Consider the following 56,368-nt stretch of genomic DNA (forward strand, 5'->3'; position numbering starts at 1 on the left):
GCTGCCGTCGGGCATCGGCAGGATATTGTCCTGGTCTTCGTCGAGGTCGAACTCGTCCTCGATATCGCCCACGATCTGTTCGAGCACGTCCTCAATCGTCACCAGCCCGGCCACGCCGCCGTATTCGTCGACGACCATGGCGATATGGTTGCGGTTGATGCGGAAATCGCGCAGCAGGATGTTCAGGCGCTTGGATTCCGGGATGAACACCGCCGGGCGCAGCGTTTCGCGCAGGTCGAAGGCGGGATCGGTGTAGTAGCGCAGCAGGTCCTTGGCCAGCAGGATGCCGATGATGTTGTCGCGGCTGCCTTCATAGACCGGGAAGCGCGAGTGCGCGGTCTGCTGCATGAACGGGATGAAGGTCTCCGGCGCGTCGGCGATATTGACCATATCCATCTGCGCGCGCGGCACCATGATGTCGGCGGCGGTCAGTTCGGAAACCTGGAACACGCCCTCGATCATCGACAGGGAATCGGCATCGATCAGGTTGCGCTCGTGCGCTTCCTGGAGCACTTCAAGCAATTCCGCGCGGGTGTCCGGCTCGGGGGAGATCAGGTCTGACAGGCGTTCGAGCAGCGATCTGGGCCGATCGGCCTGCTTCAGGTAAGCGGGCTTCGAACTGGGATAGGGGTCGTTCATTTCGCGGCGAGCGCGTGGTGGAGATCGTCTGAAGGATACACTAAAAGCCTGGCTGTCCCGTGACGGCGGGCCGCGGCACGGCTTCGTATGTGCCGCAGGAGACGCCTGCCGGCGCCCGCTGCGGCAGCCGCATCACGCGGCCCGGTCTGCCTTTTCGGCCCGGTATGGGTCGGCATAGCCGAGCGCCTGCAGCGTCTCGGTCTCGATCGCTTCCATTTCCTCGGCCTCGGCGTCGTCCTCGTGCTCGTAGCCTTGCGCATGCAGCACGCCATGCACGACCAGGTGCGCATAGTGCGCCTCGAGCGGCTTGCGCTGCGCGCGCGCCTCGGCTTCGACCACCGGGCAGCACAGCACGATGTCGCCGGTGACCGGGTCGTCCTCATGCTCGGCGTAGGCGAAGGTCAGCACATTGGTGGCGTAGTCCTTGCCGCGATAGGTGCGGTTGAGCGCGCGGCCTTCTTCCTCGCCGACGAAGCGGATGGTCAGCGCGGCATCGGCATACAGCGCCGACTTGACCCAGGTCTCCAGCTTGCGCCGCGCCGGCAGGCCGTTGCCCTTGCCGATGCCGTCGCCGTGCTGGACTTCCAGCTCCAGCCCGGGCGGCGTTGCCGGGGTGCCGGTGGTGGTGGTCAGCGGCGCGGCGGTGACCGCGACCGACAGCGCGTCATGGTTGTCCGGGCGCACCAGCAGGCCGGCCTGCTGGTTGGTATCGGTGTGTTCGGCCAGCAGCGCGACCACGCCGTCGGCGGCCTGCGACAGGTCCAGCGTCAGGCTGCGGCCGTCGGGCAGCTGCACGCGCAGCGCGTGCGCGGCGCTCTTGCGCGCGCGGCCTTCGTTATCGAACAGGGTCAGGCTGACGCCGGAAGACTTGGATTTCGGGGATTTCAATTACGCGTCCTTGTGCTGGGCGTGGTATTCGTCATAGGCATCGACGATGCGCGCCACCAGCGGATGGCGCACCACGTCGATGCTGGTAAAGCGGGTGCAGGCGATGCCGCGCACGTCGCGCAGCACATGCTGCGCTTCCACCAGGCCGCTCTTCTGGCCGCGCGGCAGGTCGATCTGCGTGGTGTCGCCGGTGATCACCGCCTTCGAGCCGAAGCCGATCCGCGTCAGGAACATCTTCATCTGCTCGGGCGTGGTGTTCTGCGCCTCGTCGAGGATGATGAAGGCATGGTTCAGCGTGCGCCCGCGCATGTACGCCAGCGGCGCGATCTCGATCATCTGCCGCTCGAACATCTTCTGCGTGCGGTCGAAGCCGAGCAGGTCGTACAGTGCGTCGTACAGCGGGCGCAGGTAGGGGTCCACCTTCTGCGCCAGGTCGCCGGGCAGGAAGCCGAGCCGTTCGCCGGCTTCCACCGCGGGGCGGGTCAGCACGATGCGCTTGACCGCGTCGCGCTCCAGCGAGTCGACCGCGCACGCCACCGCCAGGTAGGTCTTGCCGGTGCCGGCCGGGCCGATGCCCATGGTCAGGTCGTGCGACAGGATATTGCGCAGGTAGTCGCGCTGCGCCACGGTGCGGCCCTGCAGGCCGGTGCGGCGCGTCTGCAGCACCGGCGATTCGTCGCCTTCCTCGCGCTCGGCCTCGTCGTCAGTGCCGTTGCCGGGCAGGTAGCCGCCGTGCGCGCTGAGCTGGCGCGTCTCGACCAGGCCCAGCTGCACGTCGTCGATCGACAGCGGCGTGCGCGCCTGGTTGTAGAAGCGCTCCAGCGCCAGCGCGGCATCCTGCGCGTAGGTGCCGCGGATGGTCATGCGGTGGCCGCGGCGCTGGATGGTCACGTCCAGCGCCTGCTCGATCTGGCGCAGGTTTTCGTCGAGCGGGCCGCACAGGTTCTGCAGCCGGGCGTTGTCGTCCCGCGGGGCGACAAATTCTGCGGAAGGGATTTTCATCGGTGGGCGATGGCCTCGCTGAAAGCTGCTGGGTGGATGGGCTTTGCTGGTGCGATAGCGGTGCGTTGCCGTGCGTTACTGCCGCACCACGATCTCGCCGCGCAGCGAGTGCGGGAACGCCTGCGTGATGCTGACGTCGACCAGCTGGCCGACCAGCCGGTCGCGGCCCGCCTGCGGCACACCCGGCAGCGCAAAGTTGACCACGCGGTTGTTCTCGGTGCGCCCGTGCAGCTCGGTCGGGTCCTTGCGCGCCGGGCCTTCGACCAGGATGCGCTGGACCGTGCCGACCATGTTCCGGCTGATGCGCTGCACGTTTTCCTCGATGGTCGCCTGCAGCCGCTGCAGGCGCTGCAGCTTGACCTCGCGCGGGGTGTCGTCGTGCAGGTTGGCCGCGGGCGTGCCGGGACGCGGGCTGAAGATGAACGAGAACGAGGTGTCGTAGCCGATTTCCTCGATCATCGCCATCAGCTTGTCGAAGTCGGCATCGGTCTCGCCGGGGAAGCCGACGATAAAGTCCGACGACATCGACATGTCCGGGCGCAGCGCGCGCAGCCTGCGGATGATGCTCTTGTACTCCAGCACGCTGTAGCCGCGCTTCATCGCCATCAGGATGCGGTCCGATGCATGCTGCACCGGCAGGTGCAGGTGGTTGACCAGCTTGTCGCAGCGGCCGTACAGCTCGACCAGGCGCGAGGTGAATTCCTTCGGGTGGCTGGTGGTGTAGCGGATGCGCTCGATGCCCGGGATCTCGGCGACGTATTCGATCAGCAGCGCGAAGTCGGCGATCTCGCTGGTGTCGCCCATCTTGCCGCGGTAGGCGTTGACGTTCTGGCCCAGCAGCGTGACCTCGCGCACGCCCTGGTCGGCCAGTCCGGCCACTTCGGCCAGCACGTCCTCGAACGGGCGCGACACTTCCTCGCCGCGCGTGTACGGCACCACGCAGTAGCTGCAGTACTTGGAGCAGCCTTCCATGATCGACACGAACGCGCTCGGGCCCTCGACGCGCGCGGGCGGCAGGTGGTCGAACTTCTCGATCTCGGGGAAGGAGATGTCCACCTGCGACTGGCCGGTGCGCTGGCGGCGCGCGATCAGGTCAGGCAGCCGGTGCAGCGTCTGCGGGCCGAACACCACGTCGACATAGGGCGCGCGCGAGACGATGCTGGCGCCTTCCTGGCTGGCCACGCAGCCGCCCACGCCGATCACCAGGTCGGGCTTGGCGGCCTTGAGCGCCTTCATCCGGCCCAGTTCCGAGAACACCTTCTCCTGCGCCTTCTCGCGCACCGAGCAGGTGTTGAACAGGATCACGTCGGCGTCCTCGACGTTGTCGGTGGCTTCCAGCCCCTGGCTGGCGTTGAGGACGTCGACCATCTTGTCCGAGTCGTACTCGTTCATCTGGCAGCCGTACGTCTTGACGAAAACTTTCTTCATATGCCGATCTCAGTGGTTGACCTGGGGGCATCAGGGTGTTGCAACAACACGGCCGGCGCGTGGGGCACGCCGGTCGCACTTCGGGGACAGGTTTATTTCTTCAGCGCCTGCTGTTCGGCCTCGCTCAGCACCCACGCGGTCAGCAGCTGGCCGTACAGGTCCAGCCGGTACCGCACCGGCAGCTTCTGGCCCGCCACCGCGGTGGTGGCCAGCAACTGGTTGTCGGTGCCGAACAGGCGCAGGCCCGGCGCCACGCCCACGCGCTTGCCGTCGAGCGTGGCAGTCTGCGGCGCGCCGGCCGACGGCGCGGCGATCACCAGCCTGGCCGCCACGGCATCGTCCGGAATCGCGCGCACCGGCTGCGCCGCGGCGACCGCCGCGCCCAGCAGCAGCGCCGCGCCGCACGCCAGTCCGGCCCAGCGCTTGCGCCAGGGGCGGGATGTCACGGACTCCGGCGCCTCAAGGCGCGTAGCACGACCTGCTGGCATGGGGAACTCCGACAAATAGGGCGATGCGGTGGAAAAATGGCCCGAAGGCTCCTGGCCGGCAGGGCAACCGCGCATTTTACCTCGCTGGCGCGGGCTTGGTGTGGCCGGCAGGCGCGCTCAGAACAGGCAGGATGCCTCTTGCAGCACGCGCTGCTTGGAGACCGTGCCCATCAGTTCCCGGCTGTCAGTGTCGCGCACCAGCGGTATCCGGTTGATGCCGTGCGCGGCGAACACCGCCAGCGCGTCGCGCAGCCGCGAGTCCGGCGTCAGTGCCGGGAAGTCGCGCTCGGCCAGCGCCAGCACATCGTCCGCTGTGCCTTCGCGCTGGGCGCGCTGCAAGGCATGGATCGACAGCGCGCCCAGCAGGCGGCCGTCGGCCTGTACCAGGTAGAGGTAGCGCGTGCCGGTCTCGGCGAACTTGTCGGCGGCGGCGGCCAGCGTGGCATTGGGGTCTAGCACCGTATCGGTCGGGTCGCACAGGCCGGCCAGCGTCAGCGCGCGGGCATGCTCTGCGGCGGCCGACGCCTGCGCGCGCTCGGCGATCACGCTGTACAGCGACAGCGTCTGGCAGCGCGACGCGGTGTAGTACGCCGCCACCGCGCCGATCATCGACGGCAGCAGCAGCGCCGGCGCCAGCGTCATCTCGAACACCATCAGCACCGACATCAGCGGCGCCTGGCTGGTGGCCGCCAGGAAGGCGCTCATGCCCACCAGCGGCAGCAGCGGCGCCGCGCCCGCCGCCGTGCCCTGCAGGCCGATTGCCAGCAACTGGCCCAGCGCCGCGCCGACGAACAGCGACGGCGTGAACACGCCGCCGACCGCGCCCGAGCCCATGCTGATCACGGTGGCCGCCAGCTTGGCCAGCAGCACGGCCGCCACCGGCACGCTCAGTGGCTGCTCCTGCAGGATGGTCTGGATGGTCGAATAGCCGTTGCCGACCACCTCCGGCACCGCCATCGCCAGCGCGCCCACCAGCGCGCCGCCAAGCGCCAGCCGCGCCACCGGGCCGCCCGGCAGCGCCGCGAAGCGGCTGCGCGCAAAGCCGGCCGCGCGCAGGAACAGCGCGCCGGCGATGCCGGCGGCCACGCCCAGCGCCGCCGCGGCCAGCAGCATCTGCGGGCGCAGGTCCGGGGCGATATCGAGGCCGGGGTAGAGCGGCTGCAGCCCGCCATGCCACTGGCTGACCATGGCGCCGGCGACCGACGCCAGGAACAGCGGCATCAGGCGCTGCACCGCGAGCGCGCCGAACACCACTTCGGCGACAAAGACCGCGGCGGAAAACGGGGTGTGGTAGACGGTGGCCAGGCCCGCCGCGGCGCCGCAGGCGGTCAGCATGCGGCGCATGTTGGAGCCGCCGCCGCGCTCGATCCGGGCCGAGGGGAACAGCGACCCGCACAGCGCCGCCAGCTGGATCATCGCGCCCTCCTTGCCGACCGAGCTGCCGGTGACGATCGAGCAGAACGACGACAGCGCGCGCAGCAGGGTGATCCGCACCGGCAGCCGGCCGCTGCCGTTGGCAACCGCCTCCATATAGTCGGTGGCGCCCGGGTGGGTGCTGGCCAGGCGGTTGGACAGCACCAGCAGGCCGCCCGCCAGCGCGCCGCCCGCTGCCGGCACCACCACGCGCCACGCCAGCGCCAGCGTGGCAAACACGGTGACCACGTCGGCATGGCTGGAAAACAGCACGACGCCCGCGCCGTCCAGCGCCTCCTTGAACAGCGTGGTGGCAATGGCGGCAAGGATCCCGACCGGGATGGCCGCAAGCAGGATGACTTCCTGGTCTTCGAGGAAACGCAAGCGCATGGCGGCTTTCCGGGCGGGCGGGGCGACGTGCCGGCCAGTGGCGGCGGCGCGGACCGAGGCCGTCATGATAGCGCAGCGCCACCTGCTCGAACCCCATGTGCGCCGCCGCGCATCCGGCGCCGGATCTGGTACATAACCCGCTTGCGCCGGACTGGTACACTACCGCTCTTTCCTTCGCGGGCGGGCCGGTGCCCTGCCAGGCCGGCTTCCCGGCGTTCGCGTTCCGATTCCGATCGATTACAAGGAGCCATCCGGCGTTGGCGCACCGCGTGCGCAGCGATGGCCCAAGCAGCAATTCATGTCTTTTTCTGAACTCGGCTTGTCCGAAAAGATTGTGCGTGCCGTAGCCGAACAGGGCTACACCACCCCGACCCCCATCCAGGCCCAGGCCATTCCCGCCATCCTCAAGGGTGGCGACCTGCTCGCCGGCGCCCAGACCGGCACCGGCAAGACTGCCGGCTTTACGCTGCCGATGCTGCAGCTGCTGTCCGAAACCGCGGCACGCCAGTCCGGCGGCGCCCAGCGCAGCGGCCGCGTGGCCGTGCGCGCGCTGGTGCTGACCCCCACGCGCGAGCTGGCGGCGCAGGTCGAAGAGAGCGTGCGCAACTACGGCAAGTACCTGCGCCTGCGCTCGATGGTGATGTTCGGCGGCGTCGGCATCAACCCGCAGATCGAGCAGCTCAAGCGCGGCGTCGAGATCGTCGTGGCCACCCCTGGCCGCCTGCTGGACCACGTGTCACAGCGCACCATCGACCTGTCGCAGGTGGAACTGCTGGTGCTCGATGAAGCCGACCGCATGCTCGACATGGGCTTCATCCACGATATCCGCAAGATCCTCAACGTGCTGCCGGCCAAGCGCCAGAACCTGCTGTTCTCGGCGACGTTCTCGGACGATATCCGCGCGCTGGCCGACCGCCTGCTGAACAATCCCGCGTCGATCGAGGTCGCGCGGCGCAATACCACCGCCGAGACCGTCGACCAGCGCGTCTACCCGGTCGACCGCGAACGCAAGCGCGAACTGCTGGCCCACCTGGTGCGCCAGCACGACTGGCACCAGGTGCTGGTGTTCACGCGCACCAAGCATGGTGCCAACCGCCTGGCCGAGCAGCTGACCAAGGAAGGCCTGTCGGCGCTGGCGATCCACGGCAACAAGAGCCAGTCGGCACGGACGCGGGCGCTGTCCGAGTTCAAGGCCGGCACGCTGCGGCTGCTGGTGGCGACCGATATCGCCGCGCGCGGCATCGACATCGACCAGCTGCCGCACGTGGTCAACTTCGACCTGCCCAACGTGCCCGAGGACTATGTCCACCGCATCGGCCGCACCGGCCGCGCCGGCGCCGAGGGCGAGGCGATCTCGCTGGTGTGCGTGGACGAGCTGGCGCTGCTGCGCGATATCGAACGCCTGATCAAGCGCAAGCTGGAGCAGACCGTGCTGCCGGGCTTCGAGGTCGACCCGAGCATCGCGCCCGAGCCGATCCAGAAGGGCCGCCAGCAGCGCGGCGGCGGCGGCCAGGCCCAGGGCCGCCCCCGGGCCGAGGCTCGCCCGGCCGGCGCCGGCGACGGCGCCCAGCGCCAGCGCCCCGCCCGCCAGGGGCAGGGCGGGCAAGCTGGCCAGGGTGCGCCGCGCCAGGCCCAGGGCGGCCAGCGCGGCAACGGCGCCGCCAACGGCAACCGTGCCGCCCAGCCCGCCGGCGCGCGCAACCCCGCGCCGCGCCGCGACGGCCAAGAGCCGGCACGCCCGCAACGCGCCGCGGCCCAGCCCGCGCGCCAGCCGCACGACGCCGCGCCGGCTCCGGCGCGCAACCGCCGTCCGGCGCCGCAGGCGGCGCTGCTGGGCGGCAACCGCAAGCCGGCGCGCTAAAGCGGAGCCGGCCGGCACCATGCACCCGTCCGACGCCCCCGCCGACTCTGGTGTCCCCTACGCGGGCCTGACGCCGGAGCTGATGCTGGACGCGCTCGAGGGCGCCGGCCTGCGCCCCGACGGGCGCCTGCTGGCGCTCAACAGCTACGAGAACCGGGTCTGGCAGGTCGGCATCGAGGACGCCGCGCCGGTCATCGCCAAGTTCTATCGCCCGGGCCGCTGGACCGATGCGGCCATCCTGGAAGAACACGCGTTCGTGCAGCAACTGGCCGACGCCGAAATCCCCGCCGTGCCGGCCATGGCGCTGGCGCCGGGCGAGGCCGGCACGCTGCGGCACCATGCCGGCTTTCGCTTTGCGGTATTCCCCCGCTGCGGCGGCCGCGAGCCGGCGCTGGACCGCGCCGAGACGCTGACCTGGCTTGGCCGTTTCATCGGCCGCATCCACGCGCTGGGCGCGACCCAGCCTTACCAGGCGCGCCCGGCGCTGGATCTGGACACCTTCGGCATTGCCCCGCGCGACTGGCTGCTCGCCAGCGGCTGCATTCCGGCGGATCTGCTGCCGGCCTGGCAGTCGGTGGCGCAACTGGCGCTGGATGGGGTGCGGCGCTGCTATGAGCGCGCCGGCGACGTGCAGCTGCTGCGCGTCCATGGCGACTGCCATCGCGGCAATGTGCTGTGGATCGACGAGGACGACGCGCGCGGCGGCGCCCATGGCGAGCCCGGCCCGCATTTTGTCGACTTCGACGACAGCCGCATGGCCCCGGCGGTGCAGGATATCTGGATGCTGCTCGAGGGCGACCGCGCCGCCATGCAAGGCCAGCTTGCCGACATCGTCGCCGGCTACGAGGACTTCGCGGAATTCCAGACCCGCGAACTGTGGCTGGTGGAAGCGCTGCGCACGCTGCGGCTGCTGCACTACAGCGCCTGGCTGGCCAGCCGCTGGGCCGACCCGGCCTTTCCGGCCGCGTTCCCGTGGTTCGGTACGGCGCGCTACTGGCAGGACCGCATCCTGGAACTGCGCGAACAGGTGGCGCTGATGGACGAAGCGCCCCTGTGGGGCGCCTGAAGCCTGCCGGACGGCGGCGCCGTTGCGGCGCCGGCCGCCTGCTGCCGGCTTAACCCTTCTTCTTTTCCGGGGTCTTGACCAGCACCACCGGGCAGTCCGCCTGGGCCAGCACCCGGCCCGCCACCGAACCGATCACGGCATCGAAGAACGAGCCGCGCCCGTGCGTGCCCATCACGATGGCGCCGGCGTTCACGGAGTTCGCATAGGCGACGATGCGCTCGGGCGCGAAGCCGTGCAGCGGGTGCCGCTCGAACGGCACATTGGCCGCGGCAAGGATGTCGCAGACCCCGACCATCGCCTTGTCGCTGGCTTCCTTGTGCCAGTCGTCGATGGTTTCCTTGCTGACAAAGGCGCGCACCTGGCCGCTCACTTCGGGCGCCACGTGCACGACATGCACGGTGAAGCCGCTCTGCAGCAGCTTGCCTTCGGCGATAAAGCGCGCCGCGGCGTCGCTGAAGGCCGAGCCGTCGGTGGCGAGGACGATATTGGTCATGGCGGAATCTCCTGGATGGGGGCTGTCGGCAAGCGCCGCGGCCATGTGGCCGCAACGCCATCTGGAACCATCTTGCCCCCTAGTGTCGTGCCAGGATGCGATTCAGATCAAGTCGGATCGGAATTGTCCGATTTCCCGGTGCGGTAATCGGCTGGCCGGTCCGCTGACGAATTCTGTCAATCCGGCTGAAGCATTTGGCCATTGCCCCGTCAACACGGTGGCGCGTAGCATGCTCCCGAGCCCCGCGGCAGGCATGGCCCGCCGGTGCGCCGCAAGCGGCGACGGGCACACCGATCCCAAACCACCAATGCAAGCCGCCTCGCGCCACAGCGCGCGCAGGCGGCGATCCGGAGACAACCATCATGAGTGAGCGCAACCTGCAGCCCCTGCGCGGTATCAAGGTAGTGGAATTCGAAGGCATCGGCCCCGGTCCCTTGTGCGGCGCCATGCTGGCCGGCCTCGGCGCCGAGGTCACGCTGGTCACCCGCCCGGTGGCCCCCGATGCGCGGCGCATCCTGCGCGGGCAGGCGGTGCCGGCCGAGATGGAGCTGGAGCACGGCAAGCGCGTGGTGCAGCTGAACCTGAAGACGCCCGCGGACGTTGCGGCCGCGCTCGACCTGGTGGCCGGCGCCGACGCGCTGATCGAGGGCCTGCGCCCCGGCGCGATGGAGCGCCTGGGCCTGGGTCCCAAGGCCTGCCATGCCCGTAATCCGCGCCTGGTCTATGGCCGCATGACCGGCTGGGGCCAGACCGGCCCGCTGTCGCAAAGCGCGGGCCATGACCTCAACTACATCGCGCTGACCGGCCTGCTGTCGATGGCCGCGCGCGAAGGCAGCCTGCCGATGGTGCCGCCCACCGTGATGGGCGATGCCACCGGCGCGCTCGGGCTGGCCTTCGGCATCACCAGCGCCATCCTCAGCGCGCGCGCCAGCGGCGAGGGTTGCGTGGTCGATGCCGCCATCACCGATATCGTCGCCATGCTCGGCTCGCTGGTGCAGGTGTCGCGCGCGGCCGGCACGCTGGGCGGCCCGCAGCCGAGCCCGTTCCACGATTCGCCGTTCTATGATGTGTTCCCGTGCGCGGACGGGCGCGCCATCACCCTCGGCGCGCTGGAGCCGCAGTTCTACCGCGAACTGCTCGAGCGCCTCGAACTGACCGACATCGACCCGGCCGCGCAATACGACCGCGCCCAGTGGCCCACGGTGAAGGCGCGCATCGCCGCGACCATTGCCGCCAGGCCCAGCACGCACTGGGAGTCCGTGCTGGGCGGCACCGACGTGTGCTTTGCGCGCGTGCTGACGCTGGACGAGGCCGCGCGCCATCCGCACAACCAGGCGCGCGGCACGTACCGTCTGTACCAGCACGGCGAGCGCGAGGTGCCGCGCTCCGCACCGGCGCCGCGCTTCCTGCCTGCCGGGACGGAATGACCGGCGCCGCAGGCACTTGACGCTCACAGCGTCATCGAAGGAAAAGCCTGACTCTCGTGCAGAACCTGCTGCGTCCGTGCAGTGAGAATTCGGCGTATCAAGGCAACTCAGGGCCCTTAACCTTTGGCATAGCCAGCCGCCTGGCCAATCCCTCGCCAGTTGTTAAGGAGCCTTGAATTGCCACCCGCGCTGATCGTCGACGAACCCTCGAAGTTCCGCTCCTTGCTGTGCGCCGAACTCGCCGCTGAATTCGACGCGGACGAGGTCCTGGAAACGGATGGTGTGCGGGAGGGGTTTCGACTCGCCCGCGAGCACCGGCCCGGCCTGGTGCTGGTCGATGTCGAACGCTTCGGCAATCCCGGCATCGACTTTGTCCGGCGGGTCACGGCCACGCTGCCCAGCGTGCCGCTGCTGGTCATGTCCGGCAACGACACCGCCCAGGCTCCTGTGCGGGCCCTGCGCGCGGGCGCGCACGGCTTCGTGGTCAAGCAGCGCGGGGTTGAAGAAGTGATGCAGGCCGTGCGCGGCGTGCTGAGCGGCTACCTGGTATTTCCGCTGCAGACGCTGGAGACCGTGCGCCAGCTAGGCGAGCAGCAGCAGGCCGGCCTGCCGCGGCTGAGCAACCGCGAGATCACCATCCTCCAGTACCTGGCACGCGGCCATTCCAACAAGTCGATTGCCGCGCAGCTGCTGATCAGCAGCAAGACCGTCAGCACCCACAAGGCCAATATCATGGCCAAGCTGCACGTGGGCTCGCTGGTCGAGATGGTCGACTACGCGCGACGTCATCAACTGGTGTGGTGACGGGCGCCTGGCGGGTCTGGCGAGCCGGTCCGCGCCGGCCGCCCATCGCGGGTAGACTGTTGGCATCTGTGACGAATCCGAGCTATCCGCCCGATGCCCCAGACCCTGAATGCTGCCGTGCGCTGCCTCGGCGCCGTCGCCATTGCCTGTGCCACGTGGCTTGCCATGCCCGCCTTTGCCAACGAACCCATGTGGTTCGTGCAGGGCCGGCCGGTGCCGGAAGCCCGCCAGGCGGTGGATGCGCTGGCCGCAGTGGCCGCCGATGGCCTCGACCCGCGCGACTACGATGCCGAAGCCCTGCGCCAGGCCGTGACCCAGGCTACCCACGGCCCGGCCTTGCCACCCGATGCCGCGGCCCGGCTGGATGCGGCGCTGAGCGCCGCCATGGAGCGGATGCTGTCCGACCTGCACGGCGGCCGCATCAACCCGCGCGCGGTCCATGCCAATTTCGCGCCGCCGGCGGAGCGGCCTTTCGATGCCGCCACCTGGCTGCGCGATGCCGTGGCGCAGCACCGCCTGCCCGATGCCATCCGCCAGGCGGCGCCGACGTTCCCGCTGTACGGCACGCTGCGCCAGGCGCTGGCCCGCTATCGCGACATCGCCAGGCAGCCGGTGTGGCAACAGCCGCTGCCGCCGCTGCCGGCCAGCAAGCTGACGCCGGGGCAGCCCTGGGCCGGCGCCGCCGCGCTGACCGCGCGCCTGGTGGTGCTGGGCGACCTGCCCGCCGGCACGCTGCCGCCGGCGCGCTACGAGGGCGTGCTGGTCGACGGCGTCAAGGCCTTCCAGTCGCGCCATGGGCTGGAGGCCGACGGCGTGATCGGCGCGGCCACGCTGGCGCAGCTGAACCTGCCCATCGCCGAGCGCGTGCGGCAGATCGAACTGACCATGGAGCGCCTGCGCTGGACCCCGCTGGACGGCCCTCGCATGATCGTGGTCAACGTGCCCGAGTTCATGCTGCGCGCCTATGAATGGCGCGACGGCAAGCTCGACATCAAGCTGGAGATGAAGGTCATCGTCGGCAAGGCGCTCGACACGCGCACGCCGCTGTTCGAGGAGGACATGCGCTATATCGAATTCAGCCCGTACTGGAACATCCCGCCGTCGATCGCGCGCCGCGAGACCGTGCCGCGGCTGCGCCGCGATCCGGGCTATTTCAACCGGCAGGGGCTGGAATTCGTCGGCAGCGATGGCAGGGCGGTGACCACGCTGTCCGAGGAAAACCTGAACGCGGTGCTCAACGGCAGCCTGCGCATCCGCCAGCGGCCCGGGCCGCTCAATGCGCTGGGCGACATCAAGTTCGTGTTTCCCAACAACGAGAACATCTACCTGCACCACACGCCGTCGCCGCAGCTGTTCAAACGCGACCGGCGCGACTTCAGCCACGGCTGCATCCGCGTGGAAGCCCCAGTAGCGCTGGCGCAGTTCGTGTTGCACGATATGCCGGACTGGAACGAGACCCGGATCCGCGAGGCAATGACACGTGGCAAGTCGAACACGGTGCGCCTGCAGCAGCCGTTGCCGGTGGTGCTGGCTTACGGCACGGTCATCGCGCGCGCCGATGGTCGTGTATCCTTCCTGCCTGACATCTACGGTCACGACAAACTGCTGGACAAGGCGCTGCGGCAACGCACGGGGCGCCCCCAGCCACGCGCTGTTGCAAGCGCCTCCGGCGTCATACGCTAAGGTCACCAAGACCATTAGGGCCCCATTAGGGCCCCATTAGGGCACTTAGGGCGCCGCACCACGCACATTCAGAGGAAGTACTATGACTGACGCGACGCGCAAGGCACGCCGCCGCTTTCTTCATACCACCGGAACCCTGGCGCTCGCCGCCGGCCTGATGCCGCTGGCGCCGCGCCGCGCGCTGGCAAGCCTGCACGCCAACCAGGCGCTGGCGGGCCTGCCCGATGCCCGCACGCTGGCGTTCGACCACACCCACACGGGCGAGCGCGTGTCGCTGGTCTACGCCGTCGGCGACCGTTTCGTGCCCGAGGCGCTGACCACGCTCAACGGCTTCCTGCGCGACCATTACTCCGGCAAGGTCGGCACCATCGACCCGCAGTTGTTCGACCTGCTGTTCCAGGTCCGCCGCGAGCTGGGCACCGACCAGCCGTTCCAGGTCATTTCCGGCTACCGCAGCCCGGCCACCAATTCACGCCTGCGCAACTCGCGCGGCGGCGGGGTGGCGAAGCACAGCCTGCATATGGACGGCAAGGCCATCGACATCCGGCTGGCCGGCGTTTCGCTGGCCGACCTGCGCGATGCCGCCAAGTCATTGCAGGGCGGCGGCGTCGGCTACTACGAGACCGACCAGTTCGTGCATATCGACACCGGGCGCGTGCGCTACTGGTAAGCATTGCCCGCGGGCCGTCCGGGATGGGTGGCCCGCGTTCATCGATGTGAATCGAGGTGAACGCCGCTGGCGCGCGCCAAAGCAAAAAGCCGCGATCTCTTGCGAGATCGCGGCTTTTCAAATAGATGGTGGCGAATCAGGGACTCGAACCCCGGACCTGCGGATTATGATTCCGTCGCTCTAACCGACTGAGCTAATTCGCCAACGAAGACTGCGATTATACCTGGGCTTTCGAAGCTGTCAACACCTTCCGGCGAAGATTTTGCACGGCGCTTCCCGGTACAAAAAAACGGCAGGCCGGTGGGCCTGCCGTTTCGTTCAGTGCCGCACGACCGCTCAGTCGTTGGCGTAGATGTTCACGTCCTTGGTCTCGCGGATGAACAGCGCGCCGATCACGAAGGTGATGGCAGCGATGATGATCGGGTACCAGAGGCCGTAGTAGATGTTGCCGTTCTGGGCCACCAGCGCGAACGAGATGGTGGGCAGCAGGCCGCCGAACCAGCCGTTGCCGATATGGTAGGGCAGCGACATCGAGGTGTAGCGGATGCGGGTCGGGAACAGTTCCACCAGCATGGCGGCAATCGGGCCGTACACCATGGTGACGTAGATCACCAGGATGACCAGGATCACCAGCACCATGATCGTGTTCATCTGCGCCGGATCGGCCTTGGTGGGGTAGCCCGCCGCGGCCATCGAACCGCTCACCTCCTTCTTGAACGCCGCGATCTGCTGCTTGCTGGCGTCGTCGAAGCTGTGGCCGTTCACCACCTTGGCATCGAAGGCCTTGATCTCCTTGTCGCCGATCTTGACGCTGGCCACGGTGCCGGCCGGCGCCTCGACCACTTCATAGCTTGCCGAGGCCTGCGCCAGGGTACGCTTGGCGATATCGCACGAACTGCGGAAGTCGATCTCGCGGGCGATCGGGCTGCCCTGGAACGAGCACTGCTTCGGATCCGCGGTCACCACGATCTGGGCGCTTTGCTGCGCGCGCTCCAGCGCCGGGTTGGCGTAGTGGGTCAGCGCCTTGAACAGCGGGAAGTAGGTCAGCACGGCCAGCGCGCAGCCCGCCATGATGATCCACTTGCGGCCGATCTTGTCCGACAGCGCGCCGAAGAAGATGAAGAACGGCGTGCCGATCACCAGTGCGCCGGCGATCAGCAGGTTGGCCGTCTTGGCATCGACCTTGAGCACCTGCGTCAGGAAGAACAGCGCGTAGAACTGGCCGGTGTACCAGACCACGGCCTGGCCGGCGGTCAGGCCCAGCAGCGCCAGGATCACGATCTTCAGGTTGCGCCATTGGCCGAACGATTCGGTCAGCGGTGCCTTGGAGGTCTTGCCCTCGGCCTTCATGCGCTGGAACGCCGGCGATTCGTTCATCGACAGCCGGATATACACCGACACGCCCAGCAGCAGGATCGACAGCAGGAACGGGATGCGCCAGCCCCAGGTCTCGAAGTTGGGACCGGTCAGCTCGCGGCACAGCAGGATCACGATCAGCGACAGGAACAGGCCCAGCGTGGCGGTGGTCTGGATCCACGAGGTGTAGGCGCCGCGCTTGCCGTGCGGGGCGTGTTCGGCCACGTAGGTGGCGGCACCGCCGTACTCGCCGCCGAGCGCCAGGCCCTGCAGCATGCGCAGCGCGATCAGGATGATCGGCGCGGCCCAGCCGATGGTGGCGTAGCCGGGCAGCAGGCCGACGATGAAGGTCGACACGCCCATGATCAGGATCGTCACCAGGAAGGTGTACTTGCGCCCGATCATGTCGCCCAGGCGGCCGAACACCAGCGCGCCGAACGGCCGCACGATAAAGCCGGCGGCAAACGCGAGCAGCGCGAAGATGAAGGCCGAGGTCGGGTCCAGCCCGGCAAAGAACTGCTTGGCGATGATCGCCGCCAGCGAGCCATACAGATAAAAGTCGTACCACTCGAACACCGTGCCCAGCGACGAGGCAAAGATCACCTTGCGCTCTTCGGCAGTCATCGGTGCGTTCTGCGCGCCCCCTCCGGGCACCGCAACGTTTTGCACGTTTGCCATGTTGTCTCCTCCGTCTGGAATGGATCTCGGGCGGACGTGGCGCGCGGGAAGCACCGCGCGGCTGGCCCATGCCCAGAGTTGCAGAGGATTGTGGTTGGCGAAACTTACTGCGGTCTGACAGATTCCGGCGCACCAGCGGCAAAAGGCGTCGGGGTATACGCTAGCCGCGGGCGCGGCTCCCGATGTTGCGCTGCAGAGAGTTGGCGCATCCGTTGCGCGCCGCGATGCGTGTTGCCGGCGTGCGGCTATGCAGCATCCGCGCCCGGCCCGCGCGACGCGCCTTGCGACGGCGTTGCCGCCGGCGGTGCCGCGGCGCTGTCGGCTTCGGCCTCGGCGTCGCCGTGGTTCATGCGCCAGGCATAGAGCGCGGCCATCAGTACATAGACCACCAGCGCGCCCTGCGCACCGACCCAGAACGAGAACGGCCAGCCAAAGAAATCGAAGCGCAGGTCGCGTGCAAACCACGCCACCACGAAGGTGACCGTGAACCAGACCGCGAGCAGGCCGCCGATCCAGCGCAGGTTGCGGCGCCAGGCGAGGCGATGGCGCGCTTCGGCGCTGCCGGGGGCAGGGGTGTCGTTCATGCGGGCGGAAAGCTCTCAGGGCGGCGCAGCGTCACGCGGAAATGCGCGCCGGCCAGCCGTGGCGATTGCTGATAGACGTGGTCCGAGATCTGGACGTCGCCGCCGTGCTGCTGCACGATTTCGCGCACAATCGCCAGGCCCAGGCCGCTGCCTTCGGTGTTGGTGCCGAGCACCCGGTAGAAACGCTCCATCACGCGGTCGCGCTCGGACGGCGCAATGCCCGGGCCGGTGTCTTCCACGTCCAGGTAGGCGAACGGTTCGAAGGCATCGGCGCTGACCCGCACCGTGGCACGGCCGCCGCGCGGGGTGTAGCGGATGGCATTGTCGAGCAGGTTGTTCAGCATCTCGGTCAGCATCAGGCGGTTGCCCTGGACCATCACCGGATGGTCGTCTGCGTCCAGGCCCAGGTCGATGTCGCGCGCCCAGGCCTGCGGCAGCCAGTCCTTGACCACCTCGCGCGCCAGCGCCGACAGGTCCAGCGCGGCCATGCCGCCGGTGCCGGCCAGGTTTTCCATGCGCGCCAGCGACAGCAGCTGCGTGACCAGGTGCGCGGTGCGTTCCGAGCTGCCCGCGATCTGCGCCAGCGAGCGCCGCAGTTCCTCGGGCGACTGCTCGCGCTGCGCCAGTTCGGCCTGCATGCGCAGGCCCGCCAGCGGGGTCTTCATCTGGTGCGCGGCATCGGCGATAAAGCGCTTCTGGGTCTGCACCGACTGGTCCAGCCGCGCCAGCAGGTCGTTGAACGAGCCCACCAGCGGCGTGATCTCCTGCGGCGCGGCGCGCTCGTCGATGGGGCTGGTATCGCCGGGGTTGCGCGCGCGGATGCGCTGCTGGATCGCGGTCAGCGGCGCCAGCCCGCGCGACAGCCCGAACCACACCAGCACCACCGCCAGCGGCAGGATCACGAACTGCGGCAGGATCACGCCCTTGATGATCTCGTTGGCCAGCCGCGCGCGCTTGTCCAGGGTTTCGGCCACCTGCACCAGCACCGGCTGGGTGCCGCTGACCTGCTTCAGCTCGATATACGTATAGGCCACGCGCACGTCGTTGCCGGCGACGCGGTCATCGCGCAGCGACACCAGCCCGGCGTGGCCCTGGTTGTCCTCGGACGGCAGCGGCAGGTCCTGGTCGCCGGCGATGTACTCGCCGCGCTTGCCGACCACCTGGTAGTAGATGTTGTCGGTCTCGTCGGCGCGCAGGATCTCGCGCGCCGACAGCGGCAGCTGCAGCGTGACGCGGCCGTTGACCTCGCGCACCTGCTGCGACAGCACGATGGCGCTGGCTTCCAGCGCGCGGTCGAAGGGGCCGTTGGCGATCGACTTGGCCACCAGGTAGGTCACGGCGATGCTCATCGGCCAGAGCAGCAGCAACGGTGCCAGCATCCAGTCGAGGATCTCGCCGAACAGCGAGCGCGGCGCGGGGTGGGCGGTGCTTTCTTCCAGGTGCGGCAGCGCGTCGGCCAGGTCCTGGTCGGTGGCGTCCGGGGTGGAAGAGGGGGAGGGCGGGGGTGGCGCGGCGCGGGGCACGCGGCGCCACGGCAGTCGCAGCAGGCTCATGTCGGCGAGGTTGCGCTCAGGTCAGTCGCATGGCCTGCGGTGGTTGGGATCAATGCGGCGTCGCCACCGCCGGCTGGAATTTTTCCAGGCAGTAGCCCAGCCCGCGCACGGTGGCGATGCGGATGCCACCCACCTCGATCTTCTTGCGCAGGCGGTGCACATAGACCTCGATGGCGTTGTTGCTGACTTCCTCGCCCCATTCGCACAGGTGGTCCACCAGTTGTTCCTTCGATACCAGGCGGCCGCTGCGCGTGAGCAGGATTTCCAGCAGTCCGATCTCGCGCGCCGACAGGTCCAGCATCTGGTCGTTCAGGTAAGCGATGCGCCCGACCTGGTCGTAGGCGAGCGGCCCGTGCCGCATCAGCGTGGCGCCGCCGCCGGCGCCGCGCCGCACCAGCGCGCGCACGCGCGCTTCCAGTTCCGACAGCGCGAAGGGCTTGGCCATGTAGTCGTCGGCGCCCAGGTCCAGGCCCTTGACGCGCTCGTCGACGCTGTCGGCGGCGGTCAGGATCAGCACCGGCAGCATCGCGCCGCGCGCGCGCAGGCGCTTGAGCACCTCCAGCCCGCTCATGCGCGGCAGGCCCAGGTCGAGGATCAGCAGGTCGAAGGTCTGGGTCGACAGCGCCGAATCGGCTTCCAGGCCGTTGGCGACATGGTCGACGGCGTAGCCCGAGTGGCGTAGCGAGCGTGTCAGGCCGTCGGCCAGCACGTCGTCGTCTTCGGCGATCAGAATGCGCATGGTTGTCTCCACCCTGGCCGGCATAGCCGGCACCCGTGCGCAAGGGGCGCGGGGGCGCGAAGGGGCTTGCCAAGCATACTGTTTTTTTATACAGTACCCGCACGTTCCGCTGGGGCCGCCCGGGGAGACCCCCTGGAGTGCGGCCGCGCAGACAGCCGGGCCGGCGCCGATGCCGGCAAATGCCGGTGCCGCGCCACATGCGGCCTATTTATACACCATTGACTCAAGGACGACCATGGACGACAAGAAGGCAGGTGCCGGCGTGAGCGCCGAGAAGCAAAAGGCGCTTGCCGCCGCGCTCTCCCAGATCGAGAAGCAGTTCGGCAAGGGCTCGATCATGCGCCTGGGCGACGGCGAGGTCGAAAAGGACATCCAGGTGGTTTCCACCGGTTCGCTCGGCCTGGACATCGCGCTTGGCGTCGGTGGTCTGCCGCGCGGCCGCGTGGTCGAGATCTACGGTCCCGAATCCTCGGGCAAGACCACGCTGACGCTGCAGGTCGTGGCCGAGATGCAGAAGCTGGGCGGCACCTGCGCCTTTATCGATGCCGAGCACGCGCTGGACGTCAACTACGCCTCCAAGCTCGGCGTCAGCGTCGGCGACCTGCTGATCTCGCAGCCCGACACCGGCGAGCAGGCGCTGGAAATCACCGACGCGCTGGTGCGCTCGGGCTCGATCGACCTGATCGTGATCGACTCGGTCGCCGCGCTGGTGCCCAAGGCCGAAATCGAAGGCGAAATGGGTGATTCGCTGCCCGGCCTGCAGGCCCGCCTGATGAGCCAGGCGCTGCGCAAGCTGACCGGCACCATCAAGCGCACCAACTGCCTGGTGATCTTCATCAACCAGATCCGCATGAAGATCGGCGTGATGTTCGGCTCGCCCGAAACCACCACCGGCGGCAATGCGCTGAAGTTCTACGCCTCGGTGCGCCTGGATATCCGCCGCATCGGCTCGATCAAGAAGGGCGACGACGTGATCGGCAACGAGACCAAGGTCAAGGTGGTCAAGAACAAGGTATCGCCGCCGTTCCGCGAAGCGTTCTTCGACATCCTCTACGGCCAGGGCATCTCGCGCCAGGGCGAGATCATCGACCTGGGCGTGGACGCCAAGATCGTCGAGAAGTCGGGCGCCTGGTACAGCTACAACGGCGAGAAGATCGGCCAGGGCAAGGACAACGCCCGCGAATACCTGCGCGAGAACCCCGATATCGCCGACGAGATCGAAAACAAGGTGCGCGCGGCGCTGGGCGTGGTGGCGATGAACCCCACGGCCGCAGCCGCGGCGGCAACGGTCGAAGGCTGACCGCGCCGGCGCCACTGCGCCATCCGGAAGGCCGGGGCATCGCCGATGCCCCGGCCTTTTTGCTTGGCCCGCAAGCCCCGCCTTCCCTTCGCTGATCCCGGTCATCCATGGCAACCCGTCCCCCGCTGTCGCTGAAGGCCCGCGCCGTCGGCTACCTGTCGCGCCGCGAACACAGCCGCGCGGAACTGGCGCGCAAGCTGGCGCCCCATGCCGAGTCGCCCGAGCAGCTGGAACAATTGCTGGACGCGCTGGAGCGCGAGAACTGGCTGTCGAACCAGCGCTTCGCCGACAGCCTGGTGCATCGCCGCGGCGCCCGCTACGGCACCGCGCGCGTGATGCAGGAAGCCAAGACCCACAAGCTGGGCAGCGAGCAATTGGGCGAACTGCAGCAGCGCCTGCGCGCCACCGAAACCGAGCGTGCGCGCGAGGTCTGGCGCAAGCGCTTCGGCACGCCGCCCGATACGCCCGAGGCGCGCGCCAAGCAGATCCGCTTCATGGTGGCGCGCGGTTTTTCGCGTGCGGTGGTCGGCAAGATCATCCAGGGCGCGGACCAGGAAGAGGACTACGGCGACGGGGATTGAGCGCGCGTGGCGCAGCGGCCAGGGCGCGATTACCTGCGCTGCCGTCATGTGTATTTCGCTGCGTTGCGGCATCCCGCAATGCCGGCACCCCGTTCCAGCCCTGGCCAGGAAGCCGGTGCCTGCTGGTGCATTGCGGCAATGCCCCCCGGCCTGCCGCGCCATCATGGTCGGCCGACAATCCGGGCGCGACAGTTGCCGCACAAGGATGTTCCCGGCCAACGCGGCATGGCATGTTAAACTCCCCGGGTTATTTCGGTGCCGCGGCACCACGGTGCCCCAGCCCCCGGATTCCCCGTAGCCTCCGTCTCTTCCGTATTCTCGTCCGTTTCCCTGCCTGGCCATGCCTCTGTCCCAGCCCGTCAACCGCTCCCTGCGTCACCGTCGCGCCATTACGGCCGAGGCGTACCAGAGAGAGGACGGCCTGTGGGACATCGAAGTGCGCCTGACCGACACCAAGCCCCGTGATATCGAACTGGCCGGCGACCGCATCCGCCCGCAAGGCCAGCCGCTGCACGACCTGTGGCTGCGCATCACCATCGACGAGGCCATGACGGTGCTGGATGCCGAGGCGTGTTCCGACTGGGTGCCGTATCCGTCGCAGTGCGACACCATCGGCCCGGCCTACCGCAAGCTGATCGGGCTGAACCTGCGCAAGGGCTTCCGCAAGGCCGTGCGCGAGCGCCTGGGCGGGATCCATGGCTGCTCGCACCTGACCGAAGCCGCCGGCGTGCTGCCCAGCACCGCGATCCAGGCCTTTGCCGGCGAGGTCATCAGTATCCGCGACAACGGCGAGGACGATCCGAATCCGGAGCCGCCCTATCAGTTGCACGGCTGCCACGCCCTGCGTTTCGACGGCGAGGTGGTTCGTCAGTTTTACCCGCGCTGGTATGGTCACCAGCCGACGCCCAAGGTACGGGCCGAGGCCGCGCCTGCCGTCGCATCCGCGCCTCAGGCGCAGCAGCCCGCGGCCAATGGCGACCGCGGTGGTCACGCAATCGACGGCAACGACGCTGTCCCGGCCGACCGGCCGACCGGCACCTCCGGCTGATTCCCAGGATCGGCCAGCCCGACGAGAGAGTTCGTCTTCTTTTTCAGATTCTTCCCTTCACCCTTTTACGCCTACCCGAAAGGAAACACGCATGAATATCCATGAGTATCAAGGCAAGGAAATCCTGCGCAAATACAATGTGCCGGTTCCGCGCGGCATCCCCGCGTTCTCGGTTGACGAGGCCCTGAAGGCCGCAGAACAGCTCGGCGGCCCGGTGTGGGTTGTCAAGGCGCAGATCCACGCGGGTGGCCGCGGCAAGGGCGGCGGCGTCAAGGTTGCCAAGAGCATGGACGAGGTCAAGACCTACGCGTCCAACATCCTGGGCATGCAACTGGTCACGCACCAGACCGGTCCGGAAGGCAAGAAGGTCAACCGCCTGCTGATCGAAGAAGGCGCCGACATCAAGAAGGAACTGTACGTTTCGCTGGTGGTGGACCGCGTGTCGCAGAAGATCGCGCTGATGGCGTCGAGCGAAGGCGGCATGGACATCGAGGAAGTCGCCGCCCAGACCCCGGAGAAGATCCACACGCTGATCATCGAGCCGTCGACCGGCCTGACCGACGCCGACGCCGACGACATCGCCCGCAAGATCGGCGTGCCCGACGCGAGCGTGGCGCAAGCCCGCCAGGCCCTGCAAGGCCTGTACAAGGCGTTCTATGAAACCGACGCTTCGCTGGCCGAAATCAACCCGCTGATCCTGACCGGCGACGGCAAGGTCATCGCGCTGGACGCCAAGTTCAACTTCGACTCGAACGCGCTGTTCCGTCACCCGGAAATCGTCGCCTACCGCGACCTGGATGAAGAAGACGCCAACGAAATCGAAGCCTCGAAGTTCGACCTGGCCTATATCTCGCTGGACGGCAACATCGGCTGCCTGGTGAACGGCGCCGGCCTGGCCATGGCCACCATGGACACCATCAAGCTGTTCGGCGGCGAGCCGGCCAACTTCCTCGACGTGGGCGGCGGCGCCACCACCGAGAAGGTGACCGAAGCCTTCAAGCTGATGCTGAAGAACCCGAACGTGCAGGCCATCCTGGTCAACATCTTCGGCGGCATCATGCGTTGCGACGTGATCGCCGAAGGCGTGATCTCGGCCTCGAAGGCCGTGTCGCTGAACGTGCCGCTGGTCGTGCGCATGAAGGGCACCAACGAAGAGCTGGGCCGCAAGATGCTGGCTGACTCGGGCCTGCCGATCATCTCGGCCGACACGATGGAAGAAGCCGCCCAGAAGGTCGTGGCTGCCGCCGCCGGCAAGTAAGCCGAGGCGCCGTTACCCAATACAAGCGAACTTCGGCAGCGCGCGTGGCCTTTGCCCGCGCTGCCAGAGTCAAGCAAAGGACGAAAGCATGTCGATTCTGATCAACAAAGACACCAAAGTCATCACCCAGGGCATCACCGGCAAGACCGGCCAGTTCCACACCCGTGGCTGCCGCGACTATGCCAACGGCAAGAACGCCTTCGTCGCCGGCGTGAACCCGAAGAAGGCCGGCGAAGACTTCGAAGGCATTCCCATCTACGCCAGCGTCAAGGACGCCAAGGCCCAGACCGGCGCCACCGTGTCGGTCATCTACGTGCCGCCCGCAGGCGCCGCCGCCGCGATCTGGGAAGCCGTTGACGCCGACCTGGACCTGGTGGTCTGCATCACCGAAGGCATCCCCGTGCGCGACATGATGGAAGTCAAGGACCGCATGCGCCGCGAGAACAAGAAGACCCTGCTGCTGGGACCGAACTGCCCGGGCCTGATCACGCCGGACGAAATCAAGATCGGCATCATGCCGGGCCACATCCACCGCAAGGGCCGCATCGGCGTGGTGTCGCGCTCGGGCACGCTGACGTACGAAGCCGTGGGCCAGCTGACCGCGCTGGGCCTGGGCCAGTCGTCGGCCGTCGGCATTGGTGGCGACCCCATCAACGGCCTGAAGCACATCGACGTGATGAAGATGTTCAACGACGATCCGGACACGGACGCCGTGGTCATGATCGGTGAGATCGGCGGCCCCGACGAGGCCAACGCCGCCCACTGGATCAAGGACAACATGAAGAAGCCGGTGGTCGGCTTCATCGCTGGCGTGACCGCGCCTCCGGGCAAGCGCATGGGCCACGCCGGCGCGCTGATCTCGGGCGGTGCCGACACCGCCCAGGCCAAGCTGGAAATCATGGAAGCCTGCGGCATCAAGGTGACCAAGAACCCGTCGGAAATGGGCCGCTTGCTGAAGGCAATGCTGTAAGCCCTGGCCGCCTTTCCCGCTGCGGCGGGATCGTTTGCTGCTGCAATGCCCCCGCTCCGGCGGGGGCATTGTCGTTTCCGGGGAGTGATTCGGGCGCCATCTTGACCCTGAACATTACAAGATTGAAATGTAATCGAAAGGTTCATCGGTTAAACAGTCATGTCTGCGCTGTCAGACATCCGAAATCCCGTCAGATGACGGGGCGCACCACCACATAGAACTCGAGGAGCCTCCCCGTGGAACTGCTGTCTTCCACCACTTTCTGGATTGCGTTGGGATCGATCATCCTGACCAATATCGTCCTGTCCGGCGACAACGCGGTGGTGATCGCGCTCGCCTCGCGCAACCTGCCGCCCGCCCAGCAGAAGAAGGCCATCTTCTGGGGCAGCGCCGCCGCCATCATCATGCGCGTGGTGCTGACCGTGGCCGCGGTCAAGCTGCTGAGCCTGCCGTACCTGAAGATCATCGGCGCCGTGCTGCTGGTCTACATCGGCGTGCAGCTGCTGACCGGCGAGGACGACGAAGACGGCCATGATGCCAAGGACAATATCTGGGCCGCCATCCGCACCATCCTGATCGCCGACCTGGTGATGTCGCTGGACAACGTGGTCGCCGTGGCCGCCGCCGCGCAGAAGGGGCCGGAAGGCAGCCAGCTGCTGCTGCTGATCGTGGGCCTGGGCCTGTCGATCCCGCTGATCGTGTTCGGCAGCACCATCCTGCTCAAGGTGATGGAGCGCTTCCCGGTCATCATCGTGCTGGGCGCCGCACTGCTCGGCTACCTCGCCGGCGAAATGCTGGTCAGCGACCCGGTCGACGCCGCCTGGTTCGAAGTCCACGTGCCGCACGCCCACCTGGTGTTCGGCGCCGCCGGGGCGATCCTGGTGGTGATCATCGGCAAGCTGCTCAGCCGCCGGTCGGCAAAGACGGCCTGACGGCGATCTGACTGATGCGAAGGGCGGCCATGTGGCCGCCCTTTTTCGTTGGCCACGGTGCGGCATCTGTCGGTGCCCGTGCCAACTAACTCATGTGAGTGATCGCACTTTTTGTCGCGCTGGCCTGAGGCAGCGGTCTCAGGTGACAATTTTTGGCGCAATCGGCGAGCTTTCCCCTGGCGGGTGACGAAATTTGTCGCTTTTCACCCCCTACCGATGGGGGATGCCGCTGGCACACTTGCTGCTCAATCGTCCCCGCGTCACGCAACCGAAGACGTGCAACGCTTAACCAAAATCTCTTCGAGGGGTCAAATTATGCAACGGGTACAACAACTGAAGAAGCTGGGCCGTCGGGTTCAGAAGGGTTTTACGCTGATCGAACTGATGATCGTGGTGGCGATCATTGGTATCTTGGCGGCGATTGCGATTCCGCAGTATCAGGACTATGTGACGCGTAGCCGGTGGGCGTCGGTGTACTCCGGACTGGCAAGTGTGAAGACGGCAATTGGCATGTGTACTCAAGAAAATGCCGGGGCGCTCGCGAATTGCGATGCTGGTACGGCTCCGGTCCCGGCGATTGCAGACGTGAACATGCCCGCAAACGCCGTGCTGACTTCGATTACCGATGGTGTTATCACCGTCACTGGCGGCGCGCCGCTTGGCGGCTGTGTCGTGACGGTGACACCGGGACTCGTGGCTGGGCAGAGCGCGATTACGTGGGCAATCGCTTCTGCAACGGCTGGCTGTGGGCGGGCCGTTATCGGCGGCGTATAATTGTTTGGCTGAAACTGAACACTCAGCAACGGGAAAGCGCCTTCGGGCGCTTTTTCTTTGCCCAGCCCCCAAGCTATCATGCGCCTTTCCCCAACCCAGGCGCCGCAATGCCGCCGTCCCGGCCAAACTTCTCGTCGGCTGTTCTCATCGCAGCAATCGTCATCCCGCTGCTGGTCTCCCGGCACACGCTGCCGCTAGCGACGTTCTACGGCGAATGGGCCGCCGCGCTATGCGGCATTGCCATGATCGCCGCCGTCGCTTTTCATGCGATACGCAGCCCGGTTACGGCGACAGCCGCACCATCCGCGTCGCTGCCGTCAATCGCGCTGCTATTCCTCTGGCTCGTCATCGTCAGCCTGATCTTCGCGAGCCTCGGACACGCCGACGTCTCCGGCAGCCGCTTGATGACAGTCCTTACATTACTGCTCGGTGCCGCCGTGGCATCTGCCGCATGGTGGTATCGCCGCACGCAGGCGGGCAGCGAATCGGATACTGGCGACGCCCTTGCCGTTGCGCTGCTGGTTGCCGGCCTGCTAGGCACCGTTTCGCAATGGGTCCAGCTGTTCCACCTCGAACCCCGCTCCTTCGGCCTCGTCTCTACCTATTTCTACGACACCAACCGCCGCCTCTGGGGCAACCTGAACCAGCCCAACCACCAGGCCACGGTACACGGCCTGGCACTGGTCGCGTCGGTATGGCTGGCCTCGCGTGGTCGCCTCCGCTTTCCGATGTGGCTGGCCGCGGTGGCCTTGCTCGAAAGCGGCATCGTGCTGTCCGGCTCGCGCACCGGCGTGCTGCATGTGGGCCTCGCCGCGTGCTACGCGTTGGTTGCGGCATGGCTGGCGCGTGGCGATCGCCGCGGCCCGGATCCGATGCAGCGCCCGGTCGGACTGGTCGTCGCTGCCATCGCCATGGTGGCCATGCTGCTGGTCCTGCAACCCGCCATCAAGGCAGCAGGGCAGGCCTTCGACTGGCGCCTGTTCGACACCGTCGCCCAACTCGAAGCCGAAGACCAGATCTCAGCGCGCGGCGCGCTGTGGGCGCATGCCATTGCCATGTTCCGCGCCCACCCGTGGTTCGGCGTGGGCTGGGGCGAGTTCGGCTGGGCGCAGTTCCAGCAGCTCGACCAGGTCGGCGTGAAGGTCGAGATGTCCCTGCATGCGCATAACGCGATTCTCGATCTGCTGGCCAAGACCGGCATCGTCGGTACCGTCGGCGTCGGCGTGATCCTGCTGGCGTGGCTGTGGCGCGTGGTGCGGGTGCGTCTGTGGCATGGCGATGGCGAGGAGCGCACGCAGACCGTGCTGGTGCTGACCTGGCTGGCAATGCTGTGCGCGCATTCGATGCTGGAATATCCGCTGCATTACCTGTATTTCTTCCTGCCGTTCTGCTTCATGCTGGGGTGGCTGGAGCCGTCGGGCTTCGGGCGCTGGCGCGTGCCGTTGGCGGTGGCGCGGGGGCTGGCGCTGGCGTTCGTCGCGGTGGCAGCGGTGGTGCTGGGCACCATGTGGCACGACTATCGCCGCGCAGAGGCACGCGAGTATGCCAGCAGCGAAGGCCGCGAGCTCCTGCCGATGCCGCGCTTCTGGTTCCGCCAGCATGCCCAGGCCGATGCGGCGGGGCAGGCCGCGATCACGCCGGAGAATGCGGCGGCGCTGCTGCCCGCGCATGTCGCCGCGGTGCACCTGCTGCCGACGCCGACCATGATCGCGCGCACGGCATGGCTGCTGGCGCTGACGGGCGATGCCGCGCAAGGCCGGCAGTGGATGGAGCGCCTGCGCTGGTATTACCTGGGCGACGAGGCCGCCCAGTACGCGACCATCGCGCAGGCGTGCCGCGGCGTGGCGGCGGGCGAGCGCCCGCAGGCGTTCTGCGGCTGGGCGATCGATCGCTCGCGGCGGCTTGCGGAACTGGGCCGGGACTGACCTAGTAGTACGGGTACGGGCTGTAGTAGACCGGCGGCGGTGGCGGCGGATAGTAGTACCGCGGCGCCGGAGCAGGCACTGCGGCCACGCGCCCCGGCACGGGCACGCGATTGCCGCTGGCGTACATGCACTGCACGTAGGCGGCGTCGTATTGCTGCTGCGTGCCATAGCCCGCGTACTGCGCATTGCCGGCGCCGACCGCAGCGCCTGTCAACAGGCCGATGCCCGCGCCCACCGCGGCACCCGATCCACCATTGAAAGCCGCGCCAGCGGCGGCACCCAGCGCGGTGCCGACCGCGGCGCTGCCGAGCGCGGCATTGTTGGCCGCCTGTGCCGAAGACACGCCGCCGACTCGCCCGAAGGCGAATTGCCGGCAGTTGTAGTCGTCGGCGCGGAACTGGTCGAAGTTCTTGCCGGTACCGGGCAGCGCCATCACGCTGGGTCCGGAGGGAAGCACGGCGCAGGCGCCGAGGGCGAGAGTGGCCACGGCCAGCGTGGCCCGGATCAGGGCATGCATGGTGTCACCCCGCATCAGGAATTGGCCGGCGGCTGTGCCGGTACGCGCTGCCAGCCGCCGGGGCACGACGCCACGTAGGGGTAGTAGCCTTCAGGCTGGCTGCAGTGGTACCACCAGCCCTGCTGCGGCATCACGCCGTCGGGGCCGGGGGCCGGCACCGGGCCGTTCGGGCCTTGCTCGATGTACTGCGGCGGCGCCGCGGGCACCGCCACCACGGGCGGCGGGTAGTAATACGGAGCGGGGTAGTAATAGGGATAACCGCCGTAGAACGCGCCGGGCCCGAGATAGATGCCGACGCCTACACTGGTGCGCGTCTTCACCATGCCGTCGCGCAGATCGCCGCCGTGCCACGCGGCATCGTTGAGATCGGCCCGCCCGGCAAGGGCGGCGCCGCTGGCGGCCGTGGCCGCGAGTGCCAGGGCGATCTGGCAGAGCATGCGCCCGTTCATGGTATTCACCTCATCCCCGCGCGCGCGGACAGGGTCAGCCGGCCGCAATCGCTGGCGGCCCGCAATCATATTGAATACCAAATTGTCGCGCGCAGATGGCGGGGAAGACGCGCCTGGAAATGCGGCGTTACCTTTATTACCGGGGAACGAATCTGGCGTAATTCGAGGCCGGGCCCGCGCTTGCACCGCGTACTGCGCGCGTCACGTACGTGGTGCAGCGAAGGTAGCGATCAACCCGCGGCCACCCAATCCCCGGACTTGCCGCCATGCTTTTCCAGCAGCTTCACATTGCCGATCACCATGCCCCGGTCCACCGCCTTGCACATGTCGTAGATCGTCAGCAGCGCGACCTGCACGCCGGTCAGCGCCTCCATTTCCACGCCGGTCCGGCCGCGGGTCTCGGTGCGCACGGTGCAGGCGACGGTGGCCGTGGGTTCGTCCAGCGCGAACTCGACCGCGACCTTGGTCAGGCCGATCGGGTGGCACAGCGGAATCAGGTCGGCGGTACGCTTGGTGGCCATGATTGCCGCCACGCGGGCGATGCCGATCACGTCGCCCTTTTTTGCGCTGCCGTCGCGCACCAGCGCGAAGGTGGCGGGCTGCATGGTGATGGTGCCGGTGGCCACCGCGACGCGATGGGTGCTGGCCTTGTCGCCGACGTCGACCATGTGGGCTTGTCCGGCGGTGTCGAAATGGGTGAGCTGGGTCATGATCGAGAGCTTCGGAGTGCGTGCATGGGGCCGCCGGTGCCGGCGGCAAGCGTCGCCAGACGGGTCCGATGGGAACGGCCACGGGAGGCCGCTATCATAGCAACATGCCAAAACACCCATCGCTTCGCAGGTCTGCCGCACGCGGCCGTGGCGCCGTGGCAGATGCTGTTCCTGCCGGTTCCGCGTCACATCGCGGCGCCGACAGCCAATGCCGCGCGGACGTCGCGTGGTCGCCGTGGCGGCGGCCGCTGGCGGCGCTGCTGGCGCTGACCTTCGCGGCCCCGGCCTGGCCCCAGGGTACGCCGCGCCCGCCCGCGGCGCCAGCGACGCCGATGGCTGCGCCGCGCGCGCCGGCGCCCGCCACCCCGGTCACATCGTCCGAGGCCGCCGACCAGGTCTACGACAACCTGAACCGCAGCGTGAAGGCGGGCCAGAAATCGGAGTTCGGCCTGCGCAGCAACAACGCGGTGGTGGAAGCGGGCGGGGTGCAGCTGCCGGATCTCGGCGACCCGTCCACCGCATCGCTGTCGCCCGACATGGAAAAGCGGCTGGGCGACCGCATCATGCGCGATATCCGGCGCGACCCGCTGTACGTGCCCGATCCGCTGCTGTCCGATTACCTGAACGCGCTCGGCTACCGGCTGGTGCAGGCGGCGCGGCGCCAGAACATCTCGGGCTCGACCGGCGCGGGCACCTTCGCCACCGGCTTCGACCTGTTCGCGGTGCGCGACCGCAGCATCAACGCCTTTGCGCTGCCGGGCGGCTATATCGGCGTGCATACCGGGCTGCTGGTGCAGTCCGATACCGAATCCGAGCTGGCCTCGGTGCTGGGCCATGAAATCGGCCACGTGATGCAGCGGCATATCGCGCGCGGCATCACCCAGCAGGACCAGTCGATGTGGATTGCGCTGGCGTCGATGGTGCTGGCCGGGCTGGCGGCGACGCGCAGCCCGGATGCGGCGGCGGCGCTGGCGATGGGCGGGCAGGGCGCCGCCATCGCCAACCAGCTGTCGTTCTCGCGCGGCGCGGAGCGCGAGGCCGACCGGGTCGGGTTCCAGATCCTGACCGCGGCGGGCTTCGATCCGCAGGGCATGCCGGATTTCTTCATGCGGCTGCAGCGCGCTTCGGGCACCGCCGAGAATTCGGTGCCGTCCTATGTCCGCACCCACCCGCTGACTTCCGAGCGCATCGCCGACATGCAGGACCGTGTCAGCCATGCCAGCCAGCGCAAGGTGCCGAACACGCCCGAGTACGAGTTCGCACGGATGCGCGCGCGCGTGATCCAGGAAGCGTCGCCGAGCGACCTGCAGAACCTGCGCGCCGCGCTGCGCACGCAACTGAGCGGGGCGTCGACGCTGCGCGCGCCGGCGGTGCACTATGCGCTGGCCTTCGTCGAGCAGCGCCTGCGCCGCTATCCGGCCGCCGAACAGGAACTGGCCGAGGCCCGCCGCCTGTACGGCAATATCCCCGGCGCCAGCTCGGGCAGCCCGATGCTCGACGTGATGGCGGTGGAACTGGCGCGCGCGCAGGGCCGCGTGCCCGAGGCGCTGGCGCAGGCCGGCGCTTCGATGAAGGCCTTCCCGCTGTCGCACGCGGTGGCGGTGGCCTACGCCGAGACCCTGATCGGCTCCGGCCGCCATGACGAAGCGGTGCGCTTCCTGCGCGAGCGCACGCGCCAGGAGACCGGCCGCAGCGAATGGTGGGAGATGCTGGCGCGCGCCTACGCCGGCCAGGGCAAGCGCCTGCAGCAACACCAGGCGCTGGCCGAGAAGTACGCGATGGATGGCGCCTACCAGGCCGCCATCGAACAGCTGCAGATCGCGCGCAAGGCCGGCGACGGCGACTTCTACACGCTGTCCGAGGTCGATGCGCGCCTGCACCAGCTGGAGCGCCAGTACCGCGAGGACAAGCAGGACAACAAGGGCATGCCGAACTGAGCTTGCGGCTCAGCCCGCCGGCGGCGCCGGCTGGCGCACGAAGCCGAAGCGCTTGGGCACCTCGCTCTCGGCAATCGGCTCGATCGGGATATCGCGGCCATCGTGGTGGAACACACCGAGGTCGGCGCCGCAGGCTTCGCCATGCCAGGTGCTGGCGCCGCTGAACTGCTCCAGGTCGTGGTCGTGCAGCAGCGCGGCCTGCAACGCCGGCGCGGTGCCCGCGGCCATGCCGTCGACGCTGCCCGCCAGCACCACGTTGCCGTGCTCGTCGGCAAAGCAGCCCTGCAGCGTGAAAGGCTGCCCGGTGGTGGTCTGCAGCGCGCCCTGGTGCAGCCGCACGATCCACGGCGCATAGCCCAGCGACACGAAGACCCGCTGCGGGCCGTTCTGGAAGTACCAGCAACCGCGCTCGTCGCACTGGTAGTTGCGCTCGATAAAGCCGATCAGCGCCTCATGGCGGATGGGGTCGCCCGAGAGCCCGTGCTGCTGCGCGTACTCATTGCGCAGGCGCCACTGGCCGCGGCGGTCCAGCGCGAGCCAGCCATAGGCATTGGGCACGTTGGGCCAGCGTGCCATGGCCTGCCTGACGATGTCGTCCATCTCTGTCTCCCCGGCGGGCCCGGGTAGGGCGCCCGCCTTACATCATGCTGTCGAAGAATTGCAGGATCCGCGCCGGCAGCCATTCGATATGGCCGCCGAAGCGCCCGTCCGCCTGCAGCGGCAGTTGCCGGCGCCAGCCCGCGGGCGGCGTCATGAAGCCGACATGGCCGCCGTGCTCGGGCTGCTCCAGCCACACCTGCGGGCTGGCGTCGGCCGGGCCGGGCAGGTGCCGGGCCGGCAGGAAGGGATCGTTGCGCGCGTTGAGCACCAGCGTGGGCACGGCGATATCGCGCAGCACGGGTTTGCTGGCGGCGCGGCGCCAGTAGTCGTCGGTATCGGCAAAGCCGTGCAGCGGCGCGGTGACGACGTTGTCGAACGCGTACAGGTCGCGGCTGGCGAGCATGGTGTCGCGGTCGAACAGGCCCGGGAACTGTTCCAGCTTGGCCAGCGACTTGCGCTTGAGCGTCTGCAGGAACATGCGCGTGTAGACCAGGTTGAAGCCGGCCGACAGCGCCGCGCCGCCCGCGGCCAGGTCCAGCGGCGCGGAGATCGCCGCGGCCGCATGCACGTGGCCGGCGCGGCTGCCGTCTTCGCCCAGCATGCGCAGCAAGGCGTTGCCGCCCAGCGAGATCCCCACCACCAGCAGCTTGCGCCCGCCGGCGCAGTGGTGCTGGCGCATGCGCTCCAGTACCCAGCGCAGCTCGGCCGAATCACCGGAGTGGTAGAAGCGCGGCGCCAGGTTGAGTTCGCCCGAGCAGCCGCGGAAATGCGGGATCACGCCCTGCCAGCCGCGCAGCGACAGCGCATGCATCAGCGCCTGCGCGTAGTGGCTGCCGGAGTCGCCCTCCAGCCCGTGGAACATCACCACCAGCGGCGTATCCGGCAGCACCGCGTGGGTGGTCCAGTCGAGGTCGATGAAGTCCTGGTCGGGCGTGGCCCAGCGTTCGCGGCGAAAACTGACGCGCGGCGGGCGGCGCGTGAAGCGCGCGGGGATGATGGTCTGCGCGTGGCCGCCGCGCAGCCACCACGGCATCGGCACGCCTTCGCCGTAGCCGTGCGCGGCGGCGGGATCCGCCTGGATGGCGTAGGGCAGTCGGTGGTGCGGAAGCTGCGTCATGCCGGCCTGGTGTTGCGGCGGGCCGCTGCGCGGCCGCGGATTTCAGTGCAGCGCCTGGCCCGGCGTGGCGGCCACGGCGGCCACCTGCACCGCGTTGGCCGGGCTGCAGTGGATATGGGCCAGGCGCCAGCCTTCGTGGTTCTGCATCAGCACGTAGGTGGTGTGCACGTACAGGTCGGCCTCGACGCGGTCGCTGCCGAAGCGCAGTGCCTCGGTCACATCGAAGATCGACACGGCCATCGACGCGTGGCTGCTGGTTTCGATCGCGTCGACCAGCACCGGCTGTTCTTCCAGCAGTTGCGAGAATGCCTGGCGCAGCTGTTCGTGGCCGATCAGGCGCTGCCCGTCGGGCAGCACGCAGGTGATCGAGTCTTCGTCCAGCCACAGGCGCAGCGCGCCTTCGGCGTCGCGCAGCTTCAGCGCTTCGCGGAAGGCTTCGACGATGTCTTCGGCGGAATCGAACAGGCGGGCAAAGCGAGGCATGGTGGCAATGGACGTGGCTAGGGCAGGGAGGTCAGGGCCGGTGCAGCAGCTTGCGCAGCTCGACGAACACCATTTCCGGTTCGATGTCTTTCAGGCAGCGCAGGTGGCCCAGCGGACACTCGCGCTTGAAGCACGGACTGCACTCCAGCTGCAGCCACATGATACTCGCTGCCTGCGACAGCGGCGGCGTGTGGCGCGGATCGCTCGAGCCGTACACCGCCACCTGGGGCCGGCCCAGCGCCGCGGTCACGTGCATCAGGCCGGAGTCATTGCAGACCGCGGCTTCGGACAGCGCCAGCAGGTCGACTGCGTCGTCGAGCGAGGTCTGGCCGCACAGGTTGCGCACAAACGGGGCCTCGCTGGCGATTTCCGCGGCGATCTCGGCGTCCTTGGCCGAGCCCAGCGCGATCATCTGCGCGTACGGGTAGGAGCGCCGCAGCATCTGCGCCAGCCTGGCGAAATGGGCAGCGGGCCAGCGCTTGGCCGGGCCGAACTCGGCGCCCGGGCAGAACGCGATCACGCGCGTGTGCGGCGCCAGCCCGAAGCGCTCGGCGGTGGCCGCCACGCGCGCCGGGTCCACGCGCAGGCGCGGCTCGCTCAGGTTCTCGGGCAGGCGCGCGCCGGGCTTGAGCGCCAGGCGGGCGTAGTGCTCCACCATCGGCGGGCGGTGGTCGCGCGGCGGGTTGGCGTGGCGCACGTTGAGCATGCCGAAGCGCGCTTCGCCGCGGTAGCCGATGCGCAGCGGAATGCCGGCCAGCCACGGGATCAGCGCCGATTTGAGCGAGTTCGGCAGCACGTAGGCGAGGTCATAGCCTTCGTTTTTCAGCTGCTGCGCGAACATCAGCCGCGCCGACAGCTGCAGCTTGCCGTGCGCGAGGTCGGACGGGAACACGCGGCCGATTTCCGGCATGCGCGCGAGCACCGGCGCGACCCACTTGGGCGCGAGGGCGTCGATGACCAGGCGCGGATGGCGCGCCTTGAGCAGCGCGAACAGCGGCTGCGCCATCAGGGCGTCGCCGATCCAGTTGGGGGCGATGACGAGGGCTTTCTTCATGGAAGGGGCGCAAGGAGCCGGCACGGGCGCAGCGGCGCGGGCGCCGGCAACGCCAACGCTCCGGGGCGCCTGTGGGCGGCCCGGAGCGTCAGGGTGGTGCGATGGCAGTCGGCTCGGGTCAGTGGTGGCCCTTCAGCACGGTGCCCGGCTTGAGCTTGTACACGGTGCCGCAGTAGGGGCACTTGGCTTCGCCGGTGTCGGCCACGTCGAGAAACACGCGCGGATGGTAGTTCCATGCCGGGGTGTTGGCGGTGGGGCAGTGCAGCGGAATGTCTTCAGCGCCGATTTCGATGATGGTCGCGGTTTGCGTCATGGTGTTGCAGGGAATCAAGCTTATTGTTCGTCAAACAAGGGCCGTGCCGCGCCCGCAGCAGCGGGCGCCGGACACGCGGGCTGCCGGCCGGTGCTCAGACCAGCGTCAGCCACTTCTTGTACTTTTCGTCGGTGCCGCCGACGGCGGCAAAGAATGCGTCCTGGATCTGCTTGGTCACCGGGCCGCGGCGGCCCTCGCCGATGATGCGGTCGTCCAGCTCGCGGATCGGCGTGACTTCGGCGGCGGTGCCGGTGAAGAAGGCTTCGTCGGCGCAGTACATCTCGTCGCGGGTGATGCGCTTCTCGCGCACCTCGATGCCCAGGTCGCGCGCGATGGTCAGGGTGGCGTCGCGGGTGATGCCGTCCAGGCACGAGGCCAGGTCCGGGGTGTAGATCACGCCGTTGCGCACGATGAAGACGTTCTCGCCCGAGCCTTCGCTGACGTAGCCGTCGGTGTCGAGCAGCAGCGCTTCGTCGTAGCCCAGCCCGGTGGCTTCCTGGTTGGCCAGGATCGAGTTGATGTAGTAGCCGCTGGCCTTGGCGCGCACCAGCGACACGTTGACGTGGTGGCGGGTGAACGAAGATGTCTTGACGCGGATGCCGCGCTCCATGCCTTCCTCGCCCAGGTAGGCGCCCCACGGCCACGCGGCGATGGCGACGTGGATGGTGTTGCCCTTGGCCGAGACGCCCAGCTTTTCCGAGCCGATCCACACCAGCGGGCGGATGTAGCAGGATTCCAGGTTGTTGGCGCGCACCACCTCGCGCTGCGCGGCTTCGAGCGTGGCCTCGTCGAAGGGCATCGCCATCTGGAAGATCTTGGCCGAATTGAACAGGCGGCGGGTGTGCTCCTTCAGGCGGAAGATGGCGGTGCCTTCAGGGGTCTTGTAGGCGCGCACGCCCTCGAACACGCCCATGCCGTAGTGCAGCGTATGCGTCAGCACGTGGATCTTGGCGTCGCGCCATTCGATCAGCTTGCCGTCCATCCAAATCTTGCCGTCGCGATCCGCCATCGACATGTCTGTTCTCCCTGCGCCGTGAAAGTAGCAAAAACGATATTGTAAGCCCGGGGGGCATGGGTCACAACGCGATGACGGCGCCGCGGCGGTCTAGAATGCGCTTTTTCCGGGCATTGCCGCCGTGGCGGCGGTACGCGCGCCCACCGACCCTTGCTGCGAGCCGTGCCTCCGAGCCCACTTTCCCGCCCCGATCGCCAGCCTGACGCCGTGCCGGACGCCCCCGACGCCCCGGCGCCGCAGGCCGACTGGCAGCAGGCACTGGACGCGCTGCGCGCGCTCGCGGGCACCGATGCGGAAGCCGCGGCTGGCGCGGCCGGGCCGGCGCGGCGCCTGCTGTGGGCGCTGACGCTGGACGCCGACGGCGCGCCCGGCACGATCGAGCCGCTCGAGCAGGTGCGCGGCCCGAAGGGCTGGGGCAAGCCGCGGCCGGTGCCGCTGGCGCGGATTGCCGGGGACGACCGGCTCGAACCCTGGGACGCGCGCGTGGCGCGCGCGATCCGCCGCGACGCCTCGCACCACCGGCGCTATGTGCTCGACCGCGCCATGGCGCTGATGGCGCTGGCCGGGCACCCGGGCGTGGTGCTGGCCCACGCGCCCACGCAGACGCTGGAGGTGGTCGAGGACGCGCCCGCGCTGGAGGCGGTGCGCAGCGCCGGCCGCTACGTGCTGCGGCTGTTCCCGCCACTGCGCGAGGCGCCGGCCATGGAGGCGCTGCTGCCCGCGGCCGCGCGCCAGGAGGCCGAGGCGCTGCGCCAGCTCACGCTGCTGCGCGACGGCCCGCACCGGTTGCGGCTGATTCGCTATACCCCGGCCCAATTCGAGGCCGCGCGGCTGATCGGCAACGGCCTGGCGATCCCTGAGGAAGGCCACGCCCGCCTCGACCAGACCCTGCGCGCGCTCGCCGGGCAGTTCCAGATCCAGGCCGATGCCGCGGCCGGCACGCGCACGGTCGAGGCCGAGACGCGCCTGCGCGCCGAAGTGGCGCCGGTGGGGCGCGGCATCTCGCTGCGGCTGGTGGTGACGCCGCTGGGCCCGCTGGGGCCGCGGCTGGCACCCGGCGCCGGGCGCGAACGGCTGATGGCCACGGTGCGCGGCGAGACCCTGTCCACGCAGCGCGACCTCGACGCCGAGCTGGCCAGCGTGGCCGAGGTCTTCGCCGCGCTGCCGCAGCTGGTGGCGCTGGCGCCGCCGGGCGGCGAATACACCTGGTCGCTGGACGATCCCGAGGACGCGCTCGCGGTGGTCGAGGCGCTGCCGTCGCTGCCCGCGGTGCAGGCGCTCGAATGGCCGCGCGGCAAGGCGCTGCGCGTGCTGCCCGCCGACCTGCCGCAGCTGGGCGTGCAGATCGAGAGCCGCGGCGCCTGGTACAAGCTGGCGGGCGAGCTGCGCGTGGCCGAGGGACTGGTGCTGGAACTGGGCCAGCTGATCGACTGGACCGGCAGCCATGCCGGGCGCTTCGTGCCGATGGGGCAGGGCGTCTACGTGGCGCTGACGAGTGCGCTGCGGGGACGGCTGCGCGATCTTGCCGGCGTGGGCGAGCGTGTGCCCGACGGCATCCGCGTGCCGCAGATGGCCACCCCCTGGCTGGACGATGTGCTGGCCGGCGCGGGCGTCGATCCCGACGCGCATTTCCGCACGCGCATGGCACAGTTGCGCGCCGCGCGCGCAGCCGAAATCGCGCTGCCTGCCACCCTGGCGGCCGAGCTGCGCCCCTACCAGGAAGCCGGCTACCGCTGGGCCATGACGCTGGCCGCCTCCGGCCTGGGCGCCTGCCTGGCCGACGACATGGGACTGGGCAAGACCCTGCAGGCGCTGGCCGTGCTGGTCGCGCGCGCGCCTGGCGGCGCGGCGCTGGTGATCGCCCCCACCTCGGTGTGCGGCAACTGGGCCGCCGAGGCGCGGCGCTTCGCGCCCACGCTCAACGTCCACGTCTATGCCGAGGGCGACCGCGACGCGCTGCTGGCGCAGGCCGGGCCGCATGACCTGGTGATCGTCTCGTACACGCTGCTGCAGCAGGCCAGCAAGGACTTCTGCGCGCGCGACTGGCATACCGTGGTCGCCGACGAGGCCCAGGCCTTCAAGAACGCCGTCACGCGGCGCGCGCAGGCGATGTTCGCGCTGCCGTCGGGCTTCCGCATGGCGCTGACCGGCACGCCGGTGGAGAACCGGCTGGCCGAGCTGTGGTCGGTGATGCGGTTCTGCAATCCGGGGCTGCTGGGCTCGCTGGCGCGTTTCAACGAGCATTTCGCCAACCCGATCGAACGCGCCGGCAGCCGCGAGGCGCGCCTGCGGCTGCGCCGCATGATCGCGCCGTTCGTGCTGCGCCGGACCAAGGCGCAGGTGCTGGACGAACTGCCGCCGCGTACCGAGCTGGTGATCCGGGTCGAGCCCGAGCCGGCGGAGGCCGCGCACTACGAAGCGCTGCGCCGCCAGGCCCAGACCGAGGCCGAAGCCGCGCTGGCGCGCGTGGAGTCCGCGCGCAAGGCCAACCGCGATGCGCCGGCGGGCGCGCGCGCGCGGGCGCAGGTCCAGCAGCAGGCGCAGGCACGCCTGCACGTGCTGGCGCAACTGATGCGGCTGCGCCGCGCGGCGTGCGACCCGCGCCTGGTCACGCCGGAAATCAGTGGGCAGTTGGACCAAGGCGCCAAGCTGCGCGCCTTTGTGGAACTGGCCAGCGGGCTGGCCGCCAGCGGCCACAAGACCCTGGTGTTCAGCCAGTTCGTCGATTTCCTGCAGCTGCTGCGCCAGGGGCTGGAGCGCGCCGGGCTGGCGCTGCAATACCTGGACGGCGCCACGCCCGCGGCCGAGCGCACGCGCCGCGTCGCCGCGTTCCAGTCCGGCGAGGGCGATGTGTTCCTGATCAGCCTGAAGGCCGGCGGCTTCGGCCTGAACCTGACCGCGGCCGACTACGTGATCATCGCCGACCCGTGGTGGAACCCCGCCGCCGAGGACCAGGCCATGGGCCGCGCGCACCGTATCGGCCAGCAGCGCCCGGTCACGGTGTACCGGCTGATCAATGCCGGCACCATCGAGGAGCGCATCGTCGACCTGCACCGCGACAAGCGCGCGCTGGCCGACGGCCTGCTGGAGGCGGACGACGACCACCCGGCGGGCACCGGCGCGGCGCTGCCGGACGTCGACGAGCTGGTGGGGCTGCTGCGGCGCTGAACAACCGGCAGCGCGCAGGGCCGTTGCCATATGCCCGCACGGCATACCTTCAGGCAAACTCAGTCGTTTGGTTTTGGCAGGAACCTTGCTATCTTGTTGCGCTGGCCCGGGGCCCAGACCCCGGCCAGCGTGCCGGTCCACAGCTCCGGGCCGCTTCCTTGCTGACATCCACCGACGGTGCCCCCAATGCCAAATTCGTCCCGCCTGCTTCCGCGCTTGTCCTTCCGTTCCGCCGCCCGCGTGGCCGCGCTGTGTGCCGCCGCCGTCAGCACGGTCAGCCTGCCCGTCCACGCGCAAGGTGAATGGCCGGCGCAGCCGGTGACGATCCTGATGGGCTTCACCGCCGGCTCCGGTGTCGACATCGTCGGCCGCACGCTGCAGGAATCGCTGCAGAAGTCGCTGAAGACCACCATCGTCTATGACTACCGGCCGGGCGCCGGCGGCAACGTGGCTTCGGAGGTGGTGGCGCATGCCAGGCCGGACGGCTATACGCTGCTGCTCGGCACCGCCGCCACGCACGGCATCAACCCGGCACTGTACAAGACGCTGCCGTTCGATGCCGATGCGGATTTCACCCCGATCGCGCCGCTGGTCGAGGTCTCCAACGTGCTGACCATCAACCCGGCGGTGCTCGACGTCAAGTCGGTCAGGGAATTCATCGAGAAGGTCAAGGCCAATCCCGGCAAGTACAACTTTGCCTCCACCGGCAACGGGACCGGCACGCACCTGGCGTTTGCCGAGTTCAATGCGCGCGCCGGGCTGGACATGGTGCACGTGCCCTACAAGGGCGGCCCCGACGCGCTGCAGGCGGTGGTGAAGGGCGAGGTCTGCTGCATCTTCAACCAGGTGCAGAGCGTGCTGCCGCAGTACCGCGCCGGCAAGGTGCGGCTGCTGGGCGTGACCACCAAGCAGCGCGTGCAGGTGATCCCCGACGTGCCGACCATTGCCGAGAGCGGCCTGCCCGGCTTCAACAGCACCATCTGGTTCGGCCTGTTCGGACCCAAAGGGCTGGACCCGAAGATCGCGCGCAAGGTCAATGACGCGGTCAAGGTGGCGCTGGAAACGCCGGCGATCCGCCAGAAGCTGATCGATGCCGGCAACACGCCGCGGGTCGAGACCGTGGACCAGTTCAAGGCCACGGTGAAGGCCGACCGCCAGAAGTGGGCGGGCGTGGTCAAGACCGTGGGCGCGTCGATCGACTGATCGCGCTCCACGCGGCCGGGGGGCCTGCGCCGCTAGGCCCGCACCCCCAGCCGCGTCAGCAGGTGCGCCAGTTGCGCCTGCGTGCCGGTCCCGGTCTTGGTGAAGATGGCCTTGAGCTGCGTGCGTCCGGTCTCGCGCCGGATGCCGATCAGCTCGCAGGCCTCGGGCAGGCCGATGCCCGTGGACAGCTGCAAGGCCAGCCGTATTTCCGCCGGCGTCAGGCCGTAGAGGTCGCGCAACACGGTGGGCAGCGTCATCGGCGCGGCGCCTGGCTCGTGAATCGCCACCAGCACGCTGGGGCGCTGCCAGTCCAGCGCCAGGTGATGGGCCGGGGGCAGCGGCAGCAGGATCACCTGCGCCTGCCGGCCCGCGCCATCGACGGCGCGCAGTGCCTGCGCCGGCTGCACGGTGGCGGGGCTGCACACCGCCCGCAGCGCCTCGGCGAACGGGCGCGACAGGGTCCAGCCGCCATCCTCGCGCGCGGCGAACGGCGCCGCGGCGCTGGTTTCGATCGACACCGCCGGCAGCAGCCTGCGCACCCAGGTTTCGCCGATGCTGTTGGCCAGCAGCGGCTTGCCGTCGTCGCGGAACACGATCACGCCGAACGGCAGCCGCTCCATCAACTGCGACGACGCATGCGCCAGCGCCGATACCTGGTGGGTGCGCTCGCGCAGCGCCATGGCCTGGCGCACGTGCGGGATCGCCCAGTCGAGCGCGCGTGCGTCCTCGGGCGAGAAGTGGTCGTGGCCGTGCGGGCGCTGCAGCGACAGGAATACGTCGTAGTGCGGCTGGCGCTCGACCAGGCAGGCCATCACCGATGACTGTTCGATCGGGCGCAGGAACTCGCCGTAGAAGGGCGACTTGCGCATGACCTGCGGGCCCAGCTCGCGCGAATCGATATACCAGCTGCCCACCGCCATGCGCCGCGCGAACGGCAGCGCCGGATCGATCGCGGCGAACTGTTCGCGGTAGGCGGCCACCGCCTCGGGCATCGGGTTGACCTCCTGGTGCACCAGCACGCGCTCGTGCACGGTGTCGAGCACGAGCAGGTGCGCGTGACTGCTGCCGCTGGCCTGGCACAGCGCGCCCAGACTGCGCTGCCAGGCGTCGGCGTCGAAAATCCCCTCGTACAGCGCGCGAATGGTGTCGTGCATCTGTGTGTCGCTCATGGCTTCCCTTCTTTTTACTTCTTTTATTTTTAGCACTTTACCCGCGTGGCAGCGCGCGTGCCGCCGCGGCGGCACGGCCTGCGGCGAGACGTAGCGTGTTCAGCCCTGATCCAGCGCCGCGCCAAGGCGCGAGAGCAGATGCGTGAGTTGGGCCTGGCTGTTGCAGCCGGTCTTGTGGAATACCGCCTTGAGCTGCGTGCGCGCGGTCTCGTGGCGGATGCCAAGCTGCTGGCTGGCTTCGGGCAAGCCCTCGCCGTGGGCCAGCTGCACGCTCAGCCGGGTTTCAGCCGGCGTCAGCCCGTACAGGTCGCGCAGCACGGGCCCGAGCAATAGCGGCGCGCGGTCCTGCTCATGCACGATCACCAGCGCGGCGGGTTCCTGCCACTGCGCGGCAAAGGCGTGCGAGGGCGGCAGCGGCAGCACGATGACCTGCGCCGTGGCGCCGCCGCTGGTGGCGCGTGCCGCCTGCGCGGCCACGGCGCGGCGCGGGTCGCAGGCTGCCTGGACCATGTCGGCGAAGGGCCGCGACAGAGTCCAGTCGGACACCTTGCCGGCCGGGTCCAGCCGCCGCGCCCAGCGTTCGCCGGCGCGGTTGCACAGCAGCACATGGCGCTGCGGCGAAAACACCAGCAGCGCGAAATTGAGCCGCTCGACCAGCTGCGTCGACAGCCGCGCCAGCACCGTCAGCCCGAGCGTGCGGTCGCGCATCGCCATGGCGCTGCGCATATGCGGGATGATCCAGTCCAGGCCGCCGGTGTCGGCGGTCGAGAACAGCGGCTGCCGCTGCGCGCGCTGCATCGAGAAATAGACTTCGCAATGGGGCTGGCGCTCCACCAGGCAGGCGACGTAGGAGCGCAGGCCATAGCGGTGGAAGAAGTCGCGGTAGAACGGATGGCGCGCCATGGTGCCTTCGCCCAGTTCGCGCGCGTCGATATACCAGTCGCCCGGCTGCAGGCGCGGCGCGAACTGCTTGGCCGGGTCGATGGCCTGGTAATCCGCTTCGTATTCGGTGAACAGCTCGACCACCGGATTGACGATCTCGTTGACGGTGACCTGGTCGCGCACCGTGTCCCAGACCATCATCGAGGCATGTGCCGTGCCGGCCAGCTCGGTCAGGGTGCGCAGGCTGTCCTGCCAGGCCCCGGGATCCAGAATGCCCTCGTACAAGCCGCGGATGGCTCCGTGCATGTCGGCTTCATTCATCTGACTTACCCCTTGCATTCGCGACAAAAATAATGCGCGGCACCGGCGATGCGTCCGCTCGCACCCCGGCATGCTTTGTTGTTATGGCTGCTTGTCTTTGGCCGCATCGGTATCGGCCGCCGCTTGTCTTGGCCGTTTGTAGACCGGCTCTGGCGTGATGGCGTGTCTGTTGTAGCAGACGTTGCGTACATTACCGCACTCGGGGGACTCGCGGAAAACGCTGGCGCCCCTTCTTTGGTGGGGAGTCCGGCAAGACGCGGCGCCCGGCGGCGCGCCATTGCGGGCCGGTTTGTGCGTTCCCGGGCGCTTCCCGGCGCTGCACGGTCCGGAATCGGCAAAGCCCTGATCACGATCAGGTAAAATGCCGGTTTCCCCGAATCAGCAGCGAAATCTCGCGCCATCCACCGTCATGACCTCTGTCCTGCGTCTTTCCGATCTGATTTCCCAAGGCAAACTCTCCGGCAAGCGGGTCTTTATCCGCGCCGACCTGAACGTGCCGCAGGATGACGCCGGCAACATCACCGAAGACACCCGCATCCGCGCCTCCGTGCCCGCCATCGAGGCCTGCCTGGCCGCCGGTGCCGCGGTGATGGTCACGTCCCACCTGGGGCGCCCGACCGAGGGCGAGTTCAAGACCGAAGACTCGCTGGCGCCGATCGCCGCGCGCCTGTCGGAGCTGCTGGGCAAGCCGGTCAAGCTGGTGCAGAACTGGGTCGACGGCGTCGAAGTGGCGCCCGGCCAGGTGGTGCTGCTGGAAAACTGCCGCGTCAACAAGGGCGAGAAGAAGAACAGCGACGAACTGGCGCAGAAAATGGCCAGGCTGTGCGATGTCTACGTCAACGACGCCTTCGGCACCGCGCACCGCGCCGAAGCCACCACCCACGGCATCGCCAAGTTCGCCCCGGTCGCCTGCGCCGGCCCGCTGCTGGCCGCCGAGATCGACGCGCTGGGCAAGGCGCTGGGCCAGCCGGCGCGTCCGCTGGTGGCGATCGTGGCCGGCTCCAAGGTCTCGACCAAGCTGACCATCCTGAAGTCGCTGGCCGACAAGGTCGACAACCTGGTGGTCGGCGGCGGCATCGCCAACACCTTCATGCTGGCCGCCGGCCTGAAGATCGGCAAGTCGCTGGCCGAAGCCGACCTGGTCGGCGATGCCAAGGCCATCATCGACATCATGGCCAAACGCGGCGCCTCGGTTCCCATTCCGGTCGACGTGGTCTGCGCCAAGGAATTCAGCGCGACCGCCACGGCGACGGTCAAGGACGTCAAGGACGTGGCCGACGACGACATGATCCTCGACATCGGCCCCAAGACCGCCGCGATGCTGGCCGACCAGCTCAAGGCCGCCGGCACCATCGTCTGGAACGGCCCGGTCGGCGTGTTCGAGTTCGACCAGTTCGGCAACGGCACCAAGGTGCTGGCCGAGGCCATCGCCGACTCGAAGGCGTTCTCGATCGCCGGCGGCGGCGACACGCTCGCCGCCATCGCCAAGTACGGCATTGCCGACCGCGTGGGCTATATCTCCACCGGCGGCGGCGCGTTCCTGGAATTCCTGGAAGGCAAGACGCTGCCCGCCTTCGAAGTGCTGGAGCAGCGCGCCGCAGGCTGACGCACCCGCCGCGCGCCTGGCGGGGCCGTCGGCCCGCCGGGCGCGCAACACCGGCCGTCGGGCCATCGAGCGCTGAAACCAGGAAACCCCCGCATGACCCGCTCCACCAAGATCGTCGCCACCATCGGCCCCGCTTCCAGCTCGCTGGAAATCCTGACGCGCATGATCGCGGCGGGGGTCGACGTGGTGCGGCTGAACTTTTCGCACGGCACCGCCCAGGACCATCTCGACCGCGCCCGGCTGGTGCGCGAGGCGGCGCAGGCCTGCGGGCGCGAGGTCGCCATCATGGCCGACCTGCAGGGCCCCAAGATCCGCGTGGGCAAGTTCGAGCACGGCAAGATCCTGCTCAAGGCGGGCGAGCCCTTCATCCTCGATTCCAGCTGCAAGCTCGGCAACGAACAGCGCGCCGGCCTGGACTACCAGGACCTGCCGCGCGACGTCGGCCCGGGCGACCTGCTGCTGCTCAACGACGGCCTGATCGTGCTGGTGGTCGAGCGCGTGCTGGGCACCGAGATCTTCACCACCGTGCGCGTGGGCGGCGAGCTGTCCAACAACAAGGGCATCAACCGCCAGGGCGGCGGGCTGTCGGCGCCGGCGCTGACCGCCAAGGACATGGACGACATCAAGACCGCCATGGCCCTGGGCGCGGACTACGTCGCGGTCAGCTTCCCCAAGAACGCCACCGACATGGAAATGGCGCGCCAGCTGGCCGCCGTGGCCGGCCAGCCGCACGGCCACCGGGCCCGCATGATCGCCAAGATCGAGCGTGCCGAGGCCATCCACCCGGGCGTGCTGGAAGAAATCCTGCAGGCCTCCGACGGCATCATGGTGGCGCGCGGCGACCTTGCCGTGGAAGTCGGCAACGCCGCCGTGCCGGCGCTGCAGAAGCGCATGATCAAGCTGGCGCGCGAGGCCAACAAGCTCACCATCACTGCCACGCAGATGATGGAAAGCATGATCGTCAACCCGGTGCCGACGCGCGCCGAGGTCTCGGACGTGGCCAACGCCGTGCTGGACGGCACCGACGCCGTGATGCTGTCGGCCGAGACCGCCGCCGGCCGCTATCCGGTGGAAACCGTCGAGGCCATGGCCGCGGTCTGCATCGAGGCCGAGAAGTCCGAGGTGGTGCAGCTCGACACCGATTTCCTGAACCAGACCTTCTCGCGCATCGACCAGTCGGTGGCGATGGGGGCGCTGTTCACCGCCTATCATTTGCAGGTGAAGGCGATCGCGGCGCTGACCGATTCGGGCGCGACCGCGCTGTGGATGAGCCGGCACCGCATCCATGTCCCGATCTACGCGATGACGCCCAACCTGGCGTCGCAGCGCAAGATGCAGCTGTACCGCAACGTGGTGCCGCTGCCGCTGCAGTCCAGCACCGACCGCGATACCGCGCTGGAGCAGGCCGAGGAGCTGCTGCTGGCGCAGGGCGTGGTGCAGCGGGGCGATTTCATCGTGCTGACCATCGGCGAGCCGATGGGCCAGCCGGGCGGCACCAACACCCTGAAGATCGTCAGGGTGGGGCATTGAGCGCCGACAGAAGAATACAGAGACATCCCATTTTCATTTAGGAGTTAGACATGCCACTCGTTTCGATGCGCCAGCTGCTGGACCACGCCGCCGAGAACAGCTACGGCCTGCCGGCTTTCAACGTCAACAACCTCGAACAGGTGCAGGCCATCATGCAGGCCGCCGACGAGGTCAACGCGCCGGTGATCATGCAAGCCTCGGCCGGTGCCCGCAAATACGCCGGCGAGCACTTCCTGCGCCACCTGATCGAGGCCGCGGTCGAAGCCTACCCGCACATCCCGGTGGTGATGCACCAGGACCACGGCCAGTCGCCGGCGATCTGCCAGGCCGCGATCGACCTGGGCTTCTCGTCGGTGATGATGGACGGCTCGCTGCGCGAAGACGGCAAGACCCCTGCCGACTACGAGTACAACGTCGACGTGACCCGCAAGGTGGTGCAGCTGTCGCACGCCATCGGCGTGACCGTCGAGGGCGAACTGGGCTGCCTGGGCTCGCTCGAAACCGGTGAAGCCGGCGAGGAAGACGGCATCGGCGCCGAAGGCAAGCTGGACCACTCCATGCTGCTGACCGACCCGGAGCAGGCCGCCGACTTCGTCAAGGCCACCCAGCTCGACGCGCTGGCGATTGCCATCGGCACCTCGCACGGCGCCTACAAGTTCACCCGCAAGCCCACCGGCGACATCCTGGCGATCAACCGCATCAAGGAAATCCACGCCCGCATCCCCAACACCCACCTGGTGATGCACGGCTCGTCGTCGGTGCCGCAGGAACTGCTGGAAGAGATCCGCAAGTTCGGCGGCGACATGAAGGAAACCTACGGCGTGCCGGTCGAGGAAATCCAGGAAGCGATCAAGTACGGCGTGCGCAAGATCAATATCGACACCGACATCCGCCTGGCCATGACCGGCGCGATCCGCCGCTTCTTCGTCGAAAACCCGAGCAAGTTCGACCCGCGCGAATACCTGAAGCCGGCCCGCGAAGCCGCCAAGCAGGTGTGCAAGGCGCGCTACCTGGCGTTCGGCTGCGAAGGCCAGGCCGGCAAGATCAAGCCGGTGGCGCTGAGCGAGATCGCGCAGCAGTACAAGTCGGGCAAGCTGGCGCAGGTCGTGCAGTAAGTTTTCATCGTCGTTCCCGCGCAGGCGGGAACCCAGCGTCTTTAGCGCGGCGCTGACCAAAGGCAAAAGTCACTGGGTCCCCGCCTCCGCGGGGACGACGCATTTTTGAGCGTCAGTGTTTTTTGCGGACGCTGTGCTTTACCTCCGTTTTATCGGAACCATCATGTCCAACGCTCTCTACCAGTCCTCCATCAACTCGCTGCCGCTGCTGGGCCACGGCAAGGTGCGCGACAACTACGCCGTCGGCAACGACAAGCTGCTGATCGTCACCACCGACCGCCTGTCGGCGTTCGACGTCATCATGGGCGAGCCGATCCCCGACAAGGGCCGCGTGCTGAACCAGATGGCGAACTTCTGGTTCAGGAAGCTCGCGCACATCGTGCCGAACCACGAGACCGGCATCGCGCCCGAGACCGTGGTGGCAGCCGATGAAGTGGAGCAGGTCAGGGGCCGCGCGGTGGTGGTCAAGCGCCTGAAGCCGATCCTGGTCGAGGCCGTGGTGCGCGGCTATCTTGCCGGCAGCGGCTGGAAGGACTACCAGGCCACCGGCAAGGTGTGCGGCATCGCGCTGCCGCCGGGCCTGCAGAACGCGCAGAAGCTGCCCGAGCCGATCTTCACGCCGGCGGCCAAGGCCGAGATGGGTGAGCACGACGAGAACATCTCGTTCGCCGAGGTCGAGGCCCGCATCGGCATCGCGCTGGCGCGCCAGATGCGCGAGATCTCGATCCGCCTGTACAAGGAAGCGGCCGAGTTCGCGGCCACGCGCGGCATTATCATCGCCGACACCAAGTTCGAGTTCGGCCTGGACGACAACGGCGTGCTGACGCTGATGGACGAAGTGCTGACCGCCGACTCGTCGCGCTTCTGGCCGGCCGATTCGTACCAGGTGGGCACCAACCCGCCGTCGTTCGACAAGCAGTTCGTGCGCGACTGGCTGGAAGCCGTGCGCATCGACGGCAAGCCGTGGCCCAAGACCGCGCCGGCACCGCAGCTGCCGGAAGACGTGATCGAGAAGACCGCGGCGAAGTACCGTGAGGCGCTGACGCGCCTGACGGGGGAAGAGTTGAAGTAAGTTCCCACCCCGGCTTCCCACAAGCCAACGGTGTTTCCCTCTCCCCTCACGGGGAGAGGGCAGGGTGAGGGGTGGTATGGCAAGGCACCACGCGTCGAGAACCGCTCGGCCCTCACCCCCGCCCCTCTCCCGCCAGCGGGAGAGGGGAGCAAACAAGCAAGGATCAAACGTGAGCAAGCAAGACAAGCCATTGGTCGGCGTGGTCATGGGCAGCAGTTCCGACTGGGACGTGATGCAGCACGCCGTGGCCATGCTGAAGGATTTCGGCGTGCCGTTCGAGGCCCAGGTGGTGTCCGCGCACCGCATGGCCGACGACATGTTCCGCTATGCCGAGAGCGCCCGCGGCCGCGGCATCCGCGCCATCATCGCCGGTGCCGGCGGTGCCGCGCACCTGCCCGGCATGATCGCCGCCAAGACCATCGTGCCGGTGTTCGGCGTGCCGGTGCCGTCGAAGTACCTGCGCGGCGAGGACTCGCTGCTGTCGATCGTGCAGATGCCCAAGGGCGTGCCGGTGGCCACCTTCGCCATCGGCGAGGCGGGCGCGGCCAACGCCGCGCTGCACGCGATCGCCACGCTGGCGACCACCGATGACGCGCTGGCCGCCGCGCTGGAAGCGTTCCGCGCGAAGCAGACCGAAGCCGCGCGCGCCATGACTTTGCCGCTGTAATGCTGCCGCTGTAATCCTCCGGACCCACACGGAACCGAGCAATGCCTACCGATATCCATCCCCATCTCTCCGAAGCCCACACGCCGGAATCGCGCGCCGAGTTCGGCGTCGACCGACCCGACGCGCCCATCCTGCCCGGCGCGTGGCTGGGCATGCTGGGCGGCGGCCAGCTCGGCCGCATGTTCACGCATGCGGCGCAGGCGATGGGCTATCGCGTGTGCGTGCTCGACCCGGACCAGGACAGCCCCGCCGGCGTGGTCGCCGACAAGCACATCTGCGCGCAGTACACCGACGAGGCCGCGCTCGCCGAGATGGGCAAGCTGTGCCAGGCGGTCAGCACCGAGTTCGAGAACGTGCCGTCGCTGTCGCTGGACCGGCTGGAGCAGCTCGGGGCGTTCGTCGCGCCGCGCGGCTACTGCGTGTCGATCGCGCAGAACCGCATCGGCGAGAAGAAGTTCTTTGCCGCGTGCGCCGAGCGCACCGGCGTGCCGACCGCGCCGCACTGGGTGATCCAGCACGACGCCGACGTCGACCAGCTGCCCGACCACGTGCTGCCCGGCATCCTCAAGACCGCGCGCATGGGCTACGACGGCAAGGGCCAGGCGCGCGTGAAGACGCGCGACGACGTGCGCGCCGCGTGGAAGGCGATGCAGCACGTGCCGTGCGTGCTCGAGCAGATGCTGCCGCTGGCGTACGAGGTCTCGGTGCTGGCCGCGCGCGGCGCCGACGGCGCCACCGCGACCTGGCCGCTGGCCGAGAACGTGCACCGCGACGGCATCCTGTTCTCGACCGAGATGCCGTCTGCCAGCGTCTCGCCCGAGATCGCCGATCGTGCCCGCGCCGCCGCTGCCGCCATTGCCACGGAAATGGGCTATGTCGGCGTGCTGTGCATCGAGTTCTTCGTGCTGACCGACGGTTCGCTGGTTGCCAACGAAATGGCGCCGCGCCCGCACAATTCCGGCCATATCACCATGGACGCCTGCGAGACCAGCCAGTTCGAACAGCAAGTGCGCGCCATGGCGCGGCTGCCGCTGGGCAGCACGCGCCAGCACTCGGCCGGCAAGATGCTGAACCTGCTCGGCGACGTGTGGTTCGAGTTCGGCCTGGAACGCACCCCGGCGTGGGACGAGGTGGTGGCGCAGCCCGGCGCCAAGCTGCACCTGTACGGCAAGAGCGATGCGCGCCCGTCGCGCAAGATGGGGCACGTCAACTGCATCGGCGAGCATGCCGAAGCCGCCGACGCCGCTTTCAAGGCGGCCGCGCAGGCGCTGCACATCCCGCTCTGATTCGACGCAAGGAACACAATGTCGCCGCGCACCCCCACGGCCGCCGAACTCGATGAAGCCGTCCGCCTGCTCGAGGCCGGGCAACTGGTCGCCTTCCCGACCGAGACCGTCTACGGCCTTGGCGCCGATGCCGAGAACCCCGCGGCGGTCGCCCGCATCTTCGCGCTCAAGGGCCGGCCGTCGAACCATCCGGTGATCGTGCACGTGGTCGACGGCGCCGACATCGGCTACTGGACCGACGACGTGCCCGAGGCCGCGCAGCAGCTGATCGACGCCTTCTGGCCCGGCCCGCTGACGCTGATCCTGAAGCGCGCCGCGCATATCGACGCCGCCGTCGCCGGCGGGCAGGACAGCATCGGCCTGCGTTGCCCGTCGCATCCGGTGGCGCAGGCGCTGCTGTCGCGCTTCAAGCGCGGCCGCGGCGGCATCGCCGCGCCTTCCGCCAACAAGTTCGGCCAGGTCAGCCCGACCACCGCGCAGCATGTGCGCGATGAATTCGGCGACGCGGTTTATGTGCTGGAAGGCGATGGCGTCGAGGTCGGCATCGAATCGACCATCGTCGACCTGTCGCGGCTGGACCAGGGCATCGGCCCGGTGCTGCTGCGCCCGGGGGCGGTCACGGTGGGAATGCTCGCGCAGGTGCTCGGCGAAGCCCCGCAGCCGCCGGACGCCGCCGCGCCGCGCGCATCGGGAACGCTGAAGGCCCACTACGCCCCGCACACGCCGCTGCTGCTGGCCGATGCGCAGGCTGCCGCCGCGCGCCTGGCAGCGCTGCCGGCGGATGCCCGCGTGGCCTGGGTCGGACGCGCGCCGCTGGCGGACCAGCGCTGCACCTGGGTACAGGCGCCCGCCGATGCCGGCGCCTATGCGCAGGAGCTGTACCGGCTGCTGCGCAAGCTCGACACGCAGGGTTATACGCAGCTGGTGTTCGAGGTGTTGCCGCAGGGGCAGGACTGGGCCGGCGTGCGCGACCGGCTGGAGCGGGCGGCGGCGGCGTTTGGCGGGTAGGGCGGGTGGTGGTTTGGCGCAGGTCTGACTTCGTCGACGCGCTGGCCCTCACCCCCGCCCCTCTCCCGCACGCGGGAGAGGGGAGCACACAGTCGGGAAGCGAGAGGAACTGAGCTAGCTGAATGCCTCGGCATGCCAGCGGTTTGCTCCCCTCTCCCGCACGCGGGAGAGGGGCCGGGGGTGAGGGCCGGCGCCTGCCAGGCACGCCGCCCCCAGCTCACCCCCCCAGCAACCGCAACCCCGTATACACGGCCATCCCCACCACAATCATCCCCACCATCTTCCTGGTCACCAGGTAGAACACCGTCGCCGCCACCCCCGCCATCAGCTTGTAGTTCGACAACGCCACCGTGAAATGCCCCTGCCACGTCATCAGGTCCGGCAGGATGATCGCCGCCAGCGCCGCCGCCGGCGCATAGCGCAGCGCGCGCTGGATGCGGTCCGGCACGGTGATGTGCTCGCCTGCCATCAGAAACAGCGCGCGCGTGATCACGGTGACGACCGCCATGCCGACGAGCGCGATCCAGACTTCGGTATGGCTCATGCGCGGTCTCCCGGCGGCGTTTCCGGCGCGGCGGTGTTCGTGACCTCGGGGACCTTGGCCCGGCGCCGCCGGATGCCGCGCAGCGCGGCACGCGCGGCCAGTTCGTCGCTGGCCATGCCGGCGGCGATCGCGCCCACCACGGCCACCACCAGCCCGAGCCGGTACGGCAGGTCGAAGCACAGCAGCGCCAGCACCGCGGAAATCACCACCGCCATCAGCGTCGAGCGCGAGTTGATGGTGGCGATCATCACCGGGATCAGCGCCATGGTGCCGGCGAGGCCCAGGCCCCAGCTGTCGGGGAACAGGCTGGCCAGCACGATGCCGATGATCGACGACACCTGCCACATGCAGAAATTGGTCAGCGCCATGCCCCAGAAGTAGCCTTCCTTGCCGGGCTCATAGCCGGGCGTGCTGTACTTCTGCAGGAAGTAGACGAAGTGCAGGTCGCCGTTGAAGAAGCCCAGCACGGTGCGCCGCGCCAGCGTCAGGTAGCTGAAGTGCGGCTGCATGCCGGCGCTGAAGATGACGAAGCGCAGGTTGACCATGGCCGCGGTCAGCCAGATGGTCCACAGCGGCAGCCCCGCGGCAAACAGCGGCAGCACCGCCAGCTGCGCCGAGCCGGCGTAGACCAGCAGCGACATGCCGATGGCCTCGGGCACGGTCAGCACGGACTTGCTCATGGCCACGCCGGTGACCAGGCCCCAGGAAAACACCGCGGGCAGGGACGGGGCAAAGCGGCGCGCGCCGTCGATAAAGCCGGCGCGTTCGGCCGGTGCGAAGCGATGCCAGAGGCGCAGCCACACCGGGGGTTGTCGGGAAGTCATGTCAGAGGAAGCGGGGGCGATGCGGCCCGGGGCCGAAGGCCGGCCCGGAAGGCTGCCGCCGCAGGACGCGGCCGGCACCCTGGCATTATAGGGTCGGATGGCAGGCTGGTAAGCGAGCGCTTAACAAAATGCCGCCGCGGCGTTGGCGGCAGGCCACGGCGCTGCGGCGTGGCCTGCACCGGATGCGCGCCAGCGCGTCACTGCGCTCCGCGGTACACCCACTGCAGCAGCGCGTCGTGCGCCTCCTGCGCCTGCGCGGCGTTGGGGTGGTTGATCATGCTGACCACCACGTAGCGGCCGCCTTCGGCCGCATCGACGTAGCCGGCGAGCGCGCGCACATCGGCCAGCGTGCCGGTCTTCAGGTAGCCGCTGCCGGCCGCGCTGGCGCGGGTCAGGCGATTGCGCAGCGTGCCGTCGACGCCCAGCACCGGCAGCGAGTCGATCAGCACCGGCCCGACCGGGCTGGCCGCGGCCTGCTGCAGCAGCCGCGCCATGTCATAGGCGCTGATGCGTTCCGCGCGCGACAGGCCCGAGCCGTTGTCCAGCACCAGCCCGGGCATGTCCAGCCCCTGGCGCGCCAGCCAGCGCTGCAGCACGCGGATCGAGCGCCCGGTGCTGGCCGGCCCGCCGCGGTCCATCTCGGCGCCGATGGTCAGGAACAGCTGCCGCGCCATCACGTTGTTCGAGAACTTGTTGATGTCGCGCACGATGTCGGCAAGCGGCAGGCCGTAGTGGCGCGCCAGCAGCACCGCGCCGCGCGGCACCTTGCCGCTGCGCAGCGCGGGCAGGCGGGCGAAGCGCCCGCCGGCGCGCTGCCACTCGGCGACAAAGCCGCCCCAGGTGAATTCCGCATGCGACAGCGTGGCGATATTGAGCACGTGCTCGCCGCAGTCGCTGGAATAGTCGCCCGCGAACGAGGCCAGCACGGTGCCGTCGGCTTGCGCCAGCACGGTGGGGCTGGCGCTGCTCTGCCAGTCGCCGCAGCGGCCGTTGGTCAAGGTGAGCCGGTTGTCCAGCTTCAGCTGCGCCAGTTCCGGCGTGACGCTGACCGCCACGGTCTGCGTGGCCGGGTCCGGCGTCAGCGTGAACGACAGCGTCTTGAAGGCGTACAGCAGCGCATCGGGGCCGACGTTGTAGGCGCGCTGCACCTCGCCGTCGATGGTGCCGTTGCTGTCCAGGCCCTCGGCAAAGTAGCTGCGGTCCAGCACCAGGTCGCCGTTGATGGTGGTGGCGCCGGCGGCGCGCGCCCGCGCCACCAGCTTGGCCATTTCCTCGGGCACCAGCTTGGGATCGCCGTGGCCGCGCAGGTAGACGTTGCCGTTGACGGTGCCGTCGAAGCCGGGCTGCGCGTCGGCGTAGAGCGAGGTCTGCCAGCGGTAGTCGGCCCCCAGCAGCTGCAGGCCGGCGAAGGTGGTGACCAGCTTCATGGTCGACGCCGGGTTCATCGGCTGCTGCGCATTCCAGCTGGCGCGCGCGCTGCTGTCGCCCAGCCGCACCACGTAGAAGCTGGCCGCCGCGGCCGGCACGCCGGCGCGGCGCAGTGCCGCGGCCACGGGGGCCGGCACGCCCGCGCCGAGCAGCGCCGGATCGGCGCCGGCTTTGGTGGCGGCCCTGGAGGCTTTCGGCGCTTTGGCGGGCCTGGCTGCCTTGGTGGCCTTGGTTGCCTTGGTTGCCTTCTCCGCCTTCTCCGCCTTCGCGGGCGGCTTGGCGTGGGCCGGGATCAGTGCCGGGCCGCCGGCCAGCAGCACGGCGGCAACGATGGACGAGAGCAGTGGCGACAGGCGGCGCAGCAGCGCGCCGGGTCGCGCAGCGGTGGGCGCGGCGAGGGTTTTTGGCATGGCGGCCATGTTAACGCATGGCCGCGCGCAAGCGCATGACAGCGCCGCCGGTCCGGGCTGGCTCAGCGACGGTTCAGCCGGCGCGCGGCGGCGCCAGCCGTGCCAGCAGCGCTTTCAGCGTGGCCTGCTCGGCTTCGCTCAGCGCCGAGCTGACGTGGGCGTCGTGCGCCACCACCGCCTGCGTGGCGGCTTCGAGCGTGCGGCGTCCGGCCGGGGTCAGCACCAGGCTGTAGGCGCGCCGGTCGCCCGCCGCGGGGCGCCGTGCCACCAGCTTCATCGCTTCGAGCGCATCCACCAGCAGCACCGCGCCCGAGCGCGCGATGCCCAGGATATGCGCCAGCTCGGTCAGCTTCAGGTGCGGGTTGCGCGAGATGATCACCAGCGCCGAGAAGCGCGGCGGGGTGATCTGCCACTGCGCCAGCGACTGCACGAAGTCTTCGTAGATGCGGATCTGCGCGCGGCGGATGGCGTAGCCGACCAGGTTGTCGAGCACGCCGTAGTCGACGTTCGGCACATGCGGGTCGAAACCGCCATCGGCACCGTCGGCGGCGGCCGGGTCGGGCGCCAGCGGCTCGCGCGCCTTGCGCCGCGCGGGCGCCGCGGCGGTGCGGGCCTGCCGCGCGGGGGTGGCGGGCGGGGTGCCGGTTGCGTCGGGGATCATTTGAGCAGTTTCCAGTTGCCGTTTTCTATTGTCACCATAACCCGTCCGCGCTGGTCGAAGCCATAGTGGTCTTGCGCACTGAAGTTCAGCACCCCGTGCGACACCACGATGTCGCGCTCGGTCTCCAGCGCGTGGCGCAGCGCCTGGCGGAATGCCGGCGTGCCGGGGCGGGCCTGCTTCAGCGCCACCGGCACGATGCGCTCCAGCACCAGCCCGGCATCGTAGGCATGGGCGCCGAACTGCGTGCGGGTCTCGGCCCCGTATTGTTTTTCATAGCGGGTGACGTAGTCCAGCCCGGGCTTGCGCACCGGGTCGCCGGCGGGCAGCTGCTCCGGCACGATCACCGGGCCGGCGGGCAGGATCGCGCCGTTGACCAGGCGCCCGCCAATGCGGATCAGGTCCCTGGTGGCCGCGCCATGGGTCTGGTACAGCGTGCCGCCGTAGCCGCGCTCGCGCAGCGTGGTGTGCGGCAGCGCGGCGCCGGTGCCGGCGCCGGCGATCAGGATGGCATCGGGTTTGGCCGCGATCAGCTTGAGCGCCTGCGCGGTCACGCTGGTGTCGGCGCGGCCGTAGCGCTCGGTGGCGACCAGGCGGATGCCGTTGGCGCTGGCGGCGGCGGTGAAATCCTTCAGCCAGGTCTCGCCGTAGGCATCGGCAAAGCCGATAAAGCCGATGGTCTTGACGCCCCGGGTCTTGGCGGTGGCGGCCACGGCATTGGCCATCAGCCGCACCGGCTGCGCCAGCCGGAAGGTCCATGCGCCGCGCCCGGGCTTCAGCTCGATCGGCGAGAACGACAGCTGCACGGTCTGGGCTTCGTCGGCTACCTCGGCAATCGCGATCGACGGCGCCACCGCGGAAGAGCCCAGGATGATGTCGACCTTGTCCTCGGCAACGAAGCGGCGCGCCGCCTTGGCGCCCTGCGTGGGATCGGAGGCATCGTCCAGCACGATGTAGCGCACCGGCTCGCCGCCGATCTGCTGCGGCAGGTAGGCCAGCGAGTTTTTCTGCGGGATGCCCAGCGAAGCCGAAGGGCCGGTGGTGGACAGGCTGACGCCGACGGTGATGTCGGCGAGGGCGGTGGTGGCGGTGAAGGCCAGCAAGGCGGCTAGCGCGAGGCGGGTGCGGTCGGTCGGGGTTCGGGGTGCCATGGTTGTCTCCTCGGTCTCAGTGATCTTATGTGTTTTCCATCCCGCTGGTCTGCTCCCTCTCCCGCTTGCGGGAGAGGGAGTACACCGTCGCCTTACACCTTGCCCTGCATCGATTGCCGGTCGAATCCCGCCAGCTGCTTGTACCGCAGCGAAATCGCCTCCAGTTCTTCGCGAGGGATGA

Annotated in this window: 52 protein-coding genes and 1 tRNA gene (2 of these 53 cut by a window edge); 24 read left to right on the top strand and 29 right to left on the bottom strand. The window is 68.9% G+C overall.

The annotated features are described in order from the left end of the window. The 6 genes from CBM2594_RS03720 to CBM2594_RS03745 form a co-directional block, all read right to left on the bottom strand. Positions 1-639: the 5' portion of an HlyC/CorC family transporter gene (locus CBM2594_RS03720; protein ID WP_116355659.1), read on the bottom strand. The gene continues 249 nt to the left of window position 1, outside the view; 639 of the gene's 888 nt are visible here — the first part of the coding sequence; its start codon is at positions 637-639; the stop codon falls past the left edge of the window. 132 nt (positions 640-771) lie between these two features. Then, complete coding sequence (gene ybeY, locus CBM2594_RS03725; RefSeq protein ID WP_116355660.1) at positions 772-1,527, bottom strand: rRNA maturation RNase YbeY; 756 nt, start codon at positions 1,525-1,527, stop codon at positions 772-774. Continuing rightward, positions 1,528-2,529, bottom strand: coding sequence for a PhoH family protein (locus tag CBM2594_RS03730; protein ID WP_116355661.1), 1,002 nt, complete (start codon positions 2,527-2,529; stop codon positions 1,528-1,530). A gap of 75 nt (positions 2,530-2,604) precedes the next feature. Continuing rightward, the gene (gene miaB, locus CBM2594_RS03735; RefSeq protein ID WP_116355662.1) at positions 2,605-3,957 is read right to left on the bottom strand and encodes a tRNA (N6-isopentenyl adenosine(37)-C2)-methylthiotransferase MiaB; all 1,353 of its coding nucleotides are present in this window, start codon (positions 3,955-3,957) and stop codon (positions 2,605-2,607) included. 92 nt (positions 3,958-4,049) lie between these two features. After that, on the bottom strand, positions 4,050-4,445 hold the full coding sequence (locus CBM2594_RS03740; protein WP_116355663.1) for a hypothetical protein: 396 nt from the start codon (positions 4,443-4,445) through the stop codon (positions 4,050-4,052). Positions 4,446-4,562: 117 nt separating this feature from the next. Further along, positions 4,563-6,248, bottom strand: a complete 1,686-nt coding sequence (locus tag CBM2594_RS03745) for a ClcB-like voltage-gated chloride channel protein (RefSeq protein WP_116355664.1) — start codon at positions 6,246-6,248, stop codon at positions 4,563-4,565. A gap of 298 nt (positions 6,249-6,546) precedes the next feature. Between CBM2594_RS03745 and CBM2594_RS03750 the strand changes: the two genes are divergently transcribed. Both CBM2594_RS03750 and CBM2594_RS03755 read left to right on the top strand, forming a co-directional pair. Then, the gene (locus CBM2594_RS03750) at positions 6,547-8,109 is read left to right on the top strand and encodes a DEAD/DEAH box helicase (RefSeq protein WP_116355665.1); all 1,563 of its coding nucleotides are present in this window, start codon (positions 6,547-6,549) and stop codon (positions 8,107-8,109) included. Between the two features lie 19 nt (positions 8,110-8,128). Next, complete coding sequence (locus CBM2594_RS03755) at positions 8,129-9,175, top strand: serine/threonine protein kinase (RefSeq protein ID WP_116355666.1); 1,047 nt, start codon at positions 8,129-8,131, stop codon at positions 9,173-9,175. A gap of 49 nt (positions 9,176-9,224) precedes the next feature. Here the strand turns inward: CBM2594_RS03755 and CBM2594_RS03760 are convergent, their stop codons facing one another. After that, positions 9,225-9,668: a universal stress protein gene (locus CBM2594_RS03760; RefSeq protein ID WP_116355667.1), complete on the bottom strand. Its 444-nt coding sequence runs from the start codon at positions 9,666-9,668 to the stop codon at positions 9,225-9,227. Between the two features lie 362 nt (positions 9,669-10,030). Here CBM2594_RS03760 and CBM2594_RS03765 point away from each other — a divergent pair, with 362 nt between their 5' ends. The 4 genes from CBM2594_RS03765 to CBM2594_RS03780 all read left to right on the top strand — a co-directional run bounded on the left by CBM2594_RS03765 (position 10,031) and on the right by CBM2594_RS03780 (position 14,252). After that, a complete protein-coding gene (locus CBM2594_RS03765) occupies positions 10,031-11,095 on the top strand; it encodes a CaiB/BaiF CoA transferase family protein (protein ID WP_116355668.1) in 1,065 nt (354 codons plus the stop codon). A gap of 177 nt (positions 11,096-11,272) precedes the next feature. After that, entirely contained in the window at positions 11,273-11,899 is a 627-nt protein-coding gene (locus CBM2594_RS03770; RefSeq protein ID WP_116355669.1) for a response regulator transcription factor, read from the top strand. 93 nt (positions 11,900-11,992) lie between these two features. Further along, positions 11,993-13,582, top strand: a complete 1,590-nt coding sequence (locus tag CBM2594_RS03775) for a L,D-transpeptidase family protein (RefSeq protein ID WP_116355670.1) — start codon at positions 11,993-11,995, stop codon at positions 13,580-13,582. Positions 13,583-13,664: 82 nt separating this feature from the next. Continuing rightward, positions 13,665-14,252 (top strand): YcbK family protein, encoded by a 588-nt coding sequence (locus CBM2594_RS03780; RefSeq protein ID WP_116355671.1) that lies wholly within the window; start codon positions 13,665-13,667, stop codon positions 14,250-14,252. 126 nt (positions 14,253-14,378) lie between these two features. On the opposite strand, the gene CBM2594_RS03785 is transcribed toward CBM2594_RS03780, so the two are convergent. From CBM2594_RS03785 to CBM2594_RS03805, 5 genes are all read right to left on the bottom strand, one after another. After that, a tRNA-Met gene (locus CBM2594_RS03785) sits at positions 14,379-14,455 on the bottom strand. A 133-nt stretch (positions 14,456-14,588) separates the two neighbouring features. Next, a complete protein-coding gene (locus CBM2594_RS03790) occupies positions 14,589-16,286 on the bottom strand; it encodes an MFS transporter (protein ID WP_116355672.1) in 1,698 nt (565 codons plus the stop codon). Between the two features lie 245 nt (positions 16,287-16,531). Further along, positions 16,532-16,870, bottom strand: coding sequence for a DUF4212 domain-containing protein (locus CBM2594_RS03795; RefSeq protein WP_116355673.1), 339 nt, complete (start codon positions 16,868-16,870; stop codon positions 16,532-16,534). Further along, a complete protein-coding gene (locus tag CBM2594_RS03800; protein WP_116355674.1) occupies positions 16,867-18,423 on the bottom strand; it encodes a sensor histidine kinase in 1,557 nt (518 codons plus the stop codon). The genes CBM2594_RS03795 and CBM2594_RS03800 overlap by 4 nt, the downstream gene beginning before the upstream one ends. 49 nt (positions 18,424-18,472) lie before the next feature. Next, positions 18,473-19,162, bottom strand: a complete 690-nt coding sequence (locus CBM2594_RS03805) for a response regulator (RefSeq protein WP_116355675.1) — start codon at positions 19,160-19,162, stop codon at positions 18,473-18,475. A gap of 235 nt (positions 19,163-19,397) precedes the next feature. Here CBM2594_RS03805 and recA point away from each other — a divergent pair, with 235 nt between their 5' ends. From recA to CBM2594_RS03845, 8 genes are all read left to right on the top strand, one after another. Further along, a complete protein-coding gene (recA, locus tag CBM2594_RS03810; RefSeq protein ID WP_116355676.1) occupies positions 19,398-20,462 on the top strand; it encodes a recombinase RecA in 1,065 nt (354 codons plus the stop codon). A 107-nt stretch (positions 20,463-20,569) separates the two neighbouring features. Continuing rightward, positions 20,570-21,043: a recombination regulator RecX gene (gene recX / locus CBM2594_RS03815; protein WP_116355677.1), complete on the top strand. Its 474-nt coding sequence runs from the start codon at positions 20,570-20,572 to the stop codon at positions 21,041-21,043. A 340-nt stretch (positions 21,044-21,383) separates the two neighbouring features. Further along, a complete protein-coding gene (locus CBM2594_RS03820; protein WP_116355678.1) occupies positions 21,384-22,091 on the top strand; it encodes a DUF2889 domain-containing protein in 708 nt (235 codons plus the stop codon). Between the two features lie 91 nt (positions 22,092-22,182). After that, the gene (gene sucC, locus CBM2594_RS03825) at positions 22,183-23,349 is read left to right on the top strand and encodes an ADP-forming succinate--CoA ligase subunit beta (protein ID WP_116355679.1); all 1,167 of its coding nucleotides are present in this window, start codon (positions 22,183-22,185) and stop codon (positions 23,347-23,349) included. Positions 23,350-23,437: 88 nt separating this feature from the next. Beyond that, the gene (gene sucD / locus CBM2594_RS03830) at positions 23,438-24,319 is read left to right on the top strand and encodes a succinate--CoA ligase subunit alpha (RefSeq protein ID WP_116294326.1); all 882 of its coding nucleotides are present in this window, start codon (positions 23,438-23,440) and stop codon (positions 24,317-24,319) included. Positions 24,320-24,555: 236 nt separating this feature from the next. After that, positions 24,556-25,251, top strand: a complete 696-nt coding sequence (locus CBM2594_RS03835) for a TerC family protein (protein ID WP_116355680.1) — start codon at positions 24,556-24,558, stop codon at positions 25,249-25,251. Positions 25,252-25,566: 315 nt separating this feature from the next. Beyond that, positions 25,567-26,025, top strand: coding sequence for a pilin (locus CBM2594_RS26980; RefSeq protein WP_116355681.1), 459 nt, complete (start codon positions 25,567-25,569; stop codon positions 26,023-26,025). Positions 26,026-26,132: 107 nt separating this feature from the next. Then, positions 26,133-27,950 carry a PglL family O-oligosaccharyltransferase gene (locus CBM2594_RS03845; RefSeq protein WP_116355682.1) on the top strand — a complete coding sequence of 606 codons (1,818 nt, stop codon included), beginning with the start codon at positions 26,133-26,135 and terminating at the stop codon, positions 27,948-27,950. Between the two features lies 1 nt (position 27,951). Here CBM2594_RS03845 and CBM2594_RS03850 read toward each other — a convergent pair whose 3' ends face one another. The 3 genes from CBM2594_RS03850 to moaC form a co-directional block, all read right to left on the bottom strand. Further along, positions 27,952-28,467, bottom strand: coding sequence for a hypothetical protein (locus CBM2594_RS03850; RefSeq protein ID WP_092307818.1), 516 nt, complete (start codon positions 28,465-28,467; stop codon positions 27,952-27,954). A 14-nt stretch (positions 28,468-28,481) separates the two neighbouring features. Next, a complete protein-coding gene (locus tag CBM2594_RS03855) occupies positions 28,482-28,916 on the bottom strand; it encodes a hypothetical protein (RefSeq protein WP_116355683.1) in 435 nt (144 codons plus the stop codon). A gap of 230 nt (positions 28,917-29,146) precedes the next feature. Further along, complete coding sequence (gene moaC, locus CBM2594_RS03860) at positions 29,147-29,626, bottom strand: cyclic pyranopterin monophosphate synthase MoaC (RefSeq protein WP_116355684.1); 480 nt, start codon at positions 29,624-29,626, stop codon at positions 29,147-29,149. 104 nt (positions 29,627-29,730) lie between these two features. On the opposite strand from moaC, the gene CBM2594_RS03865 reads away from it, so the two are divergent. Then, a complete protein-coding gene (locus tag CBM2594_RS03865) occupies positions 29,731-31,563 on the top strand; it encodes a M48 family metalloprotease (protein WP_116355685.1) in 1,833 nt (610 codons plus the stop codon). A 9-nt stretch (positions 31,564-31,572) separates the two neighbouring features. On the opposite strand, the gene CBM2594_RS03870 is transcribed toward CBM2594_RS03865, so the two are convergent. The 6 genes from CBM2594_RS03870 to CBM2594_RS03895 form a co-directional block, all read right to left on the bottom strand. After that, positions 31,573-32,163, bottom strand: coding sequence for a DUF2946 family protein (locus tag CBM2594_RS03870; protein WP_116355686.1), 591 nt, complete (start codon positions 32,161-32,163; stop codon positions 31,573-31,575). 37 nt (positions 32,164-32,200) lie between these two features. Continuing rightward, positions 32,201-33,280 (bottom strand): YheT family hydrolase, encoded by a 1,080-nt coding sequence (locus CBM2594_RS03875; RefSeq protein ID WP_116355687.1) that lies wholly within the window; start codon positions 33,278-33,280, stop codon positions 32,201-32,203. Positions 33,281-33,322: 42 nt separating this feature from the next. Beyond that, entirely contained in the window at positions 33,323-33,763 is a 441-nt protein-coding gene (locus CBM2594_RS03880; protein ID WP_116355688.1) for a YybH family protein, read from the bottom strand. A gap of 31 nt (positions 33,764-33,794) precedes the next feature. Next, positions 33,795-34,817, bottom strand: a complete 1,023-nt coding sequence (waaF, locus tag CBM2594_RS03885; protein WP_116355689.1) for a lipopolysaccharide heptosyltransferase II — start codon at positions 34,815-34,817, stop codon at positions 33,795-33,797. A gap of 118 nt (positions 34,818-34,935) precedes the next feature. Beyond that, entirely contained in the window at positions 34,936-35,130 is a 195-nt protein-coding gene (locus CBM2594_RS03890) for a zinc-finger domain-containing protein (RefSeq protein ID WP_010812205.1), read from the bottom strand. Positions 35,131-35,224: 94 nt separating this feature from the next. Then, positions 35,225-36,145: a branched-chain amino acid transaminase gene (locus CBM2594_RS03895; protein ID WP_116355690.1), complete on the bottom strand. Its 921-nt coding sequence runs from the start codon at positions 36,143-36,145 to the stop codon at positions 35,225-35,227. 207 nt (positions 36,146-36,352) lie between these two features. On the opposite strand from CBM2594_RS03895, the gene CBM2594_RS03900 reads away from it, so the two are divergent. Both CBM2594_RS03900 and CBM2594_RS03905 read left to right on the top strand, forming a co-directional pair. Next, complete coding sequence (locus CBM2594_RS03900) at positions 36,353-39,313, top strand: DEAD/DEAH box helicase (protein WP_232346553.1); 2,961 nt, start codon at positions 36,353-36,355, stop codon at positions 39,311-39,313. Between the two features lie 186 nt (positions 39,314-39,499). After that, complete coding sequence (locus tag CBM2594_RS03905; RefSeq protein ID WP_116355692.1) at positions 39,500-40,516, top strand: Bug family tripartite tricarboxylate transporter substrate binding protein; 1,017 nt, start codon at positions 39,500-39,502, stop codon at positions 40,514-40,516. A gap of 32 nt (positions 40,517-40,548) precedes the next feature. Here CBM2594_RS03905 and CBM2594_RS03910 read toward each other — a convergent pair whose 3' ends face one another. Both CBM2594_RS03910 and CBM2594_RS03915 read right to left on the bottom strand, forming a co-directional pair. Then, positions 40,549-41,685: a helix-turn-helix transcriptional regulator gene (locus CBM2594_RS03910; RefSeq protein ID WP_116355693.1), complete on the bottom strand. Its 1,137-nt coding sequence runs from the start codon at positions 41,683-41,685 to the stop codon at positions 40,549-40,551. A gap of 99 nt (positions 41,686-41,784) precedes the next feature. Beyond that, entirely contained in the window at positions 41,785-42,888 is a 1,104-nt protein-coding gene (locus tag CBM2594_RS03915; RefSeq protein ID WP_116355694.1) for a helix-turn-helix transcriptional regulator, read from the bottom strand. 409 nt (positions 42,889-43,297) lie between these two features. On the opposite strand from CBM2594_RS03915, the gene CBM2594_RS03920 reads away from it, so the two are divergent. The 7 genes from CBM2594_RS03920 (at position 43,298) to CBM2594_RS03950 (ending at position 51,172) form a co-directional block, all read left to right on the top strand. Continuing rightward, complete coding sequence (locus tag CBM2594_RS03920) at positions 43,298-44,494, top strand: phosphoglycerate kinase (protein WP_116355695.1); 1,197 nt, start codon at positions 43,298-43,300, stop codon at positions 44,492-44,494. 93 nt (positions 44,495-44,587) lie between these two features. After that, positions 44,588-46,024, top strand: a complete 1,437-nt coding sequence (gene pyk, locus CBM2594_RS03925; RefSeq protein ID WP_116355696.1) for a pyruvate kinase — start codon at positions 44,588-44,590, stop codon at positions 46,022-46,024. Between the two features lie 50 nt (positions 46,025-46,074). Further along, positions 46,075-47,139, top strand: a complete 1,065-nt coding sequence (gene fba / locus CBM2594_RS03930) for a class II fructose-bisphosphate aldolase (protein ID WP_018008879.1) — start codon at positions 46,075-46,077, stop codon at positions 47,137-47,139. 163 nt (positions 47,140-47,302) lie between these two features. After that, positions 47,303-48,211, top strand: coding sequence for a phosphoribosylaminoimidazolesuccinocarboxamide synthase (locus CBM2594_RS03935; protein ID WP_116355697.1), 909 nt, complete (start codon positions 47,303-47,305; stop codon positions 48,209-48,211). 169 nt (positions 48,212-48,380) lie between these two features. Beyond that, positions 48,381-48,878 (top strand): 5-(carboxyamino)imidazole ribonucleotide mutase, encoded by a 498-nt coding sequence (gene purE / locus CBM2594_RS03940; protein ID WP_012351852.1) that lies wholly within the window; start codon positions 48,381-48,383, stop codon positions 48,876-48,878. Between the two features lie 41 nt (positions 48,879-48,919). Continuing rightward, entirely contained in the window at positions 48,920-50,164 is a 1,245-nt protein-coding gene (locus CBM2594_RS03945) for a 5-(carboxyamino)imidazole ribonucleotide synthase (protein WP_116355698.1), read from the top strand. An 18-nt stretch (positions 50,165-50,182) separates the two neighbouring features. Then, positions 50,183-51,172 (top strand): L-threonylcarbamoyladenylate synthase, encoded by a 990-nt coding sequence (locus CBM2594_RS03950; RefSeq protein ID WP_116355699.1) that lies wholly within the window; start codon positions 50,183-50,185, stop codon positions 51,170-51,172. Between the two features lie 217 nt (positions 51,173-51,389). On the opposite strand, the gene CBM2594_RS03955 is transcribed toward CBM2594_RS03950, so the two are convergent. From CBM2594_RS03955 to CBM2594_RS03980, 6 genes are all read right to left on the bottom strand, one after another. Next, positions 51,390-51,716: an AzlD domain-containing protein gene (locus tag CBM2594_RS03955; RefSeq protein WP_116355700.1), complete on the bottom strand. Its 327-nt coding sequence runs from the start codon at positions 51,714-51,716 to the stop codon at positions 51,390-51,392. After that, positions 51,713-52,540: an AzlC family ABC transporter permease gene (locus tag CBM2594_RS03960; RefSeq protein ID WP_116355701.1), complete on the bottom strand. Its 828-nt coding sequence runs from the start codon at positions 52,538-52,540 to the stop codon at positions 51,713-51,715. The genes CBM2594_RS03955 and CBM2594_RS03960 overlap by 4 nt, the downstream gene beginning before the upstream one ends. A 197-nt stretch (positions 52,541-52,737) precedes the next feature. Further along, entirely contained in the window at positions 52,738-54,387 is a 1,650-nt protein-coding gene (gene dacB / locus CBM2594_RS03965) for a D-alanyl-D-alanine carboxypeptidase/D-alanyl-D-alanine endopeptidase (RefSeq protein WP_116355702.1), read from the bottom strand. A gap of 64 nt (positions 54,388-54,451) precedes the next feature. Then, positions 54,452-55,039, bottom strand: a complete 588-nt coding sequence (locus CBM2594_RS03970; protein ID WP_116355703.1) for a MarR family winged helix-turn-helix transcriptional regulator — start codon at positions 55,037-55,039, stop codon at positions 54,452-54,454. After that, positions 55,036-56,187, bottom strand: coding sequence for an ABC transporter substrate-binding protein (locus CBM2594_RS03975; protein WP_116355704.1), 1,152 nt, complete (start codon positions 56,185-56,187; stop codon positions 55,036-55,038). The genes CBM2594_RS03970 and CBM2594_RS03975 overlap by 4 nt, the downstream gene beginning before the upstream one ends. A gap of 92 nt (positions 56,188-56,279) precedes the next feature. Then, on the bottom strand, positions 56,280-56,368 hold the 3' portion of the coding sequence (locus CBM2594_RS03980; protein WP_116355705.1) for a flavin-dependent oxidoreductase. It continues 1,165 nt past the right edge of the window; only the last 89 of its 1,254 coding nucleotides appear in the window; the start codon falls outside the window, past its right edge; its stop codon occupies positions 56,280-56,282.

The sequence above is a fragment of the Cupriavidus taiwanensis genome (assembly GCF_900249755.1).
Classification (GTDB): Bacteria; Pseudomonadota; Gammaproteobacteria; order Burkholderiales; family Burkholderiaceae; genus Cupriavidus; species Cupriavidus taiwanensis_D.

Excerpts from the sequence above, each read along its gene's own strand:
- CBM2594_RS03730 (WP_116355661.1), bottom strand. The coding sequence starts at position 2,529 with ATGAAAATCCCTTCCGCAGAATTTGTCGCCCCGCGGGACGACAACGCC.
- miaB (WP_116355662.1), bottom strand. The coding sequence starts at position 3,957 with ATGAAGAAAGTTTTCGTCAAGACGTACGGCTGCCAGATGAACGAGTAC.
- CBM2594_RS03740 (WP_116355663.1), bottom strand. The coding sequence starts at position 4,445 with ATGCCAGCAGGTCGTGCTACGCGCCTTGAGGCGCCGGAGTCCGTGACA.
- CBM2594_RS03745 (WP_116355664.1), bottom strand. The coding sequence starts at position 6,248 with ATGCGCTTGCGTTTCCTCGAAGACCAGGAAGTCATCCTGCTTGCGGCC.
- CBM2594_RS03750 (WP_116355665.1), top strand. The coding sequence starts at position 6,547 with ATGTCTTTTTCTGAACTCGGCTTGTCCGAAAAGATTGTGCGTGCCGTA.
- CBM2594_RS03755 (WP_116355666.1), top strand. The coding sequence starts at position 8,129 with ATGCACCCGTCCGACGCCCCCGCCGACTCTGGTGTCCCCTACGCGGGC.
- CBM2594_RS03760 (WP_116355667.1), bottom strand. The coding sequence starts at position 9,668 with ATGACCAATATCGTCCTCGCCACCGACGGCTCGGCCTTCAGCGACGCC.
- CBM2594_RS03765 (WP_116355668.1), top strand. The coding sequence starts at position 10,031 with ATGAGTGAGCGCAACCTGCAGCCCCTGCGCGGTATCAAGGTAGTGGAA.
- CBM2594_RS03775 (WP_116355670.1), top strand. The coding sequence starts at position 11,993 with ATGCCCCAGACCCTGAATGCTGCCGTGCGCTGCCTCGGCGCCGTCGCC.
- CBM2594_RS03780 (WP_116355671.1), top strand. The coding sequence starts at position 13,665 with ATGACTGACGCGACGCGCAAGGCACGCCGCCGCTTTCTTCATACCACC.
- CBM2594_RS03790 (WP_116355672.1), bottom strand. The coding sequence starts at position 16,286 with ATGGCAAACGTGCAAAACGTTGCGGTGCCCGGAGGGGGCGCGCAGAAC.
- CBM2594_RS03795 (WP_116355673.1), bottom strand. The coding sequence starts at position 16,870 with ATGAACGACACCCCTGCCCCCGGCAGCGCCGAAGCGCGCCATCGCCTC.
- CBM2594_RS03800 (WP_116355674.1), bottom strand. The coding sequence starts at position 18,423 with ATGAGCCTGCTGCGACTGCCGTGGCGCCGCGTGCCCCGCGCCGCGCCA.
- CBM2594_RS03805 (WP_116355675.1), bottom strand. The coding sequence starts at position 19,162 with ATGCGCATTCTGATCGCCGAAGACGACGACGTGCTGGCCGACGGCCTG.
- recA (WP_116355676.1), top strand. The coding sequence starts at position 19,398 with ATGGACGACAAGAAGGCAGGTGCCGGCGTGAGCGCCGAGAAGCAAAAG.
- recX (WP_116355677.1), top strand. The coding sequence starts at position 20,570 with ATGGCAACCCGTCCCCCGCTGTCGCTGAAGGCCCGCGCCGTCGGCTAC.
- CBM2594_RS03820 (WP_116355678.1), top strand. The coding sequence starts at position 21,384 with ATGCCTCTGTCCCAGCCCGTCAACCGCTCCCTGCGTCACCGTCGCGCC.
- sucC (WP_116355679.1), top strand. The coding sequence starts at position 22,183 with ATGAATATCCATGAGTATCAAGGCAAGGAAATCCTGCGCAAATACAAT.
- sucD (WP_116294326.1), top strand. The coding sequence starts at position 23,438 with ATGTCGATTCTGATCAACAAAGACACCAAAGTCATCACCCAGGGCATC.
- CBM2594_RS26980 (WP_116355681.1), top strand. The coding sequence starts at position 25,567 with ATGCAACGGGTACAACAACTGAAGAAGCTGGGCCGTCGGGTTCAGAAG.
- CBM2594_RS03845 (WP_116355682.1), top strand. The coding sequence starts at position 26,133 with ATGCCGCCGTCCCGGCCAAACTTCTCGTCGGCTGTTCTCATCGCAGCA.
- CBM2594_RS03850 (WP_092307818.1), bottom strand. The coding sequence starts at position 28,467 with ATGCATGCCCTGATCCGGGCCACGCTGGCCGTGGCCACTCTCGCCCTC.
- CBM2594_RS03855 (WP_116355683.1), bottom strand. The coding sequence starts at position 28,916 with ATGAACGGGCGCATGCTCTGCCAGATCGCCCTGGCACTCGCGGCCACG.
- moaC (WP_116355684.1), bottom strand. The coding sequence starts at position 29,626 with ATGACCCAGCTCACCCATTTCGACACCGCCGGACAAGCCCACATGGTC.
- CBM2594_RS03865 (WP_116355685.1), top strand. The coding sequence starts at position 29,731 with ATGCCAAAACACCCATCGCTTCGCAGGTCTGCCGCACGCGGCCGTGGC.
- CBM2594_RS03870 (WP_116355686.1), bottom strand. The coding sequence starts at position 32,163 with ATGGACGACATCGTCAGGCAGGCCATGGCACGCTGGCCCAACGTGCCC.
- CBM2594_RS03875 (WP_116355687.1), bottom strand. The coding sequence starts at position 33,280 with ATGACGCAGCTTCCGCACCACCGACTGCCCTACGCCATCCAGGCGGAT.
- CBM2594_RS03880 (WP_116355688.1), bottom strand. The coding sequence starts at position 33,763 with ATGCCTCGCTTTGCCCGCCTGTTCGATTCCGCCGAAGACATCGTCGAA.
- waaF (WP_116355689.1), bottom strand. The coding sequence starts at position 34,817 with ATGAAGAAAGCCCTCGTCATCGCCCCCAACTGGATCGGCGACGCCCTG.
- CBM2594_RS03890 (WP_010812205.1), bottom strand. The coding sequence starts at position 35,130 with ATGACGCAAACCGCGACCATCATCGAAATCGGCGCTGAAGACATTCCG.
- CBM2594_RS03895 (WP_116355690.1), bottom strand. The coding sequence starts at position 36,145 with ATGTCGATGGCGGATCGCGACGGCAAGATTTGGATGGACGGCAAGCTG.
- CBM2594_RS03905 (WP_116355692.1), top strand. The coding sequence starts at position 39,500 with ATGCCAAATTCGTCCCGCCTGCTTCCGCGCTTGTCCTTCCGTTCCGCC.
- CBM2594_RS03910 (WP_116355693.1), bottom strand. The coding sequence starts at position 41,685 with ATGAGCGACACACAGATGCACGACACCATTCGCGCGCTGTACGAGGGG.
- CBM2594_RS03915 (WP_116355694.1), bottom strand. The coding sequence starts at position 42,888 with ATGAATGAAGCCGACATGCACGGAGCCATCCGCGGCTTGTACGAGGGC.
- CBM2594_RS03920 (WP_116355695.1), top strand. The coding sequence starts at position 43,298 with ATGACCTCTGTCCTGCGTCTTTCCGATCTGATTTCCCAAGGCAAACTC.
- pyk (WP_116355696.1), top strand. The coding sequence starts at position 44,588 with ATGACCCGCTCCACCAAGATCGTCGCCACCATCGGCCCCGCTTCCAGC.
- fba (WP_018008879.1), top strand. The coding sequence starts at position 46,075 with ATGCCACTCGTTTCGATGCGCCAGCTGCTGGACCACGCCGCCGAGAAC.
- CBM2594_RS03935 (WP_116355697.1), top strand. The coding sequence starts at position 47,303 with ATGTCCAACGCTCTCTACCAGTCCTCCATCAACTCGCTGCCGCTGCTG.
- CBM2594_RS03945 (WP_116355698.1), top strand. The coding sequence starts at position 48,920 with ATGCCTACCGATATCCATCCCCATCTCTCCGAAGCCCACACGCCGGAA.
- CBM2594_RS03950 (WP_116355699.1), top strand. The coding sequence starts at position 50,183 with ATGTCGCCGCGCACCCCCACGGCCGCCGAACTCGATGAAGCCGTCCGC.
- CBM2594_RS03955 (WP_116355700.1), bottom strand. The coding sequence starts at position 51,716 with ATGAGCCATACCGAAGTCTGGATCGCGCTCGTCGGCATGGCGGTCGTC.
- CBM2594_RS03960 (WP_116355701.1), bottom strand. The coding sequence starts at position 52,540 with ATGACTTCCCGACAACCCCCGGTGTGGCTGCGCCTCTGGCATCGCTTC.
- dacB (WP_116355702.1), bottom strand. The coding sequence starts at position 54,387 with ATGGCCGCCATGCCAAAAACCCTCGCCGCGCCCACCGCTGCGCGACCC.
- CBM2594_RS03970 (WP_116355703.1), bottom strand. The coding sequence starts at position 55,039 with ATGATCCCCGACGCAACCGGCACCCCGCCCGCCACCCCCGCGCGGCAG.
- CBM2594_RS03975 (WP_116355704.1), bottom strand. The coding sequence starts at position 56,187 with ATGGCACCCCGAACCCCGACCGACCGCACCCGCCTCGCGCTAGCCGCC.